The organism is SAR324 cluster bacterium, assembly GCA_015232315.1.
Taxonomy (GTDB): domain Bacteria; phylum SAR324; class SAR324; order SAR324; family NAC60-12; genus JADFZZ01.
This window is the reverse complement of record JADFZZ010000019.1, coordinates 1-57,671: the sequence shown is the minus strand read 5'-3', so window position 1 is coordinate 57,671 and position 57,671 is coordinate 1. Positions and strand designations below refer to the sequence as shown.

At 45.4% G+C, this 57,671-nt stretch carries 45 protein-coding genes and 1 other RNA gene (1 of these 46 running past the window's edge); 25 read left to right on the top strand and 21 right to left on the bottom strand.

Annotation, left to right across the window (positions count from 1 at the left end):
- From HQM11_13220 to HQM11_13210, 3 genes are all read right to left on the bottom strand, one after another.
- Positions 1 to 871: the 5' end (the start) of an MMPL family transporter gene (locus HQM11_13220; protein ID MBF0351987.1), read on the bottom strand. The gene continues 2,744 nt to the left of window position 1, outside the view; only the first 871 of its 3,615 coding nucleotides appear in the window; the start codon lies at positions 869 to 871; its stop codon lies off the left edge, out of view.
- A 7-nt stretch (positions 872 to 878) separates the two neighbouring features.
- The gene (locus tag HQM11_13215; protein ID MBF0351986.1) at positions 879 to 1,712 is read right to left on the bottom strand and encodes a hypothetical protein; all 834 of its coding nucleotides are present in this window, start codon (positions 1,710 to 1,712) and stop codon (positions 879 to 881) included.
- Between the two features lie 219 nt (positions 1,713 to 1,931).
- Positions 1,932 to 5,243: a SpoIIE family protein phosphatase gene (locus HQM11_13210; GenBank protein ID MBF0351985.1), complete on the bottom strand. Its 3,312-nt coding sequence runs from the start codon at positions 5,241 to 5,243 to the stop codon at positions 1,932 to 1,934.
- Between the two features lie 270 nt (positions 5,244 to 5,513).
- Here HQM11_13210 and HQM11_13205 point away from each other — a divergent pair, with 270 nt between their 5' ends.
- Positions 5,514 to 7,175: a response regulator gene (locus tag HQM11_13205; GenBank protein ID MBF0351984.1), complete on the top strand. Its 1,662-nt coding sequence runs from the start codon at positions 5,514 to 5,516 to the stop codon at positions 7,173 to 7,175.
- A 6-nt stretch (positions 7,176 to 7,181) separates the two neighbouring features.
- Here HQM11_13205 and HQM11_13200 read toward each other — a convergent pair whose 3' ends face one another.
- The 3 genes from HQM11_13200 to HQM11_13190 form a co-directional block, all read right to left on the bottom strand.
- The gene (locus tag HQM11_13200; GenBank protein ID MBF0351983.1) at positions 7,182 to 7,997 is read right to left on the bottom strand and encodes a ParB/RepB/Spo0J family partition protein; all 816 of its coding nucleotides are present in this window, start codon (positions 7,995 to 7,997) and stop codon (positions 7,182 to 7,184) included.
- 17 nt (positions 7,998 to 8,014) lie between these two features.
- Positions 8,015 to 8,752: a TlyA family RNA methyltransferase gene (locus HQM11_13195; protein MBF0351982.1), complete on the bottom strand. Its 738-nt coding sequence runs from the start codon at positions 8,750 to 8,752 to the stop codon at positions 8,015 to 8,017.
- Positions 8,753 to 8,859: 107 nt separating this feature from the next.
- Positions 8,860 to 11,181 carry a LysM peptidoglycan-binding domain-containing protein gene (locus HQM11_13190; GenBank protein ID MBF0351981.1) on the bottom strand — a complete coding sequence of 774 codons (2,322 nt, stop codon included), beginning with the start codon at positions 11,179 to 11,181 and terminating at the stop codon, positions 8,860 to 8,862.
- A 224-nt stretch (positions 11,182 to 11,405) separates the two neighbouring features.
- Here HQM11_13190 and HQM11_13185 point away from each other — a divergent pair, with 224 nt between their 5' ends.
- The 4 genes from HQM11_13185 to HQM11_13170 all read left to right on the top strand — a co-directional run bounded on the left by HQM11_13185 (position 11,406) and on the right by HQM11_13170 (position 18,921).
- Positions 11,406 to 11,978, top strand: coding sequence for a methyltransferase domain-containing protein (locus tag HQM11_13185; GenBank protein ID MBF0351980.1), 573 nt, complete (start codon positions 11,406 to 11,408; stop codon positions 11,976 to 11,978).
- Between the two features lie 184 nt (positions 11,979 to 12,162).
- Positions 12,163 to 13,356: an efflux RND transporter periplasmic adaptor subunit gene (locus HQM11_13180; GenBank protein ID MBF0351979.1), complete on the top strand. Its 1,194-nt coding sequence runs from the start codon at positions 12,163 to 12,165 to the stop codon at positions 13,354 to 13,356.
- Positions 13,357 to 13,527: 171 nt separating this feature from the next.
- Positions 13,528 to 16,632, top strand: coding sequence for an efflux RND transporter permease subunit (locus HQM11_13175; protein MBF0351978.1), 3,105 nt, complete (start codon positions 13,528 to 13,530; stop codon positions 16,630 to 16,632).
- A gap of 423 nt (positions 16,633 to 17,055) precedes the next feature.
- Positions 17,056 to 18,921, top strand: coding sequence for a hypothetical protein (locus HQM11_13170; GenBank protein ID MBF0351977.1), 1,866 nt, complete (start codon positions 17,056 to 17,058; stop codon positions 18,919 to 18,921).
- 207 nt (positions 18,922 to 19,128) lie between these two features.
- Here the strand turns inward: HQM11_13170 and HQM11_13165 are convergent, their stop codons facing one another.
- Complete coding sequence (locus HQM11_13165; protein MBF0351976.1) at positions 19,129 to 20,400, bottom strand: hypothetical protein; 1,272 nt, start codon at positions 20,398 to 20,400, stop codon at positions 19,129 to 19,131.
- Between the two features lie 299 nt (positions 20,401 to 20,699).
- Here HQM11_13165 and HQM11_13160 point away from each other — a divergent pair, with 299 nt between their 5' ends.
- From HQM11_13160 to metF, 6 genes are all read left to right on the top strand, one after another.
- Positions 20,700 to 21,080 carry a hypothetical protein gene (locus HQM11_13160; GenBank protein MBF0351975.1) on the top strand — a complete coding sequence of 127 codons (381 nt, stop codon included), beginning with the start codon at positions 20,700 to 20,702 and terminating at the stop codon, positions 21,078 to 21,080.
- A 142-nt stretch (positions 21,081 to 21,222) separates the two neighbouring features.
- Positions 21,223 to 21,498 carry a hypothetical protein gene (locus HQM11_13155; GenBank protein MBF0351974.1) on the top strand — a complete coding sequence of 92 codons (276 nt, stop codon included), beginning with the start codon at positions 21,223 to 21,225 and terminating at the stop codon, positions 21,496 to 21,498.
- 125 nt (positions 21,499 to 21,623) lie between these two features.
- Complete coding sequence (locus HQM11_13150; GenBank protein ID MBF0351973.1) at positions 21,624 to 23,768, top strand: hypothetical protein; 2,145 nt, start codon at positions 21,624 to 21,626, stop codon at positions 23,766 to 23,768.
- A 155-nt stretch (positions 23,769 to 23,923) separates the two neighbouring features.
- A complete protein-coding gene (locus HQM11_13145; protein ID MBF0351972.1) occupies positions 23,924 to 24,931 on the top strand; it encodes an HlyD family efflux transporter periplasmic adaptor subunit in 1,008 nt (335 codons plus the stop codon).
- A complete protein-coding gene (locus HQM11_13140; protein ID MBF0351971.1) occupies positions 24,928 to 28,038 on the top strand; it encodes an efflux RND transporter permease subunit in 3,111 nt (1,036 codons plus the stop codon). The genes HQM11_13145 and HQM11_13140 overlap by 4 nt, the downstream gene beginning before the upstream one ends.
- A gap of 199 nt (positions 28,039 to 28,237) precedes the next feature.
- A complete protein-coding gene (gene metF / locus HQM11_13135) occupies positions 28,238 to 29,119 on the top strand; it encodes a methylenetetrahydrofolate reductase [NAD(P)H] (GenBank protein MBF0351970.1) in 882 nt (293 codons plus the stop codon).
- On the opposite strand, the gene HQM11_13130 is transcribed toward metF, so the two are convergent.
- Both HQM11_13130 and HQM11_13125 read right to left on the bottom strand, forming a co-directional pair.
- Complete coding sequence (locus HQM11_13130) at positions 29,105 to 29,587, bottom strand: hypothetical protein (GenBank protein ID MBF0351969.1); 483 nt, start codon at positions 29,585 to 29,587, stop codon at positions 29,105 to 29,107. The genes metF and HQM11_13130 overlap by 15 nt on opposite strands.
- A 7-nt stretch (positions 29,588 to 29,594) precedes the next feature.
- On the bottom strand, positions 29,595 to 30,032 hold the full coding sequence (locus tag HQM11_13125) for a hypothetical protein (protein MBF0351968.1): 438 nt from the start codon (positions 30,030 to 30,032) through the stop codon (positions 29,595 to 29,597).
- Positions 30,033 to 30,163: 131 nt separating this feature from the next.
- Between HQM11_13125 and HQM11_13120 the strand changes: the two genes are divergently transcribed.
- On the top strand, positions 30,164 to 30,793 hold the full coding sequence (locus tag HQM11_13120) for a hypothetical protein (protein MBF0351967.1): 630 nt from the start codon (positions 30,164 to 30,166) through the stop codon (positions 30,791 to 30,793).
- Here HQM11_13120 and HQM11_13115 read toward each other — a convergent pair whose 3' ends face one another.
- Positions 30,794 to 31,315 carry a hypothetical protein gene (locus HQM11_13115; protein MBF0351966.1) on the bottom strand — a complete coding sequence of 174 codons (522 nt, stop codon included), beginning with the start codon at positions 31,313 to 31,315 and terminating at the stop codon, positions 30,794 to 30,796. It abuts the gene before it with no gap.
- Positions 31,312 to 32,550, bottom strand: coding sequence for a MotA/TolQ/ExbB proton channel family protein (locus tag HQM11_13110; protein MBF0351965.1), 1,239 nt, complete (start codon positions 32,548 to 32,550; stop codon positions 31,312 to 31,314). Before HQM11_13110 ends, HQM11_13115 begins: the two co-directional genes overlap by 4 nt.
- Positions 32,551 to 32,821: 271 nt before the next feature.
- Between HQM11_13110 and HQM11_13105 the strand changes: the two genes are divergently transcribed.
- The 5 genes from HQM11_13105 to HQM11_13085 all read left to right on the top strand — a co-directional run bounded on the left by HQM11_13105 (position 32,822) and on the right by HQM11_13085 (position 36,737).
- Positions 32,822 to 33,268, top strand: a complete 447-nt coding sequence (locus tag HQM11_13105; protein MBF0351964.1) for a hypothetical protein — start codon at positions 32,822 to 32,824, stop codon at positions 33,266 to 33,268.
- Between the two features lie 39 nt (positions 33,269 to 33,307).
- Entirely contained in the window at positions 33,308 to 34,126 is an 819-nt protein-coding gene (locus HQM11_13100) for a hypothetical protein (GenBank protein ID MBF0351963.1), read from the top strand.
- Positions 34,127 to 34,294: 168 nt separating this feature from the next.
- Positions 34,295 to 34,636, top strand: a complete 342-nt coding sequence (gene fliN / locus HQM11_13095) for a flagellar motor switch protein FliN (protein MBF0351962.1) — start codon at positions 34,295 to 34,297, stop codon at positions 34,634 to 34,636.
- A gap of 207 nt (positions 34,637 to 34,843) precedes the next feature.
- Entirely contained in the window at positions 34,844 to 35,776 is a 933-nt protein-coding gene (locus HQM11_13090; protein ID MBF0351961.1) for a P-loop NTPase, read from the top strand.
- A gap of 7 nt (positions 35,777 to 35,783) precedes the next feature.
- A complete protein-coding gene (locus HQM11_13085; GenBank protein MBF0351960.1) occupies positions 35,784 to 36,737 on the top strand; it encodes a helix-turn-helix domain-containing protein in 954 nt (317 codons plus the stop codon).
- On the opposite strand, the gene rnpB is transcribed toward HQM11_13085, so the two are convergent.
- Positions 36,738 to 37,097: RNase P RNA component class A (gene rnpB / locus HQM11_13080), an RNA gene on the bottom strand.
- A gap of 39 nt (positions 37,098 to 37,136) precedes the next feature.
- Between rnpB and HQM11_13075 the strand changes: the two genes are divergently transcribed.
- Both HQM11_13075 and HQM11_13070 read left to right on the top strand, forming a co-directional pair.
- The gene (locus tag HQM11_13075; protein ID MBF0351959.1) at positions 37,137 to 37,655 is read left to right on the top strand and encodes a hypothetical protein; all 519 of its coding nucleotides are present in this window, start codon (positions 37,137 to 37,139) and stop codon (positions 37,653 to 37,655) included.
- 12 nt (positions 37,656 to 37,667) lie between these two features.
- Complete coding sequence (locus tag HQM11_13070) at positions 37,668 to 38,522, top strand: alpha/beta hydrolase (protein MBF0351958.1); 855 nt, start codon at positions 37,668 to 37,670, stop codon at positions 38,520 to 38,522.
- Positions 38,523 to 38,583: 61 nt separating this feature from the next.
- On the opposite strand, the gene sdhB is transcribed toward HQM11_13070, so the two are convergent.
- From sdhB to HQM11_13055, 3 genes are read right to left on the bottom strand one after another with little or no spacing between them, the layout of a single operon-like run.
- Positions 38,584 to 39,333, bottom strand: coding sequence for a succinate dehydrogenase iron-sulfur subunit (sdhB, locus tag HQM11_13065; GenBank protein MBF0351957.1), 750 nt, complete (start codon positions 39,331 to 39,333; stop codon positions 38,584 to 38,586).
- An 11-nt stretch (positions 39,334 to 39,344) separates the two neighbouring features.
- Complete coding sequence (gene sdhA, locus HQM11_13060; GenBank protein MBF0351956.1) at positions 39,345 to 41,279, bottom strand: succinate dehydrogenase flavoprotein subunit; 1,935 nt, start codon at positions 41,277 to 41,279, stop codon at positions 39,345 to 39,347.
- Between the two features lie 52 nt (positions 41,280 to 41,331).
- Entirely contained in the window at positions 41,332 to 41,946 is a 615-nt protein-coding gene (locus HQM11_13055) for a succinate dehydrogenase (protein MBF0351955.1), read from the bottom strand.
- Between the two features lie 53 nt (positions 41,947 to 41,999).
- Here HQM11_13055 and HQM11_13050 point away from each other — a divergent pair, with 53 nt between their 5' ends.
- The 3 genes from HQM11_13050 (at position 42,000) to HQM11_13040 (ending at position 45,637) form a co-directional block, all read left to right on the top strand.
- Complete coding sequence (locus HQM11_13050) at positions 42,000 to 42,773, top strand: glycosyltransferase (protein ID MBF0351954.1); 774 nt, start codon at positions 42,000 to 42,002, stop codon at positions 42,771 to 42,773.
- A gap of 227 nt (positions 42,774 to 43,000) precedes the next feature.
- A complete protein-coding gene (locus HQM11_13045) occupies positions 43,001 to 44,128 on the top strand; it encodes a hypothetical protein (GenBank protein ID MBF0351953.1) in 1,128 nt (375 codons plus the stop codon).
- 3 nt (positions 44,129 to 44,131) lie between these two features.
- Positions 44,132 to 45,637, top strand: a complete 1,506-nt coding sequence (locus tag HQM11_13040) for an acyl--CoA ligase (GenBank protein MBF0351952.1) — start codon at positions 44,132 to 44,134, stop codon at positions 45,635 to 45,637.
- 11 nt (positions 45,638 to 45,648) lie between these two features.
- Here HQM11_13040 and HQM11_13035 read toward each other — a convergent pair whose 3' ends face one another.
- From HQM11_13035 to HQM11_13015, 5 genes are all read right to left on the bottom strand, one after another.
- Entirely contained in the window at positions 45,649 to 46,944 is a 1,296-nt protein-coding gene (locus tag HQM11_13035) for a HAMP domain-containing protein (GenBank protein MBF0351951.1), read from the bottom strand.
- Between the two features lie 118 nt (positions 46,945 to 47,062).
- Positions 47,063 to 48,655 carry an ATP-binding cassette domain-containing protein gene (locus tag HQM11_13030; protein ID MBF0351950.1) on the bottom strand — a complete coding sequence of 531 codons (1,593 nt, stop codon included), beginning with the start codon at positions 48,653 to 48,655 and terminating at the stop codon, positions 47,063 to 47,065.
- 543 nt (positions 48,656 to 49,198) lie between these two features.
- Positions 49,199 to 49,351, bottom strand: coding sequence for a hypothetical protein (locus tag HQM11_13025; protein ID MBF0351949.1), 153 nt, complete (start codon positions 49,349 to 49,351; stop codon positions 49,199 to 49,201).
- Positions 49,352 to 49,472: 121 nt separating this feature from the next.
- Positions 49,473 to 49,670, bottom strand: a complete 198-nt coding sequence (locus HQM11_13020; GenBank protein MBF0351948.1) for a DUF1819 family protein — start codon at positions 49,668 to 49,670, stop codon at positions 49,473 to 49,475.
- Between the two features lie 73 nt (positions 49,671 to 49,743).
- Positions 49,744 to 50,166 (bottom strand): ankyrin repeat domain-containing protein, encoded by a 423-nt coding sequence (locus HQM11_13015; protein ID MBF0351947.1) that lies wholly within the window; start codon positions 50,164 to 50,166, stop codon positions 49,744 to 49,746.
- A 135-nt stretch (positions 50,167 to 50,301) separates the two neighbouring features.
- Between HQM11_13015 and HQM11_13010 the strand changes: the two genes are divergently transcribed.
- From HQM11_13010 to HQM11_13000, 3 genes are all read left to right on the top strand, one after another.
- A complete protein-coding gene (locus tag HQM11_13010; protein ID MBF0351946.1) occupies positions 50,302 to 55,431 on the top strand; it encodes an amino acid permease in 5,130 nt (1,709 codons plus the stop codon).
- A complete protein-coding gene (locus HQM11_13005) occupies positions 55,428 to 56,141 on the top strand; it encodes a mechanosensitive ion channel family protein (protein ID MBF0351945.1) in 714 nt (237 codons plus the stop codon). The genes HQM11_13010 and HQM11_13005 overlap by 4 nt, the downstream gene beginning before the upstream one ends.
- 177 nt (positions 56,142 to 56,318) lie before the next feature.
- Entirely contained in the window at positions 56,319 to 57,470 is a 1,152-nt protein-coding gene (locus tag HQM11_13000) for a hypothetical protein (GenBank protein MBF0351944.1), read from the top strand.
- A 63-nt stretch (positions 57,471 to 57,533) separates the two neighbouring features.
- Here HQM11_13000 and HQM11_12995 read toward each other — a convergent pair.
- The coding region (locus tag HQM11_12995; protein MBF0351943.1) for a hypothetical protein at positions 57,534 to 57,671 on the bottom strand (138 nt) is incomplete at its 5' end.

The following is a 57,671-nucleotide window of genomic DNA, read 5'->3' as shown; positions in this document are numbered from 1 at the left end:
GCAAATCATTCCGGAGTGTTTTCGAAGTTTCATATTGCTGTCGTGACTGTCCCGCATAAGACGCGGTGAAGCCTTCATCCTTCAGAATTTGTATCTGTTTCGAAAGCTCTCCCTGAATTTGTGCTGAATCCACAGACGCGTTTTCATGGAACACCAGCAAAATACCAGCGGTGTCGGCGGAAGACGACATCAGGTCTTTTACAATGAGAGAATTCCCTTTCATTTCAGCAATGATTTGATCAACCCCGGACGCTGTTTCCTGATAGAGGATGTCTGCTGATTTTTCCAGAACATCCGGAGAACAAAACCTGTTCGAAGTTGGTGTCGGTGGTGTATCCAGTGGATCCTCCATGAACAAATCCAGAGACGCTGGTTCAACAATCCCGGATTGGGTGGAAGATTTGTTTTGCAAACAGTCCAGTCCTTGCTGATATTTCGTCAAAAGGGAGTCACAGTAGTCTCCCAGATTCTTTTGATGAAACCAGGATTTTCCCGCACAATCACCTGTCATGCGTGGAATATTGATGAGGCTTTGCACTTTGAGGAGTTGAGGGATTTTTTGTTCGAGATCAAGAGTCAGTTGTTCCAACCGCAACATGAAATTCAGATCCATTTTCTTCTGAGGTGGTTGTACCGCAAGCACCACAAACTGTTCATTTCCAAAAACTCTGCGGCTTTCATTGAATAATTGATAGGCGCGAGAATTCTGGCTGATATAGTTGTCCAGAGACGTGTCAATCAATAACCCCTGATCAGGGACAAACAGACGCGCTGTTACGGAATAAGCCAAAAATATTGTAATTCCGGCAAACACAAGAAGAATCAGGCGGGGATGCTTGAGTAATTGGTTGGGGAGGTAGGATAGTTTCATGACCTCATTATTCCATATTGAACATATTTCCCAGAACTCCGTTGATCAAGGGATCTTTGGCCGGATCTGTGAACAATCTGTAATTGTTATGAGTGTCTTTGGAAACGTAAACCAGTGTTTCAAACAGATAGTTCTGTTCATCACCGGCAACAGAACGGATACGGATGACGGTTGCGAGCCACTGATCGTTGATTTTGACATAGTATTTGGGGAAAAACCGGTAAACCTTGCGGAGAACATTCTGGTTATAAAACTGCACCATCAAGGGAACATTTTTTTCCAGTTCATAATACGTGATGATGGTGTCATAAGATTGCGGTGATGGCGTGGAAATCTGATTGGTGATTTTAAGGACCCCTTGGGGATTTTCCATTTCTTCACAAGAAATCTGGCTGGTATCATCCACCAGTTTTTGAAAATCGTCCATGTCCAGATTGGTCCCCTGAACTTTGGAAACCTGCTCCGATTTCGCAAAAGGTCGGCATTCACTGCTCAGATTGAAATCACAGGCAATGCAGGCATAACTGCGGTCATTGTTTTTCACCAGACACTGTGGGGTTTGAGGTCCCCTGGAAAAAAATATCCGTTCCTGCTCTTTCATTTTCAGCAGATGCAGGGCATGTTCAATTTTTTCATTTGTCTGACACTGTTGTCCTTCACAAGTCTGCACTTCCAGGTAAACACTCAACTGGGAACGCAAGATCGGGTTGGCTTTCAAGGACTCGCGAACGTAACTCACAATTTTTTCACGGCTGTTGAGTTCACCACATTCGCCCCCCCATAACTGGACAGGTAAAAGCAGAAACAGTAGGCAGAGGCCCTGAAATTTTGTTAAGTTCATGTACTTTCCTTTATGAAAAAACAGGTTTCATCTCTTAGGAACGTTCAAAAAATAACTTCCATTCCTTTTCAAAAAACATGTTCTGCCGGGCATGCGTAGAGACGTGCTATAGCGCGTCTCTACAGACCTGAGCAAGGCATGCGTAGAGACGTGCTATAGCGCGTCTCTACAGACCTGAGCGGTGGTTAAAAAATTCGGGAAGTTATCTTTTGTCATTCTTTATTTTATTTTTGCCACAATGAGGGTGATGTCATCTTCCTGATCTGCATCGCCATAATGTTCAAACGCTGATTTCAAAATGTTGTCCTTGATTTCTGCCGCACTCAAGCCTTCAGCTTGCTGGAATACCTGTTTGAGTTTTCTCAAACCAAACATGTCACCATCGTGGTTCACATTTTCAATAATGCCATCAGTGTACCAGATCAGGACATCATCCTGTTCCAGTTGAATGCTTTTTACGTCATATTCACTGTTGTCCACATAACCCAATTGATTGTGATAGGTATGAAGACTGATCACTGAACGTTTCTGTTCACGAGCCCCGGCCTGGATTGTAAATTTGTTCGGCCGCCAAACCAGGCAGGGAGTATGGGCCGCACTGGAATAAGACATGATTCTGGTTTTTAAATCAATGACTGAATAGAAAAAAGTCATACTGTAAAGACCTTTGGTTGTAGAATAAAGGATTTTATTGAGCAGACCAAGAAGAAAGGATGGGTTGAGCAGTCGTGGGTCCGCTTGTCCCCAGTTTTCTGTGTTGCGGCGATATTCATCCAGTGAATGATAAAAACTGTTCACCACTCCGGTAATGATGGCCGCCGGCACACCATGACCCATCACATCGCCAATCAGAATATCCAACCGTTCCAATTCCGGGTAGTAACGATAATCATACCAGTCACCACCGGTTTCAGACGCGGAATGATAGAAGCTGGCTATTTCAATGTCTTGTAAATGCGGGTCATCTTTGGGAATCAGCAAATCCTGAACTGTTTGTGCTGTTTTCAGTTCCATTTGCTGTCGTTGGGCTTCCTGAAGTGACCGAATGGCTTCCTTGAATTTGAGATGATTTTCAATTCTTGCCAGCAGTTCTTCTTTCTGAAAGGGTTTCACCACATAATCATTTGCGCCAGCCTGAAAGCCCAGCACCAGGTCTTGAGGCTGGTTTTTGGCGGTGAGCAGGATAATGGGCAACACGGCAGGTTCCCATTTTTCCCGCAACTTCAAACAGACTTCATAACCACTCATTCGGGGCATCATCAAATCCAGCAAAATTAGATCCGGTTTCTGTTGTTCCACTTTGCTCAACGCCTGAAATCCATCTGACGCGCTCCAGACCACATAGGCTTTGAGGGATAACTGATTTTTAAGTACCTGAATATTGACAGGTTCATCATCCACCACCAAAATGATTTTCAGGTCATGCTTATCGGGATCTGATATTCCGGTCATCGCCACAGAAACAGACTCCTCTTCCATGTGTTGCCAGGTGGAATCCTGAATTGCTATAGGGGTCTTTGTGGAATCACGATTTTGATTTTTAGAAACCGGTAAGGTGAAACTGAAGGTGGATCCTTTTCCAGATTCACTTTCCACCTGAATCTTGCCGCCATGCAATTCCACCAGTGTTTTTGCGACTGAAAGCCCAAGTCCGGTTCCGCCATATTCTCTGGCGACGGAACCATCCCCCTGTTCGAACGAGTCAAAAATGGTGGCGTGTTTTTCGACTGGAATCCCGATTCCGGTGTCAGAAATACTGACTTTGATTTGATCGCCACACAACTCAGCGGCAGCGGTGACTTCGCCTTCATGTGTGAACTTGATGGCATTGCCGATCAAATTCAGCAGTATCTGTTGAACACGGTTTTCATCCGCATCGACCAGAGGAAGATCATCCGCAATGGTGTTGATCAGTTTGAGTTTTTTTTGACTTACGAGCGAATGTGACAGGTTTAGAGCCATTTCCACAGCCCCGCGTACATCGACATGTTTGAGCTGAAGCTGGATCTCACTGTGTTTCATTTTAGAGAAATCCAGGATGTCATTCACCAATCCTGCCAGACGTTGTCCGCTATGAACAATCATTTGCAGATTGGTTTTCACTTCAGGAGAAAGGGTTCCACCTGTTCCTGATAACAAGGAATCCGCAATTCCGATGATGCCATTCAGCGGAGTGCGTAATTCGTGAGAAGTATTTGCCAGAAATTCATCTTTGAGTTTATCAGAACGTTTGAGATTATCCACGGCTTTGATCTGGGCATACAGGGCTTCTTCCTGGGCCTCCAAGGCGGCCTGCTGGGCAAGATACTTGTCTTTTTTCAGGATATTGATTCTGTCGGCCAAACCAAGTGACAACAAAATTACTTCGAGAGTTGAACCGACATATATTCCATAACTGGCAAAACCACTTTTTGCCAGAATGTTGCCTTCCGCCAGTCCACGGGTTATGCCGCCAGCCATCAAAACAACCCAAGCCGCCAGATAATATCCTGCAGGACGGTAGTCCTCCTTCCAGACCAGAAATCCATTGACTGTCAAAATGAGGGGGACCAAAACCAGCATGGGGAGAAACAAGCCAATGACCCAGATATAGTTGAATACAAAAATGGTGGGGATCATGAGTAACTGGAGGATTATCAGTCGTTTAAGCCATTTGTCCATTCCGGGGGTAAAACGCGCGGTATCCAGAAAGGACCGCCCAAACGCTACGGCTCCTGCGATAGTGAAACTTATAAAGACAAAATAAAAACGATTGGTCCACCAGGTTGACAGGTGGGGCCAAAAATATTGATTGGTTCTTGTGTCAGCAGACAATTCAAAAAGTAAAAATGAGGATAGAAAAAAAACGTAATACAGGTAGCTCTCATCTCTCACTGTCCGAAATATAAACAGATTATAGAGAATCATCACTACGAGAATGCCATAAAACATTCCGAACCAGAGTTCCCGAACCAGATCCCGTTCATGAAAATAGCTTTCTTCCCACAGTCTAACAGGATATGCCACGCCACCTTCATCATACAGCCGCAGGTAGATAAATTGCGTTTTTTCCAGGGGCGGTAGACGAAACAAGTGATGCCGATGATGAACATCCCGATCGATGAACGGAATCCTCTCACCGCCACGCATCAAGGCATAAGTCCCATCCGGGTGAATGAGGTACACATCCACTTCATCGACCAGGGGCTCACCTAATTCCAGCAACCAGGTTCCTGTTGCGTTGGAAAAATCTCTGAGTTCCAGACGCATCCAATGAACGGACTGGGTGACTCCCATGTTGGGAATCTCCTGGGTGCTTTGCTGAAACAGTTTGTCGGAAGGAGTGTCAAGAATTTGTTCAATCGTGAATTTGCCTTCAGGATCTTCCAGAATATCAACGGATTTTCCTAAAACATACACTTGCTTTTCCTGTTGCCATGTGACTGGTTCCGCAAAAATCAATGACGGATACAGGAGCAAAACCCAGCCCCCGAAAAATGACAGGGACGCGATCCAGGTATGAATCAATAGCATGTATTTTTTATAAGCCATGATGATCTGCCATAAGCACTGGTATTTTGGGAATAAAAATTTAACTGGAACAACCATCCTTTTTCTGAAAGGAATATTCATGTCCCCGAATTCATTATGAAGCAATTTTCGGGACTGTCAAAATTCAACAGGAAGCTGTTTATCGGATAATTCCCAGTTTGAATTTAATGATTGACAGGCTTCAAGGTCTATAGTTTATATGTAAATTCTTATCCGTTAGGTCAATGCAAAATATCAGGAAACTCTTTATTTTAACTGGGATGAATCGAAATGGCTAACATTCTGGTCGTAGATGATGACACCAATGTCGTTCAACATGTTCGAACCGTGTTGTCTGAGATGGGATATGAAGTGAAATTCATTACTCAACCGACTTTCTTGATGGATCGTCTTGAGAAGGAAAGCTTTGATCTGCTGCTGCTGGATATTTATATGCCGCAAACGGATGGGATTACGTTGCTCAAATTATTAAAAAACCATGCGGTGTTCCATGAGATTCCAGTGATTATGCTGACTGGTGAAGAAAATGATCAAACCCTGGCGAATTGTTTTGATCATGGCGCGACTGATTATTTAACAAAACCGATCAAACAACTGATTCTCAAGGCCAGAGTCAAAAACGCGCTGACGTCCAAGTTTGAACAGGACCGATCCAAAAAATACATGGAGGAACTGGAGCAATATAAAAATCATCTGGAAAAACTTATCCGGTCCCGCACTCGTGAACTCCAGCAAACCAATGAAAAACTCCAGCATGAAATCTGGGAGCACCAGCAGAAAGAAGCTTATTTGAGGGTTTTGACCCGTGCGATAGAATCCCTTACCGAAGGCGTGCTGATTACAGATCCTCATACCCGGGGGCATCAGGCTGTTTATGCCAATGAAGCGTATCTTCGTTTGACAGGTTATTCCGTAGAAGAAGTGATTGGTCAACCCGTTAATTTTCTTGATGGAGAACACACAGATACTTTGGCAATGGAACAAATTCGCCAATCAATCATGAAACATACGGTTTACCGGGGTGAATTGATGACCTATCAGAAAAATGGCACGCCCTTCTGGAACGAACTGACCCTCAGTCCTGTGTTTGATCCCATGGGACAAGCCAGTCATTTTGTATGGGTACAGCGGGATGTGACCGCAAGAAAAGTGACAGAAGAAACGCTGATGGAAATCAATGAACAACTGGTGGTAACCAACCATGAACTGAAAAACACCCAGGCCCAGTTGGTACAATCCTCGAAACTCGCATCCCTGGGAGAAATGGCAACAGGCATCGCCCATGAACTCAATCAACCCTTGAGCACGATCCAGATGTCCTCCAAAAATTATTTACGTTCCATTGACAGAGGACATCAGGAAGATCCGATTCCCACCATCCAGAAAATTTTGAAACAAGTCGAAAGGGCTTCATTGATCATCAATTATCTAAGGGTTTTTGGCCGGGATACCCAGCATTCATCCCGATCAGAACATGATTTGTCACAAATCATCCATAATTCCTTCACACTGATCAATCGACAACTGGAGCATCAGAATATACAAATATTCATGCATTTCCCGATTGAGCCGTTGCCCCTGATTAATTGTTATCCTGTCCAGATTGAGCAAGTCTTGATCAATTTACTGATGAATGCCAAAGACGCACTGACTGGAAGAGAACATAAAATGATCCATATCAGAGTTTATATGAAGGATACCTGGATTGTGACGGAAGTAGAAGACAATGGCACCGGTATTCCAGCAGAAATCCAGGATAAAATTTTTGATCCGTTTTTTACCACCAAGGAAGTCGGAGCGGGAACTGGTTTAGGCTTATCGATCAGCTATGGGATTCTTCAGGATCATGGCGGACGTCTGGAAGTGCATTCAGATGGAACCACCGGAACATGTTTTCATGTGTACCTGCCTGTTGTGCAACCCAAGCAATAGCGTGGTTTATTTAAAGAGCAGATTTCGGATTCGTTCATATTCTTCGAGGGAATAAAATTCGATTTTGATCGATCCCTGTCCCTGATGAAAATTCAAATGAACCTTTGTTCCCAGTTGCTGAACCCACTCTTCCTGCTGATGCAACAACTCAACCTCGATTTCCCGACGAGTCAACTTTCTTGCGGATGTGGCTTTTGTTTTGAATTCATGAAGGCGGTCACGAACTTTGGTTTCTGTTTCCCTGACAGACCATTCCTGCCGCAAGATCAGTTCTCTCATGCGTAATTGTTCTGCTTCATCTGCCAATGACAGTAAGGGGCGGGCATGACCGCTGCTCAATCGACCTTCTTCCAGGTCATTCAAAATTGGAGATGGTAATTGCAACAAGCGAATGGCATTGGCAATGGTCGCCCTGTTTTTTCCAATCCGGCTCGCCAGTTGTTCCTGAGTATATCCATGCGTGTTCAATAAGTCCTCATAACATCGTGCTTCTTCAACCGGAGTCAGATTTTCACGTTGGATGTTTTCCAGCAGCGCAACTTCCAGCAGATCCTGATCGGACACTTCCTTGATCAGACACGGGACATCCGTGATATCCGTCATCTGGATCGCCCGCCAACGGCGTTCTCCCGCAATCAGTTCAAAACAACCATTCATGGTTTTTGACCGGCGAACCACCAGTGGTTGTATGATGCCTTGATTACGGATGGACTGCGCTAAACCTTTGAGGGATTCTTCATGAAATCTTTTGCGAGGCTGTTTGGGGTTTGGAAGAATATTTTCCAGGGGAATTTTCAAAAGAACTTCTTTGGATGAGACCATACAGTTGACTCAGGCAATCACACCAGTTTTTTAAGATAAACCAGGAATTCACGGTTGTTGCTTTTTTTACCTTCTATGGGGGAAATGCTCCACTGACACACCTCAAAACCAAACAATCTGGCCGCATCGGTTATTTCCTGTTGAACCCGTGCATGAACGTCTTCATCGGATACTTTCCCGCGTTTTCCAATTTCCTGACGCCCTGCTTCAAACTGGGGTTTGACCAACGCGATCACGTCGCCTCCCGGTTTCAGAAACTCATGCGTTTTGGGGAAAATAAGCTTGAGCGATATGAACGATGCGTCAATGACAATCAAATCCATCATTTTACCAATTTTTTCAAAAGGAAGATGACGGATATTGGTTCTTTCCAGTGAGGTGACGGCAGGGTGCTGCTGAAGTTCCCATGCCAGTTGACCATAGCCCACATCAACCGCATATACATGTTCGGCCCCTTGAAGCAACAGACAGTGGGTGAACCCACCTGTCGAAGCGCCGATATCCATGACAATTTTGTGCTGAGGCGATATTCCGAAGACTTCCAGAGCATGTTCCATCTTGAGTCCCCCCCGACTGACGTAGGGATGAACTTTGGCTTCCACTTCTAACGTGGCATCCTGTTCAAACATTTTACCAGCCTTGTCCACGGGAACACCATTGACCTTAACTTTTCCTGCAAGAATCAAAGCCTGTCCTTTTTCCCGGGATTCCACCAGTCCCCGCTCTACTAGCAATTGATCAATTCTGGTTTTCATAGAGGGTGTTTGTCAGATGGAAATCACAGAAGTGTGACTTGTGAAGGAGAAAATGGGCGGTATGTCAGGAGTGCACAAGAGAACTGCGATTCTCTCATGCATGAGACTCATGTATCATTTGACATGTTGGGAACCAGCAACTTTTGATCAGGTTGCAGGCTGTGGGGAGAAGAAATTCCGTTGAGTACCAGTAATTTTTCTACAGAGGTGCCATAAGTTTGAGCAATTTTCCACAAGGTATCTCCTTTGCGGATTCGGATTACATGATGAGGTTGTTCTTTATCCGTAGAAGAGCCTGGTGCAACGATCAGGGTTTGCCCGGCCTTCAAATCTCTGGGATGGTCAAGGTTATTCCATTGCAATAACTGCTCTACGGAAGTACTGAAACGGATCGCTATTTCTGACAATGTCATCCCTGTGGGAACCTCAATCACACGATATTTTCCGCTATCAATGTTATTCTTTGTTGAGACAGGTCGGGAGACCGTTTTGCCGACAATCAACTTCTGGTTTGCTCTCAGTTGTGATGGCCGTGTGAGGCCATTCCACTGCATGAGGGTGTTCACACTGACGCGGTATTGCCGCGAAAGTTGAGACAAGGTCATGCCAGGTTTGACTGTGATAGAGTAGCCATTGGCGGGTGGTTCAATCACGGGTTGTGATTTACGGGAAGCCGCAAGATTGAAAACTTTCCATGTAGGAATATAAACTTTTAATCGTTGATTGATTCGCAGAATACTATGCTTATGAAGATGATTCCATTCCATCAATCGTTGGACGGAGGTATTGTGTTTTCGTGCCAACGTCCACAGATTATCTCCCCGATGGACATAAATATAAACGGAATCGCCATGTTCTGCCAGAATTTGTGTCATACTGGATGAGTAATCCAGATAATCCGCATACGATTTATCCAGGCGTTGTTCTGGTTCGGGATTCTGTTCAAGCGAAGCCAATAAGGGCTCATGCTTTTCTTTGGGCAAAATCAAAGAGTATTCCTGTTCGTGCAACGGTGGTATGCCACGATAAAGCGCAGGATTAAGATCCATCAGTTCTTCCATGGAGACTCCTGCTCTTTTTGAAATTTCCTGTAAGGAATAATTGGAGGAAATTTTTACAGAATCTTCGATCATTGGTAATTCAGGTTCAATATGCTCCAGACCATAAGCCTTCAGGTTTTTTGAAATAATCGTGACAGCCATGAGCGCTGGAACATAATTTCGTGTTTCACGGGGAAGTTTCAAGGACCAGAAATCTGACGCGACGCCAAGAGCTTTCGCTTTTCTAACCTGACGCATCACCCGGCCTTCACCTGTATTATAGGCCGCAACCGCCAATTCCCAATTGCCAAACATATCATATAGGTAGGTAAGGTATTTAGCGGCGGATTCAGTTGATTTAACAGGGTCCATACGTTCATCAATCCACTTGTTGATCTTAAGTCCGTACAAGCGCCCGGTTGAAGGAATAAATTGCCACAATCCCACGGCGCTTTTATGCGATCTTGCCCGCGGATGATAATTACTTTCAACGGCGACCAGATACGCCAGATCCAGGGGCAGATTTTTTTCAGCAAATATTTTTCTGATCATCGGCAAATACTTACCGGAACGATGTAATCCGGTTTCGAGTACTTTTCGACGTTTATACAGATAGAAAGACTTCAACTGTTCTACCCGTTTGTTCTCAACAATAGGAATGTCATATTGGACGGTTTCCGTTTCAGTTTGTTTTTCTTCAAACTCATTGATGAGTTCGGAAGTCTCTTCAACTTCTGGCTGATTGATTGCGAGATCCTCTGTTTCAGCAGCAATAATTTCATCTTCATCTGAAAGAACCGGATCTTCAACCACAACCAGGTCGTCAGGAATATCGCTCTCTTCTTCAAGATCGGAAGCGGTATCCATTTCAAAGTTGTTCTCAAGTTCAGGTTCTGTCAATTGTTCAGAGACTTCGGTATCACTAAAAAGATCAGAGCTTTCCTCTTCGGAAATAAACAGGTCCTGTTCGTTGAATTCCTGATTCGTATCAGAATTCTCTCCAGTATTATCCGTGATAATGGAATCCTCCACGTTTTCTTGAGAAAAAATCACGGGTAAGAATATTTCATTTTCATCTGAAACCACAGATTCCTGAACATCATTGTCTGAAACCACAGGTTCCTGGACATCATTGAATGGATCAGGGGGCACGGACGCAGTTTCTGTTGACTGTGGGGCTACTGTCTGAGTCTCTTCAACCACAGAGACAGGAAGCTCCTCAGAAACGGCTGTGTTGGAGGACTTGTTTTCAGGAAGGATATCATTTTTTGTAACAGCTTGAGTTGTGGATGCAGTATCAGTCAATGGCGTACTGATTGGTGTGGCAGTGCACGCATTGATGAATAGCAGAGTTGAACTGATAACGAGAATCAAAGATTGATTTAACATTTTATTGCCTGAAACAGATTGATAATTGTTTGATTTGATAATGATTGAATAACAATTGAGAGCTTGTATGACAAGCTAAAATATGCCAGACAATACCTTCAGTCCCGGCTAAAACATGGGTAGAACTTGTTTGAAGTTCTTTAGCATAGTTCAGGCCAAATCCCCAATAAGGCTTTTTAAAAACATTTAAACATTACCCGTCTTATCCGAACAGGAGCTCTCTTATGGATGATTATTTTGAATATTTAAACCAACGCAAGCAATTGAGCTATTATTACAGAAAAAAGCTTCTTTACCCAGTTTATTTATCGGTATTACCCGGACGAGGACTGGAGATAGGCTGTGGTCTTGGCGAATTCCTGCAAATGGCTGATCAGTTTATCGGTGTGGATGTGAATCAGGATGTTGTGGACTTCTGTCGGAACCAGAAACTCGATGTTCGCAGGGGGACGGCCACAAATCTTCCATTTTCAGAGGCACAATTTGACAGTGTGCTGCTGGACAATGTGTTTGAACACATTGATCAGCCTGAGGCCTGTCTGAAAGAAACCAAAAGAGTCATGAAACAGGGCGGAAATCTGCTAATCGTTGTTCCTAACAAAAAAGGATGGGGGATGGATCCAACACATGTCACGTATTGGGATGAACATAATTTGCCGGAAATAATAGAAAAAGCCGGATTTCAAGTACTGCAACAAAGGCATTTCCCGTTATCCAGCAAAAAACTGGGAAACTGGATCTGGCCCTACAACACATTTTATGTATTAGCGAAAGCAATCGGCAGTGGTTCCGTTTGATGTGAAACATTTTGTCTGGTCTTTTTTCAATTGGAAACCTTGGCTGAACGTATTCTGACCGCTCATACGCTCGAAAAATTGTTCAGGTTCTGATAGATCGGTCTGCCCGCTGAAAACGGAACTTCGATGAAGTTTTGGCACCAATGATCAATACTTGACCTGAAAATCCTACAGGAGTTCTTTTATGAAAAAAATAATTACCACACTGCTACTGTTGACATTGGCAGGGTTGACTGGATGGCAGGTTTATGAACGTCTCATGAGTTCTGGTGGACCTTCAGGCAAAAAAAAAGGGTCATTAGCCGTGGCGGTTGAAACAGAAGCGGTTCAGCAACGACTGATTCAGGATATTGGCCAGTTCACGGGGACATTGTTTGCCAGATCCAGAGTTGTGGTGGCCCCCAAAATCAACGGACATCTCAAAAAACTGTGGGTGAATATTGGCGACAGTGTGAAGCCCAATCAATTGCTGGCGCAACTGGATGATGATGAATATGTGCAACAAAGCCATCAGGCACAAGCTGCGGTGGAGGTCGCCAAAGCCAATATGGAAACAAGACTCAACGCAATGGAACTGGCGCGCAGACAACTGGAAAGATCCCGTGCGTTAAAGAATAAAAAGTTGCTGTCTGCCACTGAACTGGAAAACGCGGAATCTCAATTTGCCCAGCAACAGGCCGATTACCGGGTGGCACAAGCTCAGGTGACTGAAAAACAATCGGAATTGGAAGCGGCCAATATCAGACTGTCCTACACCAGAATCAGTGCGGTCTGGGATGAGATTCCCCTGCGGGAACGGGTGGTGGGAGAGCGTTTTGTGGATGAAGGCGCTTTGCTGAGTCCCAACTCACCCATTGTTTCCATTCTGGATATTTCATCACTGGTTGCGGTGATTCATGTGACAGAACGGGAATATTTCAAATTAAACCCCGGACAAAACGCTGTCGTATTCAATGATGTCATGGGACAGAAAACGTTTCACGGGAAAGTCGTAAGGATTGCGCCCATGATCCAGGAAACTTCCCGTGAAGCACGGGTTGAAATTGAAATTCCCAATGCGGATCACGGACTAAAGCCCGGAATGTTTGTGCGTGTTTCCATTCAATTCAGCGAACATCCCAACGCCACTGTTATCCCCTTAAAAGCCATTGTGGAGCGGGATGGCCAAAAGGGCATTTTTCTGGCCAACACCCAGGAAATGAAAGTTGTGTTCACACCTGTCACACAAGGGATTGTTCAGGGGGAATGGGTAGAGATTGTTCAGCCATTGCTGGCTGGGCAGGTGGTCACTCTGGGACAGCATTTACTCCAGGATGGTTCGGAAATTGTCTTTCCAGTAAAAAATACTGAGTCCTCCTCAGAATCCCCTCAGCAATAAAGGTTAAAAAAGGTTAAAGGGAAAAGGTTAAGGGTTCATATGCATCCTAAAATAGGTTTTCAACTTAAGGACTCCCCAATTTATCATTTTTGGTTCACCCTTTCGGGTGTCTGTACCCTTTGACCTTTGACCTTTGACCTTTTTTAACCTTCCAATAATACCGAGGTGTCGATGAATATGTCCCAAATTTCTGTACAGCGTCCGGTGTTGATCACGATGCTGGTCATGATTGTGATGATTCTCGGGGGTATTTCCCTGCAACGCATCCCGATTGATCTGATGCCTGAAATCACTTATCCCACCCTGAGTGTGATCACCAGCTATGAAAACGCGGGACCGGAGGAAATTGAAAATCTGATAACCCGCCCCATTGAACAGGCTGTCAGTGCCGTGCCCGGAGTGGAAGATGTCACCTCCAGATCCAGTTCGGGGAGCAGTCTGGTAAGAATCGCGTTCACCTGGGGCACCAATCTGGATACTGCCGCCAATGACCTGCGCGATCGACTGGATCGTATCATGAGCCGTCTGCCGGAAGGTGTGAGCCGCCCCACCTTGAGAAAATTTGATCTCTCACAGTTTCCAATCCTGATCATGGGTGTCACCAGCCATCTCGAACCCATTGAAACCGAAAGCATTGTGCAGGATCAGGTCCGATACCGGATTGAGCGTCAGCCCGGTGTGGCCAGTCTGGATATCTGGGGTGGCTTGACCCGTGAAATCCATGTGGAAGTGTTTGCGGATAAACTCAAGGCTTTGGGACTTTCCTTTGATGAGATTGTGAGAGGATTGCAATCACAAAACATCAATCTGCCCGTAGGAACCCTGAGAAAAGGCAACTACAACTTTGTGGTACGAACCGTCGGCGAATACAACTCGCTGAAAGAAATTGAGCAGACGGTCATTGCCATGCGGGAAGGCATCCCCATTCAGTTGAAGGAAATTGCCACGGTCGAGGATTCCTGGCAACGGGTTAGCCAGATTATAAAAATCAATGGTCAAAAGGGAATTCGAATTTCTGTGCAGAAACAATCCGGTTCCAATACGGTGGAAGTCGCCCGGGCTGTGTTGAAAGAAATGGAGCGGATCAACCAGGACATTCCCCAACTCACCCTGACCCCACTCGTTGATACTTCTGATTATATCGAACGCTCCATCAACAATGTCAGCAGTTCCGCATTTTATGGCGGAATTCTGGCGGTGGGCATCCTGCTGTTCTTTTTGCGGAATCTCCGTAGCACGCTGATCATTGCCACGTCCATTCCTGTGTCCATCATTGCGACCTTTGGCCTGATCTACAGTGCTGGATTCACCCTCAACATGATGACGCTGGGTGGCTTGGCGATTGGGGTGGGGATGATTGTGGACAATGCCATTGTGGTGCTGGAAAACACCTTCCGGGTCCGCAGCACAGGTGTTTCTTCCCGCAAGGCGGCCATCAGCGCCAGTCGTGAAGTGACACCGGCAATTATCGCCAGCACACTCACAACACTCGTGATTTTTCTGCCGTTGATCTTTGTTCGTGGAATGTCCGGAGTGATGTTCCAGCAACTGGCCTATGTGATCAGCTTCGCATTGCTGTGTTCCCTGATGGTTTCCCTGACATTTATTCCGATGCTGTCCTCACGGTTGCTGGATGATTCCGCGCTTTCAGCATCCAACGCGTTTCATGAACGCAAGTTTCTGGCGCCAGTGTTTCATGGACTGGAAGGTCTGTTAACCGGCCTGGAACTTGGCTACAAATCCAGTCTGGAATGGTCGCTCCGTTATCGCTGGTGGGTGGTGGGAATTACCATGACGCTCTTTGGGGCAAGCTTTCTGCTGATTCCGCTGGTGGGTGTGGAACTCATGCCGGCGGCTGATCAGAATGAAGTACGGGTGAATCTGGAAATGGATGTTGGAACCCATCTGGATGTCATGGAAGCAAAGCTGAACGACATTGAAGCCATTGTCCGGGCAGAAGTGCCTGAAGCCAGCAACATCATCAGTCGTGCCGGATCCAGCAACTGGGGCGGTGGCGGAGGACACACCGGGAATATTCAGATCGCACTCAAGCCTTCCACAGAACGGACACGTTCCAGCGATGACGTTGCCAATGATCTGCGGAAAAAACTGGTGAATATTCCGGGAATGACCATCCGCACCCGTCCGGGGCAGGGGTTGTTCGTCTTCCGTATGATTTCTGGTGGAAACAATGATTCCATTGAAATTCAGGTACGGGGATATGAGCTGAAAACCGGCAATTTGCTGGCAGAGCAGATTAAAAAAACCATTGAAAACGTGAGTGGTATCACCGATGTACAAATCAGTCAGGAATCCGGACAACCCGAGGAGCGGATCAAGGTCGATCGTGACCGGGCCGCGGATCTGAATTTGACGGTATCCGGTGTGGCCAGAACACTTCAGGCCATTGTGTCAGGAATTCAGGGCAGTAAATTTCGGGAAGGTGGCAAGGAATATGATATTCTGGTCAGTGTGAAAAACGCGGATCTTATGAGTCTGGAAGAAGTGCTTCAACTCACCATGATCAATGCCGTGGGCCAGCCTGTGATGCTCAGAAATGTGGTGAGTTCACAACTGGACACGGCTCCTGTCCAGATTGAACGCAGTGGTCAGCAACGGGTGATTGCCATTTCCGCCAATATTGCAGGTCGGGACCTGGGGACTGTCGTGGATGAACTCCGTCAGCAACTGTCCCGAATTCCTGTACCCAAAGATTTCAACATTGTGATCACCGGGGATTATGAAGCACAACAGGAAGCGTTTGGCGAACTGATGATCGGTATGATCCTCGCACTGATTCTGATTTATATGGTCATGGCCTGTCTGTATGAATCACTTCGGGATCCACTGCTGGTCATGTTTTCGGTACCGCTTGCCCTTATCGGGGTGGTGCTGATTTTGTTTTTGACCCACTCAACCTTCAATGTGCAGTCTTACATCGGTTGCATCATGCTGGCGGGAATTGTGGTGAACAACGCCATTCTGCTGGTGGACACCGTCAATCTGCTCCGAAACGAAATTCCTCTGCATGAGGCGATCATCGAATCCGGACGACGGCGTTTGCGCCCCATCCTAATGACAGCGTCCACGACTGTTCTGGGGATGGTTCCCATGGCATTGGGATTGGGTGAAGGCGGTGAAACCCAGGCTCCTATGGCCAGGGTCATCATTGGAGGTTTGACCAGTTCCACTCTGATCACCCTGATTTTCATTCCTGTACTCTATTCTCTGTTTGAACAATGGATTCCTAAAAAGACCCATCAGGAAGAAGAGTGAGGGGAGGGATGAGCAAACAACCAGGCAATTGGAAAAACTCATAAAACGGCCTTATTTTTCCAGGCTGGAAGCAATAAGTACCCGATCAAAAGTTTTTTAATATTAAGCTGGTTCCTGAAGTCTCGTCGGGAACCGTTCCATAACGCACCTCTGGTGCCCTTCCACGGTTCGTTGGCACGCCACCGGAGGTGGGCTAAGGAGGGTTTCCCACCAGAGGTAGGGAACCAGATTAATGTTTAAAGATTTATGGTCGGGTACTTACTTGCGTTCAAGTCTGCAAAATATCATATCAACCAATGGAACAAGCCATATATCCTGTTTTGTGCACGATAAAATCTAATTGCCAAAAGAAAATTGTTATGAAATAGATTTTGTATGTTTACTAACCCTGAACAATGCCCCTAACATCTATACGGAGACCTTATGGAAACTCTAAATAATCATAAAAAAAATAACTGGTTGCGCTTTTTTCAGCAGACCACGGTCGCACTTGGTCTGGTGAGCATGGTGAGTTGCGGACTGCTACCTGAAGAGGAAGAGAAAACCACTTCATCGTCATCCAGTTCCAGTTCCAGTTCTGCCACCACATTGACCGAGGGATCTTCCGGAATGAAATCTGCCATGCCGATTAATGTGGCAATTGCGTCCAACACGGCCAAACGCACTTCAAAAAAAGCCAGAGTGGAACGGCAAACAACTCAACCCGCTAACCCGCCAACCAATCAACCAACTGGTACGACAACACAGCCCGCAACAACTGGTACTGCAACTCCAGCGACAACCGGCACAACGACTACAGGCAGTGATTCCAAACCCCAGGAGACAACCACAACATCCAGTGATTCAGAAACACCACCTGAAGATATGTCTGGAAAATTGGCGGATCTGGCAGGTGTGTTGACAGCAACTGACTATGGCACCTGTGATGATGCCATTCCGGGCGATATTATCGCAGGAGTCAGGGTTGCGGATTGTTATGGACCAGCATTGAAATACACAAACCACCCAGATGCAACCTCTGGAACTTCCGCGACTGGAAATGGAGGTTCCAGTTCTGAACTTCCTACGGGAGATCTGGGACTATGGTCTGAGACAGAAGCCAGTACAGGGGAAGCCTGTGGCGCGGCCAAACTGAATTCACTGGTGATGAATACTGCTGTAAAAATTGATCTGGGACTTGGTGCTGAAGCCATGATGATTTGTGCCGCACAGATTGCCGGACAAAGCTTGCCTGAAGTCGGACAGACGGTAGATTTGACCACAATTCTGACGTCCAATAAAGTCGGTGCGGATATCAATCTGAGTGTCAGCAGTGCGTCCATTGAACGGTTGAGCGACAGTAGCGATGGATTCAAGGTGTATCAGTCTAAGCTCAATGGTTCGATCACACCTAAAGCAGGTGACACCACACCCCAGAATTTCAAATTGACCCTCAAGCATGTTCCGACGAATGAAGCCAATACAACAGGAAAAGGCCTGCTGACCCTCATCATCAAGGGGTTGAAAGATAATAAAGTTGGAACAAGTTCCGATTTGGCCACATCCGTTGTGTATAACAAAACGGAGAGCAACCTGAATTATCGGATGGTGCAGTCTTCGTTTGCTGAACAAACGTCAGATGATTACTTTCAGGAAGATGGACAGGTTTATTCAATTCCAAAATCGACCTCCAATGCTGGCGGATCGAATGTGGCACCACCTCCAGGCACAATCACACCCGGCACACCAACAGGGCCTGCAACGACCACCACACCAACGGGGCCTACGACCACCACACCTGCTACAAGGGTCACCACTACAGGCTGGACAGAGGGCTATCATGTCATGATTGGTGATGTGGACAAGGATGGCGTTGGGAAACTGGTGTTTTCGTGGCAAGCTGGAAGTGGGGATGGCTACACCCGAACATTCAATGTGGAAACCAAAGCGGATGGCACTGGCAATGCCTATTTTGGATTTGCCAAAAATCCTGATGCCTCCAGCAATTATGGACCAACGGTTATAGACCGAATGGTTTGTAACTGGGCAGGACCCAACAATCAGAAAACAGGATTGTCCAAAGTTCAGAAGCAGGAACTTAAACTGAACAGTACCTCAGGTGTATGGGAATCGGCTACGTCTTATATCCTGTATGCGCCAACCAACAGTTGTGACTGGAATCAAAGTCAGGGTTCTACTACTTTTGGTGAAGGAACTACAGCTTTGACTTTTCCTGTGACCAACAAGCTGTATGATTTGGCCACTTACCGGACGGAATTTACTCAACCCACCGCACCGTCGGCGCCTTGAAGGCTGATGAAAAATAAGTTGTAAAAGTGTTACCCTCCCAGCCTCCCCTTGCCTAGGTCTGTAGAGACGCGCTATAGCACGTCTCTACGCATACCCGGCAGGAAATGTATGTTGAAAAGTTATGGAAGTTATTTTTCGGTATTCCTTAACAGCCTTGAACCTCCCCTTACCAGGCAAATCAAGACAGTGATTCACCAGACGTGAGCCTTAGTCCACACCTCGCCAGGGATACTGGAACATGATGATGACTTCACCGCCTTCATCACCGGTCGCATATTCTAACCGGTATACATTGCCGGAACCTCCAACCAGACGAACCCCTGTGCCGGCAGTGCTTCTGACAATTTTACCCAAATCTTCCTGTTTTTCCGAAACACTGCCCTGTTCCAGAAAAAAAACAAATTGCATTGCCTGCATGATGTCATTGAAAAAATATAAATCCATGTTGCTGGTGCTGGTGTTATAATTCCAGCGAAATTCTGTGCCGTATAGCAGGGTATGAGCGGCCTGATAACGGCCTTGCGGATATGAGCGCAACCGGTCGGGTCCACCCAAAGCATGTGCTGTTCCATGGGTATTGGCATTGATGGTGTTTTGAGCTTCTTCCAGTTTGGCTTGTTCGCAGGCCGCCTGGTCGGGGACAAACTGACAATAGGCATAGCCATTTTCTTCAAGTAGACGTTCCAGATTGGTATTCCCCTCATGGCTTACGAAAGCATCTGAGCGAAACAGATGGAAAACCATCGTGCTTTCCTTCATCAGCGGAAGATACCATGTCAAACCATTGGCGAGTGTCATGAATTCAGGGTTGTCAACTTCTTCAGCATAGGATTTGTCAAATGACATGTTATAACGCAAGCCTGCACGGGGATCGTTGAAATCATCCGTCAGGTCCAGTTGGAGCCGCAAACCATTTCCTTTGGAGTGGAAATCATCAGGATTTTCAATTTTGGTAATCAGGATGCCTTCGGAATCCAGAATTTCAGTGGCTCTTCCAGTAGCGTTCCGAAAAACGATTCCGGTCTCCATACGTCGGTCAAACAAGCTCAAAGTGACTAAAAATTCGTTGTTCACATACTTGTTGCCCACATAAATATTATAGTCCTCTTTTTCGCTTTCCATTCCGCGAGTGCTGTAAAAGTTGACACCAAACTTACGGATGTCCAGGCGTGAGGCCGACAAATAGACTAATTTGGGAATGACAAAGAATTCCGTCATGGATGACACATACCCCTCGGCATCACCAGTGAGTCCAATGATATAGGCATCTGTTGAGGTTTGCATGATGTTTCCCATGTACCCCACCAGCATCAAGCCCTCACCAATACCGGGATAATTATAAGGAGCAGGAATTATCAGATAGCCTGAATTCTGGTCGAATTGATCTTTTCTGCGTTCGGGTCCCATGGCCCACCCACTGGAAACCATGAAAAACAAGATAACACTGATCACTCCAATAATTTCTGACATTTTCCGCATAAGCCCCTCCTGTTGGATGTTCTAAAATTTTTCGCAATGGGTGTGTTTTTATCCATTTGGCCAATGATAGTCAATGTTATAGAAACTCAGAATTATCATTGAAATCGCGATGATATCACAGAACCGGTTCCTCATAATCACGATTGTGACACTTGAATTTAATGATAAATGCGTCTCACTCCTATTTATTGGCAAAGGTATTGCTTGATATATCAACGTTTGGTGTTCATGGAAAAGCCAAATTCCCGAATATCTGTGACCAGGATGGTCCACTTTTGTAAAACAGGGAGAGATTCAGTATGAAAAATCTAAATGCCGGTAATAAAAAAATGGATGCTGTTTCTGGCATGTTACCGACAGACAATAGACAACAAAAACCTACGGCAACGCTGTCCGGCCCCGCAAAACAGATTTTTGTGAAGATACATCAGGAAATTGAAGAGCAAGGCTGGCATACTGTCAGAGACGACATCCAGGAAAGACAAATACTGGAATCCTTGCAAAAAAGACTGTTTTCAGGAGAATCTCCAGAAGTGATTTCCAGTGAGTTTGAAACATGGAAAACCAGAACCTTACCCACTCCGATCGCGGAAATTCCATTTGTTTCAGAACCAGACATTTCAGAGGAATTTTTGCAGGATGTCAGGGCAGAGGATTCCCTGTTTGAGGATATCCTCTGAATTGTTCTTCCAGCTTAATGTCCTGTCAATAATATAGACACGAACACCCTTCCCCATTTAAAAAATGAACAAAACGATTCCCGGCTTGCTCGCAATTATATTTTTTTGTTTCCAGGCTTCCACAGGATTGGCGGAAAACAGGATGTTGAACGCCCGGGTCTATTTTCTTAAAGGCAACTCTTACCTGAAAACACAGGAATTTCTGAAAAGTATTGATAATTTTTCATTGGCACTGCAATTCTCACCCGACTTCGCGGAAGCATACCATAAACGTGGAAGCGCGTGGTATGGATTGAAAAATTATGAAAACGCTTGTGTTGACTGGAAAGAGGCCTGCAAACTCGCCCTCATTTGCCAGGGATGGAATCTTGGAAAAGAACTTAAAATCTGCGGCAATGACTTAAAAAGACAGGAATGATGTCGGAAAAATATTTGCTCAGAATGAAATAAATTTTCATCAGGGGATTGATTAAAATATTTCTTTCTTTTAAAAGAAACACAGACTCACTTTGTTTCTATAACTTTTGTTCTAAAAGTAAGCTTATGTCTAAAAAATGGTTGACTCAAATTTTGATGGTGATTGTTGTTTTAAGCATTCATCCCGTACCACTGTTTTCAGCACAACCGATGTATCTGCTTCAAAAAGATCTCAACAAAACGCCGGTTGCGGAACGCTCTCCCGCAGAACAGCAAGCAATTGCCAAACAGTTTTGGGAAGTCGTATCCCTGCATGGCACTGAAAGGGGGTACCGGGAATTTCTAAAGCTGTTCCCTGCAAGTCCCTGGAGCAAGGAAGCCTTTGAAAAAGCTGTGAATCATCTTCATCAGAAACAGATTGCCCCCTTCACAGACACACGTATTTACCAACGCGCGTTTGCGATCAACTTCCGTATTTTGCAACCGCCAGACAGCAAACAATTTGGGATTGGAACCAATTTTTCTCCGGTGGCCATTGATCTGGCCCGTGGAAAAGGCGGCGGCGCATTTGAAGTGTTGAATGCTGATCTCAGTTTGATGGCACACATTTTTCCGACCCATATCACCATTGTTAAAATTCCGGAAAGTACTGCGGTGGCCTATATCAAAAAAAATGAAAATGCGGACAGCATGCTGATTTTCAGTCGGGATAACAAATTGGTTGTAGTTTCAGAACAACCGGCAGACAAGCCGACCAGTGTGATTGTCTATGATATGGAAACCCAGAAAGAACTGAGTGTGTTCAAAGACATGGGGGCAATCCAGGCAACAGCGATCAGTCCTGACAAACAATTGCTGGCAGTCTTGAACAACGATGGCAAAATCAGGGTATGGGAAATCAATGGTCAAAAGCTCGTAACCTCGTTCAACACCTCACGCAGCACCTCAAAAATCGCTTTCGATTTTGAAGGCGTCTATGTGTTGAGCGAAGGTAAAACAGGACAGAGCAAACAATCGGTTTATGATCTGGCAACCCAACAATTTGTGAATAAAGCAGAATTGTTTGACCAGCGCGTTCAGAAAGACCTGGAGCTGTCATCCCTTCCACTCCCTGAAGTGCTGGTGAACTGGCAGGATACTGTTTATCTTAAAAAACTTCGGCCGGGAGTATATCAATACCAGGAACGGTACCTGCCGATTGCGGTGAATACCAAAGCCAAACTTCTGGCAAAAAATATTTCAATCACACATGATGAAATATCAGTCATGCAACCAGCCTTGAGAATGTCCACAGCCATTAAAGTTCCGGCCGCGGCCTTATCCCCGGGGAAAAGTGGTGAAATCACAGTGACTTCCGCCTATCATTTACCGGCAATGTATTCCTATTTTGTCCAGTACCGCGGAAGTGATTATATTGTTCCTGACGGCTCCGGAAAAGAACCTGAAACCATTGACATGGCTCAACCGGCTGAAGTCAAAGCAATTGTGATTGAATCCAGACAACCGGAACCTCCTCCGGTTGTGGTAGAGAAAAAAATTGAAATCGCGGAAACACCACAGCCTGCTGTAAAAAAGATTGAAATCAATCCTGAACCTGCTCAGGTTGCGGTGAAAAAGATTGAAATCAATCCTGAACCTGCTCAGGTTGCGGTGAAAAAGATTGAAATCAATCCTGAACCGACCCAGGTAATTCCAGAAAAAAAACTGATCAGCATCAATATGGATGAGCCCGCACCGGTGATTCCTGAAAAGAAAATCATCACGCCACCTATTCCTGAGAAAAAAGTGGTCAACATCAATATGGACGATACCCCCGAAGAACTTCCGATTCCGACTCCACAGAAAAAGCCTGAAGTTGTCAAGGTTATCGGACTGGATGAGGCTCCACCGGAATTTGATGTATCAATGACGTTGCTTTCACGAGTGATCCAGAAATCACAGTATGAACGTGAAAAAATCCCACTGGAATTCAATTTAAAGTTAGTATCCAAAGCGCAAAAAGCGTTCGATGTTCAGGTTTTTGTGGATACCAACGTGATTTCGACATGGAGTGTGGATATGTCAGGCAATGTTAGATCTGGAAGCCAGACTGAAAAATATGTCAAAAAATTCACAGTCCGTGTCCCCGCCAACAAAAGTGTTGAGCGCAAAATCTCACTGGGAACCCTCTATCTGGGGGCAACCTACAAAGGCAATGGGGTTTCCCGTTCCTTCAATAAACAGATTCAGGATTATCATGCCAAGGTTCTGGACAGCCAACCTGTAATGTAAAACCGGTTTTCTCCCTGAGGTCGATGTTCTCCATGATTTCAGGGGGATTTCTTTAATAAAATCCCTTGCCTCTCCAATGATTCAATTTTACGCTTCCCCCACTTGACGGCCTTCTTTCAGCATCAGTATTTGACAACCTTGAGTGATGGATAACTATGCGCCTCGTGTCGCTGATCAAAAAAATAATTCGTTTTTCACTTCCGCCCCTGATCCTTGCCGCAGGAGTTGTTCTCATGCTGTTCCTGGTCAAGTCTCGTCCCGTCGCGAAAAAAGAGATTCCTGAATTCAAGGGACATCTGGTTCAGACACGAACCATGCACCCCACACAACATCAGATTGAAATCAAGGGGCATGGTGTGGTCAAAGCCTCACAACAGATGATTTTGACGCCACAAATTACAGGGACGATTCAATGGATCAATGAGAAACTGGATAAAGGAAAATTTTTCAGAAAAGGAGAAATCCTTATTTCCCTGAACCCGCTGAACAATGCTAATCTGGAGTTGACAGTGCTCAAAGCGCCGTTCAATGGAACCGTACAATCCTCAAATCTGACCATCGGACAATATATCACGCCCGGAACCCCGTTGGCCACGCTCGTCAACAGCGATACCGCTGAAGTGGTCATGGACTTGCCGCTCTCCCTGCTCAAATGGATCCCACAGCAGACACCACCAAACCAGATCAACGCCATTTCCATGATTTCCATGAAAACCGGCACAGACACCGAAACATGGCGAGCCATGGCACGCCGTTATCTGATGGGCGTGACCAACCAGGGAATGATGATGCAGATCATCCTGGAAGTTCAGGATCCCTTTCGCCTTTCTGACACACAGGCTCTGGTTCCCCTGTTTCTGGGAGCGTTTGTGGATGTGACAATTCCCGGACAGACACTGGAAAATGTCTATCCTGTGCCGATTGCGGCCCTGCATGGATCAGATACGGTCTGGCTGGTTAAGGAAGGCCTGCTATTCGTGCAACCAGTTCAGGTTATTTTCAAAAATATGGAGTTTGCTTTTGTGAAATCAGGGATCATGCCCGGTGATGAACTCATCACGTCACCACTGAAAGGTGCCTCCTCAGGATTAAAGGTCAGGATGGAACGTGTGGATTCCGCCCGGACCAATATCAGTCCGCAAACGGCAGGAGTGTCACTATGATTCGCTGGATGGCACAGAACAAGGTCGCGTCCAACTTGCTGATGTTCATGATTGTGGGCGCGGGATTGCTGATTGGAACGGATACCCGTCAGGAAGTTTTTCCGGAGTTTGATCTGGACAGTATCCAGATCGTCATCCCTTATCCGGGAGCCCCCCCCTCAGAAATCGAAGAAGCCTTGTGCATCCCGGTGGAAAAGGCGGTTCAATCCATTGATGGGATAAAAAAAATCCAGTCCTGGTCTTATGAAGGGGCAGGAAGATTGCTCCTTGAACTGGAGGCGGATTCAGATCAGGCCAAGGTTCTTGAAGAAGTCAAATACGCGGTTGACCGGATTACCACCATTCCGGAAGACGCTGAAGCCCCAATGGTTCAGCTCGTACAGATCAAACGTGGTGTGCTTTCGCTGGTCATTTATGGGGATGCTTCTCCACAAATTCTCAAAGAATGGTCTGAAATCGTTAAAGACACGTTGCTTCAAAATCCCGAAATCACACAGGCTGAAACAGCAGACAGTCTTGGTTCTGAAATCAGTATTGAAATTTCAGAAGCCCAGTTACGCAGATATCAGCTCACGCTCCCTCAAATTTCACAGATTATCCGTCAATACACGCTGGATCTTCCGGCCGGCAAGCTTAAAACGGCCGCGGGGGACATCCTGATCCGCACAAAATCACGAAGATACAGTGCTGCTGAATATGCTGAAATTCCTGTCATCACCGACTCTCAGGGGGTGGTGACTCTTGGAGAAATCGCCAACATTCAGGATACTCTGGAAGAATCGGATCTCAAAAAAACCTACAATGGATTTCCCGCAACGCTGATTGATGTCTACCGTGTTGGGGATCAAACACCTACCCGCATTTCAGAGGTTGTCCAGGAAATGCTGACAAGCCTCAATCCACGGCTTCCGGCATCTCTGCGTATTGCCATTCTCAATGATCGTTCCCGGATTCTTCAGGACAGGATCGATCTGCTGATGCGGAACCTGCGGATGGGACTGATCCTGGTGTTTGTGGTTCTGGCATTGTTCCTTGATGTCAAACTGTCCTTTTGGATCATGATGGGTATTCCTGTCGCGTTTCTGGGCGCATTGGGACTCATGCCGGCTCTTGGCGCGAGTATCAATATGATTTCATTGTTCGCGTATATTCTGATGTTGGGAATTGTGGTGGATGATGCCATTGTTGTCGGAGAGAATATTTATACCTACCAGGAAAAAGGCCTGACACCGGAACAGGCGGCTGTGGAAGGTGCCCGGGAGATCAGTATTCCAGTCGTCATGTCGGTTCTGACCACAATGGCCGCCTTCACGCCACTCTTTTTTGTACCGGGAACAACCGGCAAGTTTTTTGTCATCATTCCATATATTGTGATCATCATTCTTGGCTTTTCCCTGATTGAATCCTTGTTCATTCTTCCTGCGCATCTATCGCATCCTTCCCGTTGGAAATTCCCCGGTTCGGGTTTGCTCGAAATTGTAAGACGCTATGTCAGCAGAGGCCTTGAATTTGTCAGTCATAAAATTTATCTGGTGTCGCTCCGGATCGCGCTGGAATTCCGCTACACCTCCTTGGCCTTGGCGGTGTTCATGATTCTTTGCTCTGTGGGTTTTGTGGCTGGAGGACGTATGAAATTCACGTTCATGCCCAAGATTGACGCGGATGTGGTGCGGGCATCGTTGACCATGCCATTTGGAACCCCCGCTCATTTGACAGAGGCGGCCACCGCAAAAATGATTCAGGATGCGCAGGTCTTGATACGAAAATATGAAGACGAGAAAAAACATCCGGTTTCCACAGGCGTGTTCAGTGTGTCCGGCAATGGCGGCGGCAATGAGTCCAGTGTCAATGTGTACCTCAAGTCCTTGGACGAGCGTGGCTTTTCAGCCGCAGAATTTACCCGGAAATGGCAGACTCTCGTTGGAGAAATTCCAGGTGCGGAAGCGTTACAGTTTCGTTTCAGCACGGGTGCCGGCCCGGCAAACGATCTGGAAATTCAGATGTCCCATCCTGATTTTTTCATTCTGGACACACTGGTAAGTCGTCTGAAACAGGAAATGTCCCAATATCCCGGAGTGAGTAACATTGACGATAATCTTTCTGACGGAAAACCGGAAATCCAGTTGTCCTTGAGGCCGGAAGGTGTGTTGGCCGGATTCAATGAGCAGGGACTTACCCAGCAGATCCGTGCGGCATTTCAAGGCATTGAAGTCCTGAAATTCATCAGGGATCAGAATGAGGTGAACGTCAAATTGCGATATCCGATTGAGGAACGAAGCTGGTTTCAAAATCTGGAAACCATGATCGTGAGATCTCCGCAAGGACAGGAAATGCCACTGTTTCAGGTAGCTTTTCTGCGGAAAAATCAGGCCTTCAGTCAGATCGAACGGATTGATGGACAACGGATTGTCAATGTCTCAGCGTCTGTCGATGAGAATGTCAGCAACAGCAACGAAATTGTCCTTGGTCTTCAGTCCGGGATTGTGAAGGAACTCAAAGAGCAGTTTCCCCAGTTACACATTTCCTTTGAAGGTGCCAGCAGTGCACAAAAGGAATCCATGGACAGTCTGAAAAAATATGGAATTCTGGCACTGTTCATGATTTTCGGCTTATTGGCATTGCAATTCCGGAGTTATCTGCAACCGATCATCATCATGTCAGCGATTCCCTTTGGCGTCATTGGCGCAATCTGGGGACATTTTTTCATGGGCTATGATCTCAGTATCATCAGCATGATGGGAATTGTCGCTCTCACTGGAATTGTGGTCAATGACTCGTTGATCATGGTGGATTTTATCAATCAGGCACGAGAAAATGGTGAAACGCTGATTCAGTCGATTCTGGAGGCTGGTGTGCGGCGATTTCGCCCGATATTGCTCACCTCACTGACCACCTTTTTCGGTCTGATTCCAATGATTTTTGAGCAATCCCTGCAAGCCAGGTTCCTGATTCCCATGGCACTGAGTCTGGCTTTTGGTGTGATGTTCGCAACGGTCATCACCCTGGTGCTGATTCCTGTGCTGTATTTGATTCTGGATGACGCTGTGTCTTTTGTGAAAAAAACAACAGCATGGTTGTCTTCTCCTTTTCAGGAATCAGTGAGCTAATCATCTTGCACTCCATTGTTATTCCACTATGATGCACCTTTTTTGATGACTGAATTTAAAACGGGCGACCCGCCGGTCGCCCCTACCTTTCCGCATCACCCTAGACATGATGTAAGGGCGACCCGCCAGTCGCCCCTACCTGTTGATAGAAAGGCAAAATTAACCTGCTTGCCAGGCATCCTCCAACAAGGAATATTTCATGAGAATTATCAACATTTACAATCAAAAGCGTCCCGTTTTTTCAATTGAGATTTTTCCGCCGAAAACACCTGAGGGACTGCTGGCACTCAAAAATAAACTGATTCAGTTCAAGGATTTTCATCCTGATTATATTTCAGTGACTTATGGTGCTGGTGGCAGCACACGGAGCAATACCCATGAACTGGCTTCATACATTAAAAATTATCTTCAGATTGAGGCTACCGCACATCTCACCTGTGTGGCGCATACCCGGAATGAAATCGAAACGGTATTGGATGAACTGAAAGCTTCCAACATTGAAAACATTCTGGCGTTGAGAGGTGACCCACCTAAAGGGAATGAGCATTTTATTCCCCCCACGGGAGGGTTTTCCTATGCCAATGAATTGATTGAAGCGATTGTTCAGCGCAAACAGTTTGGCATTGGTGCGGCGGGCTATCCTGAAGGGCACATTGAAGCTGAAAGTCTGGCGTCAGATATCATGTACCTGAAGAAAAAGGTGGATGCTGGTGCGGAGTTTATCATTACCCAGTGTTTTATGGCTAATGATCTGTTTTTAAAATGGCGGGATCTAGTACGAAAACAGGGAATTCATGTGCCACTGATTCCCGGAATTCTGCCGGCACAGTCACTGGAACAAATCACCCGTTTTGCCGGAATGTGTGGGTGCCATCTTCCGGATTCCCTGCTGAACGCTTTGCAAACACACCAGCACGATGCCGAGGCCATGCGCCAGGTCGGACTGGATCATGCCCGGATACAGATTGAAGGATTATTGAAAGAAGGTATTGAGGGAATTCATTTGTATGCCCTCAACCGTCTGGACACTGTTGAAAAATTAGCGCCGGTTATTACGGGAAGTCCCTCAAAAGCTAAATGAGAGTGATGCCCGCCAGGGACTATTAACGTTAAAATCGCCTTGCGCAAGGGTCGTAGGCAATTGAAGTTCCAGCACGGGTTTATCCGGAAAATTGCTGGCTTGTCGCGGGCCGAGTTTGGGCAGAGGCGATTCAGGAATGATGGTCGGATCAAAACTGTATCCCCGAATGACCAGAACTATTCCAAAGCCATACCCCATGAATCCACCAAGTGTTGTGCCATAAATCAGGGATTGTCTGAAATCGACACTTTTATCCTGCATTGCATAGGCACTTCCCATCAGCGCCCCCCATGCGGAACCCAGCAAAGTGTTCCAGAACACTGATTGCATAACGGGAGGTTTGATGTTGGGTGCCACCGGTGCTGCCGCGGCGTTTGCGCCAGGTGCCGCATTCTGGGCAAAGGATAGCGTGACAGAAAAACAGAACAATGAAATCAGCAATAAAGATTTTAGAAGCTGTTTTTTCATAACGTGTTTAAAATTTAAAATTTACAAGATTCATCTTGAATGCCCGTGACGCAGACGATGCATAACGATTGGTGGGCGTGATTGATCTGTACAATTCACGCTGTCCCAGAAGTTGATTATAAAAATCCACATTGGGATCCTCACCGGGTGGATATACCAGAGATTGCCGAAGCACATAAAAACCAAGGCCGGCACCAAGCACGGCACCAATAACCACACCAACTTCCATCGCGTCCAGAAGTGGCGTCGGACCTAAAGGGTCTGTGACCCAAACAAGTATGCCCAGACCAGCTCCGGCGACTACACCGCCTAAGGTGAAACCCAATTCAACGTTCATCATCAGGGGGCCTCTTTCCTGAGCCTGTGCTGTATTGTTCAATACTGAAAAAATGACTAACAGACACAACAGGGATTTTGAAATTTTATTCCAGATTTCTGTTTTCATCGTACCTCATTATCCAATCTGGATGATATTATTTTGAATGTTCTTCTCATTCAGTGAATGGTAATTGCATTACCAGACCATGACTTATTCATTTAATTATACTGACCGAACTTGATCAGGAGATTGAGAGAATGCATATCCAACTCCATTTTGGACCTGTAATTCCAAAAAATCAAAAATTTATTCGAGTCATATCCATATTGCTGGTGATTTGTTATTTGTTACCAACATTGGCAGTGGCTCAACCCCCGGATCCCTGGGATAATTCTTCCGAAATCAATGATCTTTACCAGTTTCAGGATGAAGAAGATCTGCCTGATGAGGAAATGATGTTTGATGAGGAAGGATTTGACGGGGAAGATTCGTCTTTTTTTGGTGATCCGGAAAGTGCGGATGATCAATATCTGGATGATAGTTTGATTCCAGATGGTGCCGAAAAGGATTTGGAACTCGAATTATTGAGACAGAAACAACTTCTCCTGGAAGAAAAAATCAACGCCCCCCTCAACGTGGCGTTTGGCGCTGGAACCGGACTCATGATCGGTGGCTGGCTAGCTCTGCTCTCGGCGAGAAACAGTCGCGACACGTTGAGATCGATCGGTTTGGGAGTCGTGGTTGGTGGCATCATTGGTGCGGTGATTGGCACCCGTTCTGTGTGGGATCCTCGAGCGCCCAGACCTCCTAGCGCTATGGATGTTCCTGCCGGTGCATCTGTGGAACCTCCTGCAGGTCTTACTATTGCGTTTGGTTGGACGTTTTGATCATTCAGTTCGTCTTGATATATCTGAATAGGGATCTTTCCAGTTGTCTTTCATGGGTTCGAGTCCCATGTTCAGTGTACCAACCTGCTCAATCAAAGGGGTCAAAAACTCAGTGACCCAGATGCCATCAGGATAGACCAGCAATAATGGATAATATTCACGCTCTCCGAAATTGCGTTTAATTTGCTGGTTCAAAGCGGCTAGTTGGTGAAGATATTTTTTTAACTCACTGTTCTCACCTTTAAGTTCACCCAGCAGTTCTTCCAGCGAGAGTATTTTTTCCTGTTTCTCAAACAAATCATAATAACTCACCCTGTTATCGCGACAGCGAAAAATAATGGGCTGAACATAAGCAGGAGCGCCGGTCCATTCAATGGTAACGTGCTCCGTCTGTTGCTGAATGTCAGGAACACTTTCAAGAATGAAGGTGATGGAAATAAAGGCGAGGATACCCATGGTACACACCAGAACACTGAGAAACGGGAATAGTGAGACCATGGGAGATGCTGGACGTCGCTTCATGAATCTTTAGTCTCAACAGTGTGTTCCGTTTCCTGAAACTTTGTGAGATTTTCTGTAGCATTGCTCTTATCAGACTCTGCTGTATCCGCAGGCGTTTCGCCAAGAGTCTCTGCTACTGCTGTTGCGGAAGACGCTGATTCCGGTGTCGGCCCCTGTTGTTGCGATACGGTATCTTTTACCTGAAAAAACTGATTGCTGAAATCACGAACCAGGGGGTGAAGCCCTTCGATCTGATATTTGAGCGCTTCAGCATATTGGGTCACAGATGTTAGTAATGGACTGATCTGATTGACCCAGTTCTCTGAAAAACGCATGAGCTGATACAAATGTTCATCAGCCGTTTGTGAAGGTGTTTCATTGCCCGGATGAATGTGGAGATTGGGCAGAAGTTCTTCAAGGCAATATTCCTCAATGCCCAGCAACAGTCGTTCCTCTGCCTTGTGCAAAAACGAAGTGAGCATCATGATGGGAATCACAAACAGAAGTGCCAGAAACGTGGTATTGAATGCCAGCGAAAGGCCACTTGTAACCCCACCCAGCGCAGAACGCATCTGGCCACCGATATTGACAGAATCCAGTCCACGGATAAATTCGGAAAACTCCCCAATTGCGTCCCCGATGCCCATCACGGTCCCGATAAAGCCCAAAATAGGAATTGCCCAAATAAACACATTCAGCAGTACATAACCATTTTCCATGTGGTTGAAATCAATTTCAGCCTGATAATTCAGAATGCCATGCGCTTCTTCTTTTTTGGGAACGGCCTGGATATATTGCAATATTCTTCTGATTCGACGGTAGATGATCGTGGTCTGGTACGATTTGATTCCTGACTTCCGCAAAATATCGGTTATCTGATCGGATATTTTCCGGACATCCTGAACATAAATCCCCTGAATGATCAGTTCATGCATGGTGATTCCACGAAAAATTTCACTCGAACGACGTTGTGTACGATAAGTAAAATATTTGATCATGACCAGATAAAGTGACCATAAGCTCAAAGCCGTAATCGCTTCTGACACATGACCGGAAAATATTGTGGTCAGGTTCGCATTTTCACCATCGGCAAATTTAAGAAACAAATAGACCAGGGGCGTGGTCATGAGACTGAGCGCAAGTGCTTTGGTGGTATCCGTCTGATCATTGTAATTTTCAGCGGCCAGATAGCTCCCGCATTGAGCGCAGTAGATCGTGATTTCAGAATTATGCTTTCCACATTTTAAACATTTCATGGAGTGATCAATCGTTTAAGGTTGTCAAAATTGGTTGCGGGACAATGTAAATAAGAGCATCCTGTATTTCAAGCGATATTGCATGAATGTTGGCTTGACCTATGTTTTACAATGCATATTGTGTAAAACTCTTGCACTCTTCATTTGAAATATGACAACAGATCTATCAGATAGTGATGATATTTTCCGGGTCTGCTTCAAGTGTGTTTGCAACGAACATTACAATTTGTGACTATCCTTGTTCGCCAGATAGTATTCTTATTATGGAGATATGAAAATGTTTAAAAAAATTATCATAATCGCGGTCAGTGCTTTAATGATCAATGTGACAATCACATCCCAAAGTTATGCAGCCGGAATGAAACTTGTATTTGTTGATGCACTCTACGGAGGTGCGCTAGGAGCTGTAGTTGGTGCTTCTGTGTGGGCACTTGCCAATGATAGAAACAATGACAATGATGACAAGAATATGGCCCTTGAAGCCTATATAATCAAAGGAACAGCTCTGGGCGTTCTGGGTGGAATGGCCTATGGTTTTTATGAAAATGAATCTAAGGGAGGTGGTGCTTTTGGAGATTCTCAAAACAGCAGACCTCAGAATCTGGTCACATGGGATACTTCAAAAGATCTGATTGTGATTTCACCGGTACACGGTTTACCTGTTTTCAAGACAGGAGAGACCGCCTGGACATCATCATTACTAGGCATACGTTTCTAGTGTACTTCCAGTAATGAAACTCACATGAACAAGGGGAGCATGTCAGTGAAATGCTGTTTGTTTATTATCTTTGCCTTTTTTTTTCAGACGTCATCCTGGGCGTCACCACCTCAAGGTTGTGCCTCCACAGCGGCACTGGTGGTATCCTGGAATATTCCCCAATTTGAAAAACTTTCCGCGGAAAGTCTGAAAATTGTCGCTGAAACCATCAATGACGCGTCAATCGTCGGTTTTCAGGGACTTTCCAGTTCCAACAAGGGACTGCAGATCATGTCTGAACTGGATATTCAGTTGAGCGATCTGGGGTTTCTCTGGGATTATTCTGTCAGTGAAGGAACACGTGACGGCAGCGAACTCCGATACGTTTTTCTATGGAAAACCCGCTGGGTTAAAAAGGTCAGTACAAAGCTCACCAGTCAGTTGGAATCCATCCAACTCAATGACCCGTTTATCGGGGCTTTCAAGGTACAGGGACAAAGTCTCGCTTTAGTCAATTTCAATCTAATCGGCCGATCTGAAATTTTTGAAGAACGTATCAAACAATTTCTGGAACTCCATCAAAAACTATCTAAAAATCAGGGGGCTTTGGGTATTTTTGGATTCTGGGGACGATCCTTTGATGCTCCGGAATTTGCAAAATTCAAGGAAAACAAATTATTGCCTCTGATTAAAGAACCCGGTGATCTCAAAAAAAATGCCACCGACAAGGACTATTTAGCCTCCGGATTTAATAATGTTTTTTTTCAAGAGGCCAACATCTGTGCGACTGGTGTGATAGACATTGTCCCGAGCTATGGTCTGGGACAGGTTCAGAAAATCAGTTCGCATTTACCCCTTTATGTCTGGGTCGAGCTCTAAGCAGGAGTTCGACTCCGTTGACAGGCCCGGCAAATCAAGCCCTGTTTGTTTGATCTCCAGTTTCACTTCAATCATATCGCTTCATGAAATATGAAATAAAGGGTATGATTCCTGTATGAACCATCACGGTTGCACCTTGATCCACAATAAAACTCAGTCAGGAGGATTATGGCAGATAATAAAGCCGCGTTTTTTGGTCAGGACAATTTCAAGGGATTGCTCAAAGGCGATGAAGATGGTGATGTTTTCCATACGATCAAATTTCTCGAAGACGTTCCCATGATCCTGAATGTCGAAATCGGCCGAACAGAAATGACCATCAAAGAAGTGCTTAATCTGAAAAAAGGCTCTGTTGTCGAATTTAAAAAAATCGTTGGTGAACCCATGGATGTTTTAGTGGCAGACAGACTCATGGCCCGGGGCGAAGTGGTGGTTGTCAACGAACGCTATGGAATACGGATCAGTGAAGTGACTCGTCCAGACGAAAAAATTGGGGATCGTCGTGAATAACACTAGCAAAATAAATTTGTTTTATCGTACCTGCAAATTGGCCGGTTATTTGCTATAGACTTATGAATTATTAAATTCTTTTTGGCACCTTTCAAAAAGACTGAATTTCAGTTTACAGTTTGCCCTTCAATGTCTTGCCTGCGCGGAAACGACAGCAAAGTGTCAACTACTTTTGAAAGGGGCCTTCTTTTTCATGGAATGGTTTCAATGCCAACTAAAGAAGTATGGGCCGTAGGTGGGGGTAAAGGTGGGGTAGGGAAAAGTTTTCTTACCGGAAATCTGGGTATCGCACTGGCACAAAAAGGCTATAGTGTGGTCATGGCCGACATGGATCTTGGTGGAGCAAATCTGCATACATGTCTCGGTATCAATAATCCGGAAAAGGGACTTTCTGATTTTGTCAACCGCGAAATGACAACCATCGAGGATATTCTGATTCCAACACCAATCAACGGTGTTCGATTGATCAGCGGCGCACAGGATGGACTGGACATCGCCAATCCCCGACATGCCCAGAAATTAAGAATTTTGAAAGCAATCCAGAATATTGATGTGGATTATGTATTGTTGGACCTTGGTGCTGGCACGGCTTTCAATACAATCGATTTTTTTCTGTCAGCTAATTCACAGATTATCGTCGTGGTGCCTGAACCAACTTCCATTGAGAACGCGTATCGATTCATTAAAAGCGCGTTTTACAGGAAAATACGCCACAGCAGTCCATCGTCCAGAATACGAACTCTGGTGGATCAAGTCATGAACCGGAATAATCAGTATGGTATTCGCACACCACGGGAATTGCTGGAATATTTGAAGCAACAGGATGAAGAAGTTGCTGAGTTTATTGACCGCCAGGCGAATGAATTCAGACCGCGCCTTATTCTCAATCAGGTTCGATCCGCAAATGACATCAAAATTGGTTTTGCCATGGACAACGCCTGCGTCAAATATTTCGGTATCCATATCGATTTTGCGGGTTATGTGGAACATGATGAGATTGTCTGGAAATCTGTCTTGCAACGTAAACCTGTCCTGATGAACGCGCCAGATTCCATTGTCGCAAAAAGGATCAGCATGATCTGTAATAATCTGATTCAGAACCGACAATTGAAGCCACAAATGTACTATAAAAATCCATGAGCATCTTATGCAATTAGAGACAGTTCAAGATATTGAGAACTTCTATCAAATCCTCAACTTGTCATACAAGGCAACCACTGAAGAAGTTCGTATTGCCTATGAAATGGCCATGCAGACCTTTCACGAAAATTCACTTGCGACGTACTCGCTCTTTTCTGACGAAGAAAATGATCAGATCTTACGAAGAATTTCTTTGGCCTACATGACGTTAAAAGATCCTGTTTCACGCCGTGAATACGATCAAAAATTATTCCGAACTGCCAATGAGCCAGCAGAAGTAACCGGAACTCAAGAAACTTTACCGTCCAGTACCTCTATTCAAAACACGAATCTGACCAATGATTATCATATACTTGCGGTAAGAGCCGACCAAACCGTTCATACGGCCTATGAACTTCCCCAGAAAACGGTAATGTCTGGAAATATTTTCCCCAGAAAATCCTATAAGATTGATCGACCGTCAGTGCCTGTTCAGGAATATCCATATCCTGAAAAAGAGGTTGGAACCACCGTAGTACAAAACATTGATAAACAGATACCAATTCCAGTCTTCAAAGAAAGCAGTCCGAAAAAAACGCCCGAACAGGCCTCGGATCAAATGCTGCATGCGAATATGCTGAAACGTGAGGAGAACCGGAGAAATCTTATTTCCAAAAATCAGGTAGCGGATGAAACTATTCAGAAATTTCTGGATTCAGTGATGACGTTCGATGGGGAAATCTTAAAGCATATCCGGGAACTTAAACATATCACATTACATGAAGTTTCTATGGAAACCTGTATTCGGGAACATTTTTTACAGGCGATTGAACAAAACGATTTTCCTGAATTTAAAGCGATAGTCTACCTGAGGGGATATCTCAATGGGTATGTCAAGGCTCTGCAACTTCCACTTGAAAAAGTAGTGTCAGATTATGTGAAGAGCTATGAAGAATGGGCCAGAGTAAAAAAGAAAAAATAGATGCCAAAGTCTTCAATAAGCCGGGTTCTGTACCATTGGAAATGGTCACAGCCATTTATCTGGAGTTGCTGTTACCAACAACTTCTTGCGTCCTACCCAACCGCCAGGCGAGCCACCTGAATGCGATTATATTTGGACTTGCAACGAGTGGGGTTTTCATTGCCAGTGCTGTTACCAGCCCTGCGGTAGGCTCTTACCCTGCCATTTCAACCTTACCTGTGCGAATTGCCATCGGCGGTATATTTTCTGTTGCACTTTCCGTCAGATCACTCTGCCTGGCCGTTAGCCAGCACTACGCTCTGTGTTGCCCGGACTTTCCTCCAGCATCTTGCGATACCAGCGACTGTGTTTCAGGCTTTGGCCCCCTCACCTTAATTCGTTTGAAAGGATCTTGCAAGCATGGATAACCGTAGCCTGGGAATTTTGCTGGAATTGTCCTTTTATGCCTATCTGCTGGTGATTGTTACCGGCATTATTTTGCTGGTGAGTTTTGTCCGATGGCTTACTGGAGAAAAAGACCCACTGGCTGTGTTCCCTCATAAAAAAACGCCCGAATTCAAAACACTCAAGGAATTGCTGAAATTAAGAAAAATTTCTGAAGCGCAAGCGAATACAAAAGAATTGGAAGAATTATTCCAACTCACTGAAAAATACAGGGAACGCTTCAAACAGGAACAACAGGAATATGACAAAGGGTGTCATCATCGTGAGATGCTCTGGCATCAGATGCATCAATTGTTTGAGTCTCTGCCATGGTGGCGAAAACTTGCCGGTCGCTCAAAATGCAAGGAATATCAGGAACTGCTGAAAAAATATCAATGGGTACAAACCAAAATTGAAGACGAAATCAGGCATCTTGAAGTGGTGGATGACATGAGCTTCAACGAATTGAAACACAAGGCAACAATAAACTTCTGAAAAGATACGCCAATGAATCACGCTGTAGAAATTACGATTGAAATTTCCGGGTTAAAACTGGCCGCGAAACGGTGGGGAATCGCGGGCAATCCACCGATTCTTGCCTTGCATGGCTGGCTGGATAATGCAGGGACGTATGACCTGTTGGCTCCATTGCTGGATGACTTTGAAGTTGTGGCTGTTGATTTTCCCGGAAATGGCTGGTCGGAATCGTTCCCTGAAGGCACTTTTTTCCACTTCATTGATCTGGTACAACTGGTGATCGAAATTGCTCATCAACTGGGATGGGATCAGTTCATCCTGATGGGACATTCAATGGGGGCAGGTGTTGCCACTCTTACAGCAGGAACTATTCCCGAAAGGATTTCCCTACTGATTCTGATTGAGGGACTTGGTCCGTTAACAGAATTGCCCCAAGCCGCACCGCAATTGTTAAGGGACTCCATTACCCAATGGCAATTGCACAAAACCAGAGAATTGAAACCATCGGTCATAGCACTGGAGCAGGCTGTTAAAATCAGACAGAAGGCGGGAAATCTTTCTGAACAGGCGGCAAGGCCTCTGGCACAACGAGGCACCATTGCTTGTGAGAATGGCGTTACCTGGAATCTGGATCGTCGATGGAAAGTGCCGTCTCGTCTCAGACTGACTCAAGAACAGGTGTTGGCCTTTATCGACGAAATAACAGCTCCTGTGCTGTTACTGACGTCAGATACAGGTTTTGTTCCACAACGGGATGCTATGGAAATACGATATCAGCATGTAAAAAACCTAACTCATGTTTCCTTATCTGGTGGGCATCACTTGCACCTGGAAAATCCAGAGGTTACGGCTACCACTATCAAAAAATTTCTTGCACAAAGGTAATGAGTTAGAGATGAACAAAGACGATCGCTGTTTAAACGATCGTCTTTCAGGTTATCTTAAATCAGATGCGAATCAAAGATTTCCAGAAACGTCGACTGGTCTGACGTCCCATCTCGGCGATGGATTCTGTGAGGGGAATGGACTTGGGGCAAACTTCCACACAGTTTTTGGCTTTGCCACAATCAGCGACTCCACCTTTCTGCATGAGAGCGTCCAGACGTTCATCCGCATTGTATTCTCCCGTGGGATTCATATTGAACAACCGCGCCTGGCTGATTGCGGCCGCACCAATGAAATCACCACCCTTGGTGAACTGCGGGCATGCTTCCACACAACAACCGCAAGTCATGCATTCTGAAAGCTTATACGCCACTTGCTGTTGTTTCTCAGGAATTTTGGGACCAGTGCCTAAATCATGGAATCCATCCACATTGATCCAGGCCTTCACACGTTTCAGGGCTTCAAACATTCTGGAACGGTCCACCATCAGATCCCGAACCACCGGAAACTTGCTCATGGGTTGCAGTGTGATCGGCTCTTCAAGTTTATCAACCAGTGTACTGCAAGATTGACGGACTTTTCCGTTGATCACCATGGTGCAGGCGCCACAGACTTCTTCCAGACAATTACAATCCCAAACCACGGGAGTGACCTGTTGGCCTTCTGTCGTGACAGGCTTTTTTCGAATGTCCATCAGACAGGAAATAATATTCGCATTGGGTTTGCGCGGAATCACAAATGTTTGCCAGTAAGGCTGGCTACTTTGTGAATCCTGGCGCTGAATTTTAATTGTGACTGTTTTTTCAGACATTTTACCTCCGATCAATCATATTTACGAGGACGTGGGGTGACCAGCGATGTGTTGATTTCTTCATAACTGATATCAGGCTGGCCATTGTTATTAACCGCAATTGTGCTTTTCAACCATTTTTCATTGTTGGCTTCAAACTTTATCATATAATCCAGATGATCTGGTTTGAAATTGTCTGCTTTGACACCACCATTCTTTTTCTGATCCAGATATTTCAGATAGCTTTCCGGTTTGAAGTCAGAAGGCTGATTCAGGTCAAAGGCTGGTTTGGAATGGGCACCACGGCACTCATCTCTCAGCAATGCGCCTTTGGTGATGATCCGGGACAAATGGATCATGTTGTATAACTGATTGATGAAACTCGGAACGGGATTGTTCCATTCGTAGGTATCCACACAGGCAATATTTTTCCAGCGGGCTTCCATTTCATTGATTTTATCCAATGTCGCTTCCAACCGTTTGTTTTCACGAACAATGAGAACATTGGCAATCATGAGTTCACCAAGTTCAGCATGAAGTTCGTAGGGATTTTCCTTACCTTTCATTTTTTTGATGGAAGTATAACGTTCATTCCATTGTTTTGCGGCGTTTTCAAAAATAGTGTTAGCCATGCCGTCTGCGGATTGAGGCACATTTTTAACATAATTCATCACACCGGGAGCCATCATCATACCAGCATAGATGCAACTCAGCAGTGAGTTTGCGCCCAGACGGTTTGCGCCATGATATTGATAATCCGCTTCACCCGCGGCATAAAGTCCCTGAATGGAGGTCATCTGATTGCGTGGAGACTGATGATTGATTCTTCCATCTTTAGAGGCTTCATAATCGGTCCAGATTCCACCCATGGAATAATGAACAGCAGGAAAGATTTCCATCGGATTTTCACGTGGATCCACACCGGTGAATTTTTCATAGATTTCCAAAATTCCGCCAAGTCGACGATCCAGAAATTCTCGAGAGTGATGGGTCAGGTCCAGATAGACCCTGTTTTCTCCACCAACACCCAAATCCTGATTGATGCAGATGTCATATATTTCACGGGAAGCCACATCGCGTGGAACCAGGTTTTTAAATAGTGGATAGCGTTCTTCCAGAAAATAATAGCGTTCGGCTTCTGGAATTTCCTTTGGTGGTCGGGTGTCGCCCTTCTTTTTTGGAACCCAGACACGTCCACCTTCACCTCGTGCGGATTCACTCATAAGCCTGAGTTTATCCTGCCCGGGAATCGCGGTGGGATGAATCTGAATGAATTCACCATTGCCATATTTTGCGCCTTGCAGATAGGCTGAGGTGGTGGCTGTTCCTGTGCAGACCATGGAGTTGGTTGACCGTCCATAAACCAGTCCGGGTCCACCTGTGGCCAGAATCACAGCGTCTCCGCGAACGCCCTGAATTTCTCCGGAGCGCAGATTATGGATCACTGCGCCGACACAACGACCGGTATCATCCTGAACAGCCCCCAGATATTCGTGCCATTCCAGTTTTTCAACAAGCCCTTCAACTTCATAGCGCCGAACCTGTTCATCAAGTGTATACAGCAACTGTTGACCAGTGGTCGCACCTGCGAAAGCTGTCCTGTGGTGGAGGGTTCCGCCGAAACGTCTGAAATCCAGATTTCCTTCCGGGGTGCGGTTGAAGGTTACTCCCATGCGAGCCATCAGATTGATGACAAATGGCGCATTGTAGCACATATCCTTACAAAGCGGTTGATGGGCCAGAAAATCTCCCCCCTTGACCGTATCGTAAAAATGAATTTCCGGTGAATCGCCTTCACCCTTGATATTGACAGCACCGTTGATTCCCCCCTGTGCGCACACCGAATGAGATCTTTTGACCGGAAGGAACGAAACCAGCAATACCGGCATTCCCTGTTCCGCAAGTTTCATGGTGGCCGCTAATCCTGCCAGTCCGCCGCCAATTACAATTACACGTTGTTTTGCCATAAATAAAACTCCTTTTTGAGCGGGTTATAAAATACCCGGGTTATACAGGCTATTACCAGATTGCAGATATTGCATAATAAGCACTGATGGTGAGGAGAACAAACACAAGAATGCTGATAGAACGAATTCTGTCCTGTGCCTTGGCGGTCAGGGCAATTCCCCATGTCATGCAGAAAGTGTTGATGCCGTTTGAAAAGTGAAAGGTCGCACCCAGAATTCCGAATACATAAACAGCCTTGGTGACCAATGCTGTTGGTGAGTGATAGCCTTCATTCAGATGTTGCCAATGTGCGCCCCATGTACCGGCAAGCATGGGTTGAACTTTGGTAAAAAACAGATGACCTCCGATAAAAAGAAATACACCGGCACCACTCAAACGCTGAAGCCAGTACAGTAAATGATTGAAATATTTGTAGGTTGGCTGGATCTTTGCTTGCACAGCCAGCTTGATACCAAGAATAGTGTGGAATAACAAAGGCAGATACACCAGAAAAACGAGAATCCAGATCGCAAGTGGACTGTCATAGAAACTGTTCACTTTGGCATTGTAAATGTCGGCACCCGCATGCAGAAATAACTGCAGATACAGATGGTATACCAGAAACAGCCCGACAGGGATAATTCCTGTGAGACTGTGCAGTCTGCGTGTCACATAAGCAGAATCCATAGCGTTTCTCTCCATTAAAGTTGCAAAATGTTCAGAATGTCGGTGGGACACCCATGCTTCTAAGAAAAGCGTCACCAAAGGTCAATCGAAAAATTATGGAAACAACAAGGCATGTCGGAATTACCTTTGCGCGTTTTCCCAAAATCGGGACTGTAAAGACCCGATTGTGCAACCCCGACTATTCAAATCCCGCACTATCAACGCACCAGGCTCTTGATATCTATATTGCACTGTTGAAAGATTTAATGCTCCGACTGGAAACCCTTCATCATGTCGACTGGTTTGTTCTGGTGGGCGGCACGGACAAGCAGGGATTGTCGAATTTCAAAGAAATGTTTGGACTGCAACGGGTTCATTGTGAGCTAATCCCTGAAATTTCAGGAGATATCGGGAATTTGATGGAACACTGTTTTGAAATGTTTCATTTTCGTGGATACAACTCACTGGTACTGACAGGAAGTGATACGCCATTTCTTTCTGTAAACCATATTGACGCGGCGTTTGCACAACTGGAACACAACCAAATGGTTTTGGGACCAGACAAGGGTGGGGGAATTTATCTGGCAGGATACCAACAACCGCTGGGACTTATGAAGCATGGAATTACCTGGAGTCAAGGCGTTGATTTCACTCAAATATGTGACCGTTGCAAACATGCAGGAATTTCGTATCAAACGCTACCTGTGGAAATTGACATAGACACCACCTCTGATCTCAAGGCAATTGTGAATCAAATCGAATCCTGTCCTCTGCTCAAAAAAGAGATTCACTCTCTGTGGAACAGTATTGAAGCATTGTTCGCCGATGGCATCATGCTTGAACAATAAACTCTTGATTACTGAATATGGAACCACTAATTTAAGATAGTGATTGCCGTTTCAGAGTTTTTTCTCATGATTTCTCATCTTCAGCTCGAAATGACACAGTCAACCCGCTGTCATCCCGAACAACGTGAGGAACCTTTACAAACTAAAATTTTCAGATTGGGTTTGTTTTATACACAGCACCCTAAATATTTTTGCCCGCTATGAATCATCCAAATAATGACAACAGCATGAAATTTTTGAACTATCTCCGGCCGATGATCATCTGGAGCGTTGCCCTGTATTTGTGTATCACGATCGTCTCCGCAGGTGAGTTGGTGTTGGTGACAGGTGATGTCCTGAATGTCAGGCATGAACCGGATGGGAACCGGATTGGCCGTGTCTATTGGGGACAGCAGTTTGAATTATTACAGCGACAGGATTCCTGGGGAATGATCCAGTTTGAACGCGATCACATGGGATGGGTGCACCTGGACTATGTGCAAACTGTGAAATCGCCTGAGGGGCGTCATACCGTAGAACAATATTGTCAGGATTTGAATCAGGAATTCAAAAAATTGCGCTGGCAAGACATTGATTGCAAGCCTGAAGAATGGCAGAATAATTTTTTTTCAGTTCAGGGACGTCCGTTGATTTACACAATCATTGGAGAAAAAGCTCCGACCTCCCTGCTCATTTGTAGCGTCCATTCGGATGAAAATACTTCTTATCAATGTTTCAGACTGGTTCAGTGGTTGAAAGAAAATCCATCAGCTCTCAAAACAAAACTGGTTATTGTGCCGCTTATCAATCCTGACGGCTTTTTCGGGCAGTATAAAACACGAACCAACGCAAATCGAATTGATCTCAACCGGAACCTTCCGACCAGTGACTGGTATCAAATGGCACAAAAGGCGTGGGGTCGACATTATCAGCGTGACAAGCGGCTTTATCCCGGCGAATTGGCTAATTCCGAGCCGGAAAACCAGTTTTTGATTTCCCTCATGAGCACCTATTCTCCGGATAAACTGTTTTCCATCCATTCTCCGCTCAATTTTCTTGATCTGGATTATATGGATGAATCGATTGATGACAAGGCTGTCCAGGAAGTGAACGAAAAAGCCAATGCCCTGGCTGTTCAATTTACTGAAGAAAGTCAGTTTGTCTATAAGGATTACCGCACCTTTCCCGGAAGCCTCGGACGTTATGGCGATGAATGGAAAATTCCGGTTTACACCCTCGAAATGCCCTCCTCGGATCCATTCCAGGCTCATAAGTATTTTGAACGGTTCCGCAGTAGTTTTGTGAAAACATTCAATGCGATTCTGGGCACACAACGCACAGCCCTCAAGGAACAATCTACTCCACCACTCATGTAAATCATGCTCACACTGGGACAATGTTTTGAGAAAACCGTCCGACAATATCCCCATCAGGGACTGAGTTTTCCCGATTTTTTTATTTCCTGGCAGAATTTGAATGATTCAGCCCTGCAATTGTCACAAGGGTTGATGCGATCAGGTATTTCGTCAGGTTCTATTGTCGCGATTTGCCTTCCAAACGGTCTGGAACTGGCGCTTCTCCACCTGGCTGTCATTCATTCCGGTGCAATAGCGCTCCCGTTGAACCCCAGATTCACAGCACGAGAACTAAACTACATTCTGCAGGATTCCGAAGCGACCATGCTGTTCACTGACGGATTTTTTCAGCAGTCCCATGCGGAACCTCTGAAGAAACTGCCATCTCTGAAAAAATGGATCGATCTCCAAGCCCATCCAGCGGAATACGCTAATCTGTTTTTGTCAGGGGAATCTGCACCAACCCCGGCAGAAAACGCCGATCAAATCGCCTATATCTGCTACACGTCCGGCACGACAGGTCAACCTAAAGGGGCATGCCTCACCCATGGCAATATTGTTTCCAATCTACAGAGCCTGTTCCAAAATTGGGAAATCACCCCCAACGACAACTTGCTACTCAGTTTACCCATGTTTCATGTTCATGGATTGATGCTGGGGTTGCTTGGATGTTTCATTCGGGGACACTCCGCTCATATCATGACAGCCTTTGACGTCGATGTGGTATTGGATCTTATCATCAGACAACGGATCACCCTGTTCATGGGGGTTCCCACCATGTATGCCCGTTTTGCCCAATCATCCCGCCTGGAGGAATTGAGACATTCTGCCATGCGCTTATTCACTTCAGGTTCAGCCGCGTTGAGTCAGGCCTTGTTTGACCAGTTCCATGCACGAACAGGATATCGGATTGTTGAACGTTATGGCCTGACAGAAACGATGATCAACACCACAAATCCTTATCAGGGGGAACAGAGACCGGGAACGGTGGGGTTGCCACTGGAGGGAATTCAACTGCGTCTGATGGATGCCACTGGAAAAGAATGCGCTACTGGCCAAATAGGAGAAATTGAGATCAAAGGTCCCAATGTGTTTTTAGGATATTATCGCCGTGAAGACGCAACGAAAGCCTGTTTTCATGAGGGCTGGTTCCGCACGGGTGATTCCGGTTGTTACGATGCGTCCGGATACTTGCGGATTGTTGGCAGGATCAAGGAATTGATCATCTCCGGAGGATTCAATATTTATCCGGGTGAGATCGAACACGTCATCGAATCTCTCGAAGGTATCAGTGAATGCGCCGTTGTCGGGATTCCGAATGAGGAGTGGGGCGAAGTGGTGTGTGCGGTGATGGTCAAAAAAGGCAGTGTTCCTGTGGATGACACTCTGGTGAAATCATTTTGCCAAAAAAATTTGGCGGCATATAAAATTCCGAAAAAATACTTATTCACCGACAGCCTGCCCCGAAACGCGATGGGGAAAATTCAGAAACACCTCATTTCGCAGGCTCTCAATTCTGGACAACATTAACTCGGCTGAGATCATTCATCGTGAGGCAATTTGAACTGTTCAATGATAGAATGCAACCGTGTCGCCACATTTTCCAGATAATTGGTCGTGTGGTCCAGTTCCTGTGTGGTGTGGGACAAGCGCCCCGCGCTGGTGACCGTATTCTGGCTGATATTGTCCAGAATTTTGAGTGTGTCTTCCACATGAATAATTTCTTCCCGGTGTTTGGAAATTGAATCCGCGATGGTGTCAATCAATCCGCTGGCTTTCTGAACACTGTTCAAAATATCTTTTAGCGCGCGTCCTGTATTTTCCACCAGTTCTGTTCCATTATTGACCCGTTCCGTACTTTCAGTGATCAGATCAAAAATTTCCTGGGTGGCCCCTGCGGATCGTTCGGCAAGGTGACGAATTTCATCAGCGACAACGGCAAATCCTTTTCCCATTTCGCCCGCTTTGGCGGCTTCGATGGCGGCATTCAGGGACAGCAGATTGGTTTGATTGGTGATATCGGTAATAACAGCGACAATCGCTTCAATTTTCCCGGAGCTCTCCTCGATCTGCTTCATGGCCTCCACAGTATGTGTTACCGCAATTTCTCCATCTCGAGCCTGCTTGCTGACAGCCCTGGCTGAAGACAAGGCTTCATGAGTGCTGTTCGTCACATGCCGGATGGTGGTATTCATGGCATCCATGGATGACGATGCTTCCTTCACAGTTTTGGCCTGATTGTCCGCACCGGTCACGATGGTTTTGACACTGCTACTGGTTCTGTTAGCGGATTGGGTCATGGCATGAGCCACTTTTTCAACCTCAAGCCCGGTTTTCAGCACATTGCTGAAGGTGCGTGTGAGATCTTTTTTCATGGAATTCAGGGCTTCCGCGATTTCTCCGACTTCATCGCTGGTTGTGATATGCAGACTGGGCTGTGTGAGGTTTCCCTTGGCAATATGGTTTAATTGCAGAATGGTATGTTTCAGGGGATTGGTTATTTGCCGGGACAGAATAATACTGAGTGCGATGCCAACCAGCACATTGAAGATCAGTATGAGAAACTGCAAACGCACCGCACGATTTTCCAGATGATAGATGGTTTCAGCAATTTTGGTGAATTCCTGATTGGATTGAACCATCGTTTCCTGCATTTCCAGAAAATCAAGGTTTGGATTGGCCAGAACCTGATTGTTACGCTCAACAAGACGACTGATCTGTTGTGATTCCCTGCCAATTTCCTTAAAGTTGGAGTATGCCGCAAATACATTGAGCAGGATCAATCCAAGTAAAAAAATATTCAATCCGTTGATTTTCAGATTAATGCTGAACTTCATGTGTCATCCTGTCTGGAATGGTGCGACAATAGCTGTTTTTCTTGATAAAAACAGTCTATTTAAGAACTACAATGAGAGTTTAACAAGCGTCAAGCGGAAATCAAGCATACGAGGCGTGTTATTTTATATTTTTAGATTCAAGGAACTCATCATAGGTGCTGTACTGATCGACTGTGATTGTGACATCAATATTAATAATTCGGTTTGCCACGGTTTGAATGAATTCGTGATCATGTGAAGTGAACAACAACGCGCCTTTAAAACGCCGTAAGCCTTCATTGACGGCAGTAATGCTTTCCAGATCCAGATGATTTGTGGGTCCATCCAGAATTAAAGTATTTGCCCCGGAAACCATCATTTTCGCCAGCATACAACGTACTTTTTCGCCCCCCGAAAGAACATTGGTCTTTTTAAGGGATTCATCCCGGGAAAAGAGCATTTTCCCCAAAAATCCACGTATGAAGGATTCATCCTGATCCTCGGAATATTGCCTTAACCAGTTGATCAAATCATATTGCCCGGCATCAAAATAGGCCGAGTTATCACTGGGGAAATAGCCTTGAGTCGTGCTGGGTCCCCACACATAACTTCCAGAATCAGCTTGTTGTTCTCCCATTAATATCTGAAACAGAGTCGTCTTGGCAATATCGTTATTTCCCAAAAAAACCACCTTGTCATCTTTGTATAGGGAAAAACTTATATTATCGAGAAGTTTTACACCGTCGATCGTTTTGCTCAAGCCCTCAACCGTTAAAATATTTTTTCCCAATTCCCGTTTGGGTTCAAAATGCACAAAGGGATATTTTCGTGTGGAAACAGGTAAATCCTTCAAATCCAGTTTTTCCAACTGTTTTTGTCTGGATGTCGCTTGTCGTGCTTTGGACGCGTTTGCGCTGAATCGCTGAATGAAGCTTTTCAACTCTTTGGCCTTGTCTTCATTTTTTTTCTTTGCGTCAGAACGAAGTGTCTGGGCTAATTCAGACGATGTTCTCCAGAAATCATAATTTCCCGTATAAACAGTGATCTTGCCAAAGTCGATATCTGCCATATGCGTGCAAACTTTGTTCAAAAAATGGCGATCATGGGACACCACGATGACAGTGTTTTTGAAATCCAGCAAAAAGTTCTCAAGCCAGTTGATTGTCTTGATATCCTGATGGTTGGTGGGCTCATCCAGTAACAGAATATCAGGTTGCCCGAAAAGAGCCTGGGCCAGAAGAATCTTTAATTTATCATCTTCCTTCATGTCTTTCATATATTTGGTAAAATCTTCCTGTTTTATCCCTAAATCCGCCAATAATTTTTCGGCTTCGGATTCTGCTTCCCAGCCATTCATTTCCGCAAAAGCGGTTTCCAGATCCGCGGCTCTTAAACCATCTTCCTCAGAAAAATCAGGTTTCAGATAAATAGCCTCTTTTTCCTCCATGATTTCCACCAGTTTTTTATTTCCCATGAGTACTGTTTTGAACACCTGATATTCATCATAGGCAAAATGATCTTGCTCCAGAACGGATAATCGGTTCCCCGGGGTGATACTGACGGTTCCAGAATTACTTTCAATTTTTCCTGAAAGAATTTTGAGAAAAGTTGATTTCCCGGCACCATTCGCGCCAATCAGTCCGTAACAATTTCCCGGTGTGAATTTAATATTAACTTCATCAAAAAGTTTTTTACCCGCAAAGCTTAAACTAATATTATTTGTACTGATCATGGTTTTTCATCCTGAATAATTTTGTTGAATTTGAGGCATGGCAAATCCCCACACACGGGATCTTTCTAAAGTTTTCCTTTGATATTTAGAATCAAATTTTTGGTATAGGCACAAAATTCCGGACCAGAGTCCGCTGAAGGTGTTTTGGATAAATATCCGGGCATTTATGGAAATTTATACCGTTTAGACCCACATACTGAAGCACTCTCGATTCGTATTATGTCGTGTATTGATTTTTACTCGACAGTGGTAAGTTCTCAGCTTTCAATTTTTTGAACTAATTGAAATTAGTATGGTTTTTATATAAGCCTAAAAGTTGCTTTGAAAGTTTGATGTTCATAAAAAATTTAATTTCAATGATTTACGAAAAGCTGAAGGCTGATAACTGAAAACTTACAACTCTTGAGATTTTTATTAGAATTTTGGAATGCCTGTGTTTTCAAGGCTTGAAGAAGGTGGCCAGAGAGAGAATCGAACCTCCGACACGAGGATTTTCAGTCCCACTTTCACTCATTCATAATTTGTTGATAAATAAGCGCTATTTTATCTGATTCTTTTTCTGTGTACGATTCGAGGCAAAGCCAGAGATTGTTCCAACATGTGTTTTTTATTGGTATAATGCTTCAGGGTGGTTTGTGGATTGGCATGACCTGCCATTGCCTGAACCAGTGAAACCGGAGCACCAATAATCAGCAAAGGAGTGATTCCTGATTTCCGCCATTCATGCAGGGGATCAATAGCAGGGTTAAATCCTAATATCCAGTTTTTCCTTCTAACCGCCTGAGTGAGTTTATCCAGTTCCTTATATTTTTTTCTCCTATGCCATAATCATGATTTCGCGGCAGATTCGTTTCAGCGCGTTTTGGGTTCGGGACTGCAACAAATTACGAAGGATAACCTCCTCCCGGACACGCACCCAGTCTCTCGAAACAAAAAAAAGTTCCACCAATTGCACCGAATTCTGATGAAAAAGTGTCCCTGATGTGAATGAGAGGCTGTATCGGTCGTGATTCATTTCAACCATGCTGGAATTTGATCCATATATTCAAATATCGCATCACATAAACAACTGATGAATGATGGAACTTTTATTTTGCGCCAGCTTTTTTCAGGAGTTTGGTGATTTTTTTGTGCTGTCGCTGATTCGCCAGACTGAGGGGCGACCGCTGTGCGTCATCAGAAACATTAGGATTTGCTCCGGCTTCCAGTAAAAGTTCCACCAGGTCATCATGGCCCCGATAGGCGGCCCACATCAGGGGAGTCCATTTGTTGTCATCCCAGGGATCAGGAATGGCCCCCTGTTTGAGGCAAAGCTTCACAATTTTCAAATGCCCCCGACTTGCGGCTTTCAACAGGACCTGATCAATATCAGTTCGATGGTTGACCAGCAGTTTGACCAGTTCATAATGCCCTTCCAGGGCGGCGGCATGGGTCATTTTTTCAACCAGTTCCCGGACGACCTCCAGATTCCCTTTCTGGGCGGCTTCCACGTAATAATCTTCTTGTGACATAAACTCTCCTTGATTGTTCTGTTGGTAAAAAGTTACTCATTGCAACTCTCAAAGGCACCATGATACACACACATCCTGAGAGTCGCTGTTTATCTGTTGTCAGTCTTTTATAAAAATTTCAACACCTGTAACCGTATGTCCTCAAAAAAATTTGGTACCTTCGGAGGCGTGTTCACTCCTTCGATCCTGACAATTCTCGGTGTGATCATGTACATGCGCCTGCCCTGGATCACAGGCAATGCCGGGATTTATATGACTGTCGGAATCATTGTGATCGCGCATGTGATTTCAGTGACGACAGGTTTGAGCATTTCAACGATCGCTACGGATAAAAAAGTAGAAGGTGGCGGTTCCTATTTCATGATTTCCAGAAGTTTGGGTCTCCCGATTGGCGGAACACTGGGACTGGCGTTGTTCGTGGGACTGTCTTTCAGCGTGAGTCTGTATCTGATTGGTTTTTCCGAAAGTTTTCTGGGATTCTGGGGCTGGGAGCAAACCATCAATAACATTCGAATCGCGGGAACTGTCTCGTTGCTGGCGGTCACCACCCTGACGTTTATCAGCACCTCCCTAGCGGTAAAAAGCCAGTATTTCATTATGGTGACCATCGCCCTGTCACTGTTGTCCGTATTTTTGGGAACCCCGCCCCAAATTCCGGAGTCACCGCATTTGATGCCCATGGACAATGCGCCGGGCATGATGATTTTATTTGGTATCTTTTTCCCGGCAGTGACAGGTTTTGAAGCGGGTGTTTCCATGTCAGGCGACCTCGAAGATCCCAAGAAATCCATCCCGCTGGGCACAATCATCGCCATTGCGCTGGGATTGGTGATTTATATGGGAATTGCCATTTTTCTGGGGTTCAGAATCATGCCTGAGGCCCTGGTCAATAATCCGAAAATCCTATTGGAAGCTTCGCTGTATCCTCCGCTGGTTATTGCCGGAATCTGGTCAGCCACCGTGTCTTCCGCGATTGGAAGTATCCTTGGCGCCCCCCGTATTTTGCAGGCGACATCCATTGATAAAATCACTCCCGCGATATTTGGCAAGGGACATGGAAAAGACAATGAACCCCGCAACGCGCTGATGCTGACATTCCTGATTGCTGAAGCAGGAATTCTCATTGGAGAACTGGATGTCATTGCCCGGATTGTTTCAATTTTTTTTCTCACCACCTATGGTTTTCTCAATCTGACCTGCGCCATTGAAAGCTGGGCCAGTCCTGATTTCAGACCATCGTTCCGAACCCCCAGAATTCTGAGTATCATCGGCGCGCTTTCATGTGCGATCATCATGCTGGAACTGGATCTGGTCGCAATGGTTGGGGGGACTGTGATCCTGACCGGAGTTTTTTCCTATCTCAAACGCAAGGAAATGACCAGCGTCGGTGATATCTGGGCCGGAGTCTGGGGAGCGCTGGTGCGACAGGGCTTGTTCAAGTTGAGTAAGAGCGATTCACAAAGTCAGAACTGGAGGCCAAACCTTCTGTTGTTCAGTGGCGGTTCTCAGGCCAGGCCCTATCTGATGGAATTCGGAAAATGGACCATCGGACAGATGGGCATGCTGTCTGATTTTGATCTGGTTGAAAATCCGACCGCCAAAATTCTGTTTCCCCGCTCCAAACAGATTGTGGTCTCTGAAGATGAATCCATACCGGGCGTGTTCATCCGCAAACAGGAATGCAAGGATATTTACCAGGGCATTGAAAATATCGCTCAAACGTATGGATTTTCAGGCATTGACCCTAATTCCATTCTGATGGGCTGGGGGGGCGAAACCCGGAACCCTGAAAAATTCGGACACATGATCCAGACCCTGACACAACTGGATTATAATCTGTTGTTTCTTGAATATAATTCTGAACGTGGTTTTGGCGAGCGTAAACAGATTGATGTCTGGTGGCGTGGCGCGGGAAATAATGGAAATCTGAGCCTGATGCTGGTTAAATTTTTGTTATTGTCCCCTGAATGGCGTGATACGACAGTTCGTTTCCTGATCATGACCGAAACCAGCGCCATGGTGGATACCATTTACAAAAACATGAAAAAATTGCTGGATGACGCACGACTGGATGCCACCATCAACATCATCAACAACGCCATTGAACAAAAACCATTTCCCCAAATTTTGTCAGAACAATCAGGCTCAGCGGATCTGACCATTCTGGGAATGCCGTTGATGAATGAGACCAACGCAGGTCAGATGATTAAGTCCACCAACAATCTGCTGTCTTCGCTGGGGCCTACCCTGTTGATTCATGCCTCCTCCTTTTTCAATGAAGTCGCTACGGGCATTGAATGGCATCAAACCTCCGGAGTGACCGGGCAGGAACAGGCTTTGGCGTTGTCCTTGAGTCAGTTTACGGAACATGAAAAAATTGAATTGCCGCCTGACCCGCAGTTGTCGCAGTATATCAACCGGTTGATTGCGCAGATTGAAGAAGCACTGAAACAATATATGGAATTTTATGTATTGCCTCTACGTAAAAAAAATCAGGAACTCATCAATGCGCTGACGGAAGTCGGTTATGCGGGACTGAACCGCTTTTCCAAACAGATTGGAAAAGGCGATGATCTACGAAATAAAAAAATTGTTTCCAAGATACAGGGCGATATTCTGTTTCAATTATTGCGCAACGTTTCTGAATTTGAAGACGAAGCCCTGAAACATCAAATGGAATTCTGGGATAATGGTTTGACCTGGTGGACCGGAACCATCGGCAAACTGATTCAGGATTATCCGGAGTCACTACAGGTGCTTTATCCTGAAGAAAATTTTGAACCCCAACGGCATGATGATTTCAGACTGAAAACGCTTAAATGGGTGACTCGCCAAAAGATACGCTGGCGCCATGTTCCGCCACAAGCCAACTTGTCCCTGAAAGGCTTGATTCATTATTATTTTCAACAGAAACGCGGTTCGACGCTGTGGCCGGGATTGCAGGCTGTGGGTCTTCAGCATTACAAACTTGTCAGGGAACTTCAAAATCTCTGCCATACCATCCGGGACACCCTGGGACACCTGGAAAAGCAGGGAACAGGCAATGCCTTGAATGGAGAACTGATCACCCGTCATGAAACCCGGCTTGAGAAACACCAGGAAGCACTTCAGCAAATCAATGACAGTATGTTTGAACATTATCAGACTCAATTGCTACAATCCTGTGGTAACGCCATTCAATCACTGATTCAGGAAGCCTGGATCCCCGGAAGTTCGGGCCGGTTGAAACAGATGAAAAAGCGCACTCATGAAGAAAACCTGATCGCCGGAATAGATGACTATCCCGCAACCTGGAAACACAATCAGACACTGTTGCTGGAAGTGCTGAAAATGGATTTGTTTCTGGTTTCTTTTCAACGGCGCATGACCATCATTATTCAGAAATTTGAACAGGATCTGCTGCTGAGCATCGAAAACCAGCTTATTGATAAAATTGATGTGTTTGTGGAGGATTTATCCAGAAAAACCCTGAATCCGGTGGCTGAAACTTCCGGCGTCAATGTGGCTCATTATGATGGAAAAATTTCGATTGATACCCATGAACTTGTGGAAAACATGATCAACGAACTGAGACCGGCCCTGGAAACTCTGCCGGAATCCATGGACACCATCAGCAATGTTTCGTTACAATCCTTTCAGGAGGGGCAGTTCAGCAAGATGGAGGTGCTTACCATTTATCTCCGGGAACTGGTCGAGTATTTTATTTATTCAGACTTGATAGAACCACTGGAAGCCTATCTCGAACACGCGGTGCCCCTGCTGGAAAATGCCAATCAGAACATCCATGACACCCGCAGGCTGATACTGTTCAACAGAGGTTCCAGGGAATTGCAAAGCGATGCTGACAGTGACAAAACGCTGGAACTCTGGCTGGAGCAGGAGAAAACCCGCATTTTACGTGAAAAGGAACAAATCACCCTCATCCAGCATGAACTCGATGAATTGTTTGAAAAACAGCTCAAACTGACCTCGGACAAACTCAATCCATTCCTCATCATTCAGTCTTCCCGTGATCTCAAACGTTATATCCGACAACAGGAAGGCAAGCGCATGTTGTCCAATGTGGGTGAGAAACGAGAAAAACTCTACGAAGCCTTTGAATCAACGCTGGTACGTTTGATTTACCATAAAAATGAAAGTTTGCTGAAAGCGCAACGTTGGCAGCAAATGAACCATATTCATGGCGAACTGCATACGGTGCGGAACATTCTGGATACCATGATGCCCGGACATGATGTTCTGAATGCACTGCCCTTTCACTATAAACAATTGTTTCTGGGTGAACACATTCCCAACAAAAACTTCTGGGTGGGAAGAAAAGCCGAATTACGTCAGGCGGAAAAGGCCATTCAACGTTTTCGCGGTGGAACCGGAGGGGTGGTGATGATCAGCGGCAATCGCTATTCCGGAAAAACCGGGCTGACGCACATGATTCTGGAACAATACTGCAAACGTGTTCCGGTTTATCAGATCATTCCGCCCTCCGGAGGCAGTTGCAATGTGTCAGAATTCTGGAACCGCATTTCACTGGCAACCCAAAGTCAGGGATATGAGATGATGGAACATCTTCCCCCCAATTGCGTACTGGTGTTTCATGACATTGAACTCTGGTGGGAACGCAGTCCGGAAGGCATGGCTGTTTTAAGGGAAATCAGCATGATTATGGAAAAATGGGGAAATCGATATCTGATCCTCATGAATATCAATCAACATGCGTTGTCATTTATTTCAAAATTCTGGAACATTCGGGATTATTTGCTGGAACTCATCGAATGCACACCCTTCAACGCAGAAGAACTCAAGGATCTGATCATGCTCAGGCATCGGGCCAGCGGCATTAAGTTTCAACTCAAGGGAACTTCCGAGGAATCCCTGTCACCGCTCAAAATCGCGCGACTCTTCAGTCGGCATTTTGATTATGCCCATGGAAATGTCGGTGATTCCTTGCGCTCGTGGTTGACTCATACCGAGTCCGTTCAGGAAAGTACCTTGAACATCATGGATCCACACCCCCGAAATGCGGAGATCCTGTCCAATTTAACAACAGACCGTCAGATTTTGCTCCTTCAATGGATCTTGCACAAAGCACTGACGACGGAACGTTTGTGCCGGATCATGCGATGGAATGACGCCAAAATTCAGCATGAAATTCATTCCATGAAACGTGCCGGACTGATTGTGGAGCCGGAACATGGTGTATGGACGCTGAACCCCTTCATCACCTCCTGGCTGACACACTGTTTTCGTGATAAGGAGATGTTATGATTCTTGAGTTTGGAATATTGAAGTTTATACTGCTGTGTCTCTTGCTGTGGGCCGGTTTGCGTGCCGTTCATCGCTTACTGCAATGGATGGTTTCCGGCAAAACTCAGTACGCATGGCTGGAGCAGGGATTTCCTGTCATGGCCGCAATTTTCTGGGGAATCCTGCTGATCTGGAGCAGTCACGCGATTTTTGATTTACCCCGTTTATATTCAGAAATTCTGCTGGGCGTTTTGTTGTTCCTTGCCATTGGCTCCGGGTGGCCCATCATCCGGGATCTGGGCATGGGATTGTTTATCCGGATGGAAGGCTCGTTCAAGGTTCAGGAGCATATTACCGCAGGTCGCTATCAGGGACTTATCAGAAAACTGGGTTACACGGCCCTCTGGCTGGAAACCGATACCGGGACACTGGTTAAAATTCCCTATGGAACACTATCCCGTCAATGGCTACAAAAATCACCGCCCCTTCAGTCTGGTACTTTAAGGTTTTCTCTGGAAATTGCCAAACGGGGTTCCCTGGAACAACTGATCGGCGAAATCCGGCAATATATTTTGAATGTTCCCTGGACGATGATCAATAAGGCGCCCCAGATTCAAACAGTGAGGGAATCAGAAAACAGTTACGGGATCGAGATTCTGTGTTATCTGCTTGATCCCCGATATGCGCCTGTTCTGGAAAATGAACTTCATCAAAAATGGGGAATCCACTGACAGGAGAAGGCCTCCATAAAAAATCCCAGCGCCAAGGGGTTGTGTATTTTATTCGGTCATATTTTCAGACCGTTCCTCGCGGATTGGCCCTTGCTTTTCGCTAGTGGTTATGACCTTCATTGCCCTTAGGTTTCGGTCTGTTTTCTCTGTTTTCCGCCTGCTTTTACGGTTTCAATAATGAAATATTTTTTTGTGTACTTAATTTTTATTACGATATCCTCATGTAGTGATTCAATTCCCCAGATCCCCATACAAGGAAGTTTAGCAGGATACTCCATCCAGACTACGGTGGATTCTCAAATTGCAAGATATTATCTGGAAAATTATTTATCGGGCCACAAGACAAATCCAATTTTTGATGCTCAGATTGATATGGTTCATAATGAAAACCTAGAATTCCCCACAAGAAGAAGCCTTCAAAAAATATCACAGCAATATTCCACAGACTTTGCGACACTTTATTTAACGTATAAAACTTTTGAAATGCCGATCAATCAATATCTTCAACGTCTATTCGCAGAAGAGCTTCTCATAGTAAAATCTACGCCTGATCTAACAAAATTGACCAAACCTCCCCTATATTCTTCTTATATCGTCCTAATGATTCCAGGGTGGGATTATGTGGATTCTGGAGAAAAGACAGGGGCGGATTTCACCGTGCCTCGCAAATTATTATCTCAAATTGGATTAGAAAATCATCTGGTGGAGATTCCTTCAACAGGAAGTGTAGAAGAAAATTCAGAATATATTGCGAAGGACATCCTGAGATACAGTCAATCAGGGAGACCATTGCTTCTTGTTGGAGCAAGTTCTGCGGGGCCTGCCATTGCCGATGCTTTAGGAAGAAGACTTACCGCTGAACAGACCCGACAAGTCAAAGGATGGCTCAATATTGTTGGAATTCTGAAAGGAAGTCCTGTTGTAGATTCATTTCAAACTTGGCCAAAAAATTGGTTTTTATCTGGTTTCGCATGGTTTCAAGGTTGGAAAATGGAAAATATCCAGAGCATGTCAGCCCAAAATAGCCAGGCACGTTTTAAACAAATTCACATTCCCGCACATATAGTAACGGTCAATTATACAGGGTTTCCATTATCAGGCCATATTTCTGAGAGAGCGAAAACTGGTTATAATATACTATACTCACAAGGACCCAATGATGGATTTACTCTTATTGTAGATGCGTTACTGCCTCACAGCACAACTATTGTATCAATCGGTCTGGATCATTTTATTAATTTTGATCCAGAAATTAACTTAAAAACAGTGGCATTAGCTCAGACAATCATTAAATATATTGCGATTCAGTCATCTGAAAAAAAACTCTAAAAATATAAATCGGGTAGTCGGGAGTTTCTCTCTCCCAGTCCCCAGTCGGATAAGAGGGTAGTGTTACCACAACGCCCTCCAACGCAGAGTTCGTTTGTCAATTTCATACAGCTTTTCATCTTCAGCTTTTTTATCCGTCTCTTTTTGGGTGTCATCTTCCCGGGATTTTGCACGATATTCCGGTGGAATCCAGGTGCCTTC

Bases quoted from the DNA above. Each gene is read 5' to 3' on its own strand.
- HQM11_13215 (MBF0351986.1), bottom strand. From the start codon at position 1,712: ATGAACTTAACAAAATTTCAGGGCCTCTGCCTACTGTTTCTGCTTTTA.
- HQM11_13210 (MBF0351985.1), bottom strand. From the start codon at position 5,243: ATGGCTTATAAAAAATACATGCTATTGATTCATACCTGGATCGCGTCC.
- HQM11_13205 (MBF0351984.1), top strand. From the start codon at position 5,514: ATGGCTAACATTCTGGTCGTAGATGATGACACCAATGTCGTTCAACAT.
- HQM11_13200 (MBF0351983.1), bottom strand. From the start codon at position 7,997: ATGGTCTCATCCAAAGAAGTTCTTTTGAAAATTCCCCTGGAAAATATT.
- HQM11_13195 (MBF0351982.1), bottom strand. From the start codon at position 8,752: ATGAAAACCAGAATTGATCAATTGCTAGTAGAGCGGGGACTGGTGGAA.
- HQM11_13190 (MBF0351981.1), bottom strand. From the start codon at position 11,181: ATGTTAAATCAATCTTTGATTCTCGTTATCAGTTCAACTCTGCTATTC.
- HQM11_13185 (MBF0351980.1), top strand. From the start codon at position 11,406: ATGGATGATTATTTTGAATATTTAAACCAACGCAAGCAATTGAGCTAT.
- HQM11_13180 (MBF0351979.1), top strand. From the start codon at position 12,163: ATGAAAAAAATAATTACCACACTGCTACTGTTGACATTGGCAGGGTTG.
- HQM11_13175 (MBF0351978.1), top strand. From the start codon at position 13,528: ATGAATATGTCCCAAATTTCTGTACAGCGTCCGGTGTTGATCACGATG.
- HQM11_13170 (MBF0351977.1), top strand. From the start codon at position 17,056: ATGGAAACTCTAAATAATCATAAAAAAAATAACTGGTTGCGCTTTTTT.
- HQM11_13165 (MBF0351976.1), bottom strand. From the start codon at position 20,400: ATGCGGAAAATGTCAGAAATTATTGGAGTGATCAGTGTTATCTTGTTT.
- HQM11_13160 (MBF0351975.1), top strand. From the start codon at position 20,700: ATGAAAAATCTAAATGCCGGTAATAAAAAAATGGATGCTGTTTCTGGC.
- HQM11_13155 (MBF0351974.1), top strand. From the start codon at position 21,223: ATGTTGAACGCCCGGGTCTATTTTCTTAAAGGCAACTCTTACCTGAAA.
- HQM11_13150 (MBF0351973.1), top strand. From the start codon at position 21,624: ATGTCTAAAAAATGGTTGACTCAAATTTTGATGGTGATTGTTGTTTTA.
- HQM11_13145 (MBF0351972.1), top strand. From the start codon at position 23,924: ATGCGCCTCGTGTCGCTGATCAAAAAAATAATTCGTTTTTCACTTCCG.
- HQM11_13140 (MBF0351971.1), top strand. From the start codon at position 24,928: ATGATTCGCTGGATGGCACAGAACAAGGTCGCGTCCAACTTGCTGATG.
- metF (MBF0351970.1), top strand. From the start codon at position 28,238: ATGAGAATTATCAACATTTACAATCAAAAGCGTCCCGTTTTTTCAATT.
- HQM11_13130 (MBF0351969.1), bottom strand. From the start codon at position 29,587: ATGAAAAAACAGCTTCTAAAATCTTTATTGCTGATTTCATTGTTCTGT.
- HQM11_13125 (MBF0351968.1), bottom strand. From the start codon at position 30,032: ATGAAAACAGAAATCTGGAATAAAATTTCAAAATCCCTGTTGTGTCTG.
- HQM11_13120 (MBF0351967.1), top strand. From the start codon at position 30,164: ATGCATATCCAACTCCATTTTGGACCTGTAATTCCAAAAAATCAAAAA.
- HQM11_13115 (MBF0351966.1), bottom strand. From the start codon at position 31,315: ATGAAGCGACGTCCAGCATCTCCCATGGTCTCACTATTCCCGTTTCTC.
- HQM11_13110 (MBF0351965.1), bottom strand. From the start codon at position 32,550: ATGAAATGTTTAAAATGTGGAAAGCATAATTCTGAAATCACGATCTAC.
- HQM11_13105 (MBF0351964.1), top strand. From the start codon at position 32,822: ATGAAAATGTTTAAAAAAATTATCATAATCGCGGTCAGTGCTTTAATG.
- HQM11_13100 (MBF0351963.1), top strand. From the start codon at position 33,308: ATGTCAGTGAAATGCTGTTTGTTTATTATCTTTGCCTTTTTTTTTCAG.
- fliN (MBF0351962.1), top strand. From the start codon at position 34,295: ATGGCAGATAATAAAGCCGCGTTTTTTGGTCAGGACAATTTCAAGGGA.
- HQM11_13090 (MBF0351961.1), top strand. From the start codon at position 34,844: ATGCCAACTAAAGAAGTATGGGCCGTAGGTGGGGGTAAAGGTGGGGTA.
- HQM11_13085 (MBF0351960.1), top strand. From the start codon at position 35,784: ATGCAATTAGAGACAGTTCAAGATATTGAGAACTTCTATCAAATCCTC.
- HQM11_13075 (MBF0351959.1), top strand. From the start codon at position 37,137: ATGGATAACCGTAGCCTGGGAATTTTGCTGGAATTGTCCTTTTATGCC.
- HQM11_13070 (MBF0351958.1), top strand. From the start codon at position 37,668: ATGAATCACGCTGTAGAAATTACGATTGAAATTTCCGGGTTAAAACTG.
- sdhB (MBF0351957.1), bottom strand. From the start codon at position 39,333: ATGTCTGAAAAAACAGTCACAATTAAAATTCAGCGCCAGGATTCACAA.
- sdhA (MBF0351956.1), bottom strand. From the start codon at position 41,279: ATGGCAAAACAACGTGTAATTGTAATTGGCGGCGGACTGGCAGGATTA.
- HQM11_13055 (MBF0351955.1), bottom strand. From the start codon at position 41,946: ATGGATTCTGCTTATGTGACACGCAGACTGCACAGTCTCACAGGAATT.
- HQM11_13050 (MBF0351954.1), top strand. From the start codon at position 42,000: ATGCTTCTAAGAAAAGCGTCACCAAAGGTCAATCGAAAAATTATGGAA.
- HQM11_13045 (MBF0351953.1), top strand. From the start codon at position 43,001: ATGAAATTTTTGAACTATCTCCGGCCGATGATCATCTGGAGCGTTGCC.
- HQM11_13040 (MBF0351952.1), top strand. From the start codon at position 44,132: ATGCTCACACTGGGACAATGTTTTGAGAAAACCGTCCGACAATATCCC.
- HQM11_13035 (MBF0351951.1), bottom strand. From the start codon at position 46,944: ATGAAGTTCAGCATTAATCTGAAAATCAACGGATTGAATATTTTTTTA.
- HQM11_13030 (MBF0351950.1), bottom strand. From the start codon at position 48,655: ATGATCAGTACAAATAATATTAGTTTAAGCTTTGCGGGTAAAAAACTT.
- HQM11_13020 (MBF0351948.1), bottom strand. From the start codon at position 49,670: ATGAATCACGACCGATACAGCCTCTCATTCACATCAGGGACACTTTTT.
- HQM11_13015 (MBF0351947.1), bottom strand. From the start codon at position 50,166: ATGTCACAAGAAGATTATTACGTGGAAGCCGCCCAGAAAGGGAATCTG.
- HQM11_13010 (MBF0351946.1), top strand. From the start codon at position 50,302: ATGTCCTCAAAAAAATTTGGTACCTTCGGAGGCGTGTTCACTCCTTCG.
- HQM11_13005 (MBF0351945.1), top strand. From the start codon at position 55,428: ATGATTCTTGAGTTTGGAATATTGAAGTTTATACTGCTGTGTCTCTTG.
- HQM11_13000 (MBF0351944.1), top strand. From the start codon at position 56,319: ATGAAATATTTTTTTGTGTACTTAATTTTTATTACGATATCCTCATGT.